34 protein-coding genes, 1 tRNA gene and 6 pseudogenes (1 of these 41 running past the window's edge) are annotated in these 46,024 nt (G+C 68.1%); 26 read left to right on the forward strand and 15 right to left on the reverse strand.

The annotated features are described in order from the left end of the window. A tRNA-Gln gene (locus tag BW737_RS01325) sits at window positions 1–10 on the reverse strand (it extends 62 nt beyond the left edge of the window). A gap of 544 nt (window positions 11–554) precedes the next feature. On the opposite strand from BW737_RS01325, the gene BW737_RS01330 reads away from it, so the two are divergent. The 6 genes from BW737_RS01330 (at window position 555) to BW737_RS15475 (ending at window position 5,801) form a co-directional block, all read left to right on the forward strand. Beyond that, complete coding sequence (locus BW737_RS01330) at window positions 555–1,601, forward strand: glycerophosphodiester phosphodiesterase (protein ID WP_180271980.1); 1,047 nt, start codon at window positions 555–557, stop codon at window positions 1,599–1,601. Between the two features lie 47 nt (window positions 1,602–1,648). Next, on the forward strand, window positions 1,649–2,110 hold the full coding sequence (locus BW737_RS01335) for a hypothetical protein (protein ID WP_143233211.1): 462 nt from the start codon (window positions 1,649–1,651) through the stop codon (window positions 2,108–2,110). Between the two features lie 144 nt (window positions 2,111–2,254). Then, on the forward strand, window positions 2,255–2,809 hold the full coding sequence (locus tag BW737_RS01340; protein WP_086614895.1) for a YveK family protein: 555 nt from the start codon (window positions 2,255–2,257) through the stop codon (window positions 2,807–2,809). Between the two features lie 216 nt (window positions 2,810–3,025). Continuing rightward, window positions 3,026–4,894 (forward strand): right-handed parallel beta-helix repeat-containing protein, encoded by a 1,869-nt coding sequence (locus tag BW737_RS01345; protein WP_086614896.1) that lies wholly within the window; start codon window positions 3,026–3,028, stop codon window positions 4,892–4,894. After that, window positions 4,852–5,448, forward strand: coding sequence for a hypothetical protein (locus tag BW737_RS15470; protein WP_143233212.1), 597 nt, complete (start codon window positions 4,852–4,854; stop codon window positions 5,446–5,448). The genes BW737_RS01345 and BW737_RS15470 overlap by 43 nt, the downstream gene beginning before the upstream one ends. Before the next feature lie 38 nt (window positions 5,449–5,486). After that, window positions 5,487–5,801, forward strand: a complete 315-nt coding sequence (locus BW737_RS15475) for a hypothetical protein (protein WP_143233213.1) — start codon at window positions 5,487–5,489, stop codon at window positions 5,799–5,801. A 69-nt stretch (window positions 5,802–5,870) separates the two neighbouring features. On the opposite strand, the gene BW737_RS01355 is transcribed toward BW737_RS15475, so the two are convergent. Further along, window positions 5,871–6,818: a glycosyltransferase family 2 protein gene (locus BW737_RS01355; protein ID WP_180271981.1), complete on the reverse strand. Its 948-nt coding sequence runs from the start codon at window positions 6,816–6,818 to the stop codon at window positions 5,871–5,873. A gap of 165 nt (window positions 6,819–6,983) precedes the next feature. Between BW737_RS01355 and BW737_RS01360 the strand changes: the two genes are divergently transcribed. Genes BW737_RS01360 through BW737_RS01370 form a run of 3 tightly spaced genes read left to right on the forward strand, consistent with a single transcriptional unit; the run spans window position 6,984 to window position 10,340 of the window. Next, window positions 6,984–7,997: a glycosyltransferase family 2 protein gene (locus tag BW737_RS01360; protein WP_086614899.1), complete on the forward strand. Its 1,014-nt coding sequence runs from the start codon at window positions 6,984–6,986 to the stop codon at window positions 7,995–7,997. Further along, window positions 7,987–9,174, forward strand: coding sequence for a DUF1972 domain-containing protein (locus tag BW737_RS01365; protein ID WP_086614900.1), 1,188 nt, complete (start codon window positions 7,987–7,989; stop codon window positions 9,172–9,174). Before BW737_RS01360 ends, BW737_RS01365 begins: the two co-directional genes overlap by 11 nt. Further along, a complete protein-coding gene (locus tag BW737_RS01370) occupies window positions 9,171–10,340 on the forward strand; it encodes a glycosyltransferase family 4 protein (protein ID WP_086614901.1) in 1,170 nt (389 codons plus the stop codon). The genes BW737_RS01365 and BW737_RS01370 overlap by 4 nt, the downstream gene beginning before the upstream one ends. A 93-nt stretch (window positions 10,341–10,433) precedes the next feature. Here BW737_RS01370 and BW737_RS01375 read toward each other — a convergent pair whose 3' ends face one another. Both BW737_RS01375 and BW737_RS01380 read right to left on the reverse strand, forming a co-directional pair. Beyond that, a complete protein-coding gene (locus tag BW737_RS01375; protein WP_086614902.1) occupies window positions 10,434–11,177 on the reverse strand; it encodes a CDP-alcohol phosphatidyltransferase family protein in 744 nt (247 codons plus the stop codon). Window positions 11,178–11,354: 177 nt separating this feature from the next. Continuing rightward, window positions 11,355–11,990, reverse strand: coding sequence for a TetR/AcrR family transcriptional regulator (locus BW737_RS01380; RefSeq protein WP_086614903.1), 636 nt, complete (start codon window positions 11,988–11,990; stop codon window positions 11,355–11,357). A 766-nt stretch (window positions 11,991–12,756) separates the two neighbouring features. Here BW737_RS01380 and BW737_RS01385 point away from each other — a divergent pair. The 10 genes and pseudogenes from BW737_RS01385 (at window position 12,757) to BW737_RS01420 (ending at window position 26,378) form a co-directional block, all read left to right on the forward strand. Continuing rightward, the gene (locus BW737_RS01385; protein ID WP_257210330.1) at window positions 12,757–14,232 is read left to right on the forward strand and encodes a sugar transferase; all 1,476 of its coding nucleotides are present in this window, start codon (window positions 12,757–12,759) and stop codon (window positions 14,230–14,232) included. After that, window positions 14,232–14,672 carry an FAD synthase family protein gene (locus BW737_RS01390; protein ID WP_086614904.1) on the forward strand — a complete coding sequence of 147 codons (441 nt, stop codon included), beginning with the start codon at window positions 14,232–14,234 and terminating at the stop codon, window positions 14,670–14,672. The genes BW737_RS01385 and BW737_RS01390 overlap by 1 nt, the downstream gene beginning before the upstream one ends. A gap of 5 nt (window positions 14,673–14,677) precedes the next feature. Beyond that, on the forward strand, window positions 14,678–20,068 hold the full coding sequence (locus BW737_RS01395; RefSeq protein WP_257210331.1) for an Ig-like domain-containing protein: 5,391 nt from the start codon (window positions 14,678–14,680) through the stop codon (window positions 20,066–20,068). 20 nt (window positions 20,069–20,088) lie between these two features. After that, window positions 20,089–20,493, forward strand: coding sequence for a hypothetical protein (locus BW737_RS17265; RefSeq protein WP_257210332.1), 405 nt, complete (start codon window positions 20,089–20,091; stop codon window positions 20,491–20,493). A gap of 70 nt (window positions 20,494–20,563) precedes the next feature. Continuing rightward, window positions 20,564–21,525: pseudogene (locus BW737_RS01400) on the forward strand (AAA family ATPase). Between the two features lie 10 nt (window positions 21,526–21,535). Then, complete coding sequence (locus BW737_RS19285; RefSeq protein ID WP_338063826.1) at window positions 21,536–22,645, forward strand: DUF58 domain-containing protein; 1,110 nt, start codon at window positions 21,536–21,538, stop codon at window positions 22,643–22,645. Then, on the forward strand, window positions 22,645–22,839 hold the full coding sequence (locus BW737_RS17275; RefSeq protein WP_257210333.1) for a hypothetical protein: 195 nt from the start codon (window positions 22,645–22,647) through the stop codon (window positions 22,837–22,839). The genes BW737_RS19285 and BW737_RS17275 overlap by 1 nt, the downstream gene beginning before the upstream one ends. After that, the gene (locus tag BW737_RS01410) at window positions 22,836–24,173 is read left to right on the forward strand and encodes a hypothetical protein (protein ID WP_086614905.1); all 1,338 of its coding nucleotides are present in this window, start codon (window positions 22,836–22,838) and stop codon (window positions 24,171–24,173) included. The genes BW737_RS17275 and BW737_RS01410 overlap by 4 nt, the downstream gene beginning before the upstream one ends. 121 nt (window positions 24,174–24,294) lie before the next feature. Beyond that, on the forward strand, window positions 24,295–25,113 hold the full coding sequence (locus BW737_RS01415; RefSeq protein ID WP_180271982.1) for a transglutaminase-like domain-containing protein: 819 nt from the start codon (window positions 24,295–24,297) through the stop codon (window positions 25,111–25,113). After that, a complete protein-coding gene (locus BW737_RS01420; protein ID WP_180271983.1) occupies window positions 25,110–26,378 on the forward strand; it encodes an RDD family protein in 1,269 nt (422 codons plus the stop codon). The genes BW737_RS01415 and BW737_RS01420 overlap by 4 nt, the downstream gene beginning before the upstream one ends. A gap of 77 nt (window positions 26,379–26,455) precedes the next feature. Here BW737_RS01420 and BW737_RS01425 read toward each other — a convergent pair whose 3' ends face one another. From BW737_RS01425 to BW737_RS01435, 3 genes are all read right to left on the reverse strand, one after another. Further along, window positions 26,456–27,931: a serine/threonine-protein kinase gene (locus tag BW737_RS01425; RefSeq protein WP_086614908.1), complete on the reverse strand. Its 1,476-nt coding sequence runs from the start codon at window positions 27,929–27,931 to the stop codon at window positions 26,456–26,458. Beyond that, window positions 27,928–29,208: an FHA domain-containing protein gene (locus tag BW737_RS01430; RefSeq protein ID WP_257210334.1), complete on the reverse strand. Its 1,281-nt coding sequence runs from the start codon at window positions 29,206–29,208 to the stop codon at window positions 27,928–27,930. The genes BW737_RS01425 and BW737_RS01430 overlap by 4 nt, the downstream gene beginning before the upstream one ends. A gap of 157 nt (window positions 29,209–29,365) precedes the next feature. After that, entirely contained in the window at window positions 29,366–30,094 is a 729-nt protein-coding gene (locus tag BW737_RS01435; protein ID WP_257210335.1) for an FHA domain-containing protein, read from the reverse strand. Between the two features lie 61 nt (window positions 30,095–30,155). Between BW737_RS01435 and BW737_RS01440 the strand changes: the two genes are divergently transcribed. Continuing rightward, window positions 30,156–30,740, forward strand: a complete 585-nt coding sequence (locus BW737_RS01440) for a hypothetical protein (RefSeq protein WP_086614909.1) — start codon at window positions 30,156–30,158, stop codon at window positions 30,738–30,740. A gap of 16 nt (window positions 30,741–30,756) precedes the next feature. On the opposite strand, the pseudogene BW737_RS01445 reads toward BW737_RS01440, so the two are convergent. The 4 genes and pseudogenes from BW737_RS01445 to BW737_RS19115 all read right to left on the reverse strand — a co-directional run bounded on the left by BW737_RS01445 (window position 30,757) and on the right by BW737_RS19115 (window position 35,407). Further along, window positions 30,757–32,612 (reverse strand): annotated as a pseudogene (locus tag BW737_RS01445) (ABC-F family ATP-binding cassette domain-containing protein). After that, a complete protein-coding gene (locus BW737_RS01450; protein WP_257210336.1) occupies window positions 32,612–33,262 on the reverse strand; it encodes a GHMP family kinase ATP-binding protein in 651 nt (216 codons plus the stop codon). Before BW737_RS01450 ends, BW737_RS01445 begins: the two are co-directional and overlap by 1 nt. A gap of 310 nt (window positions 33,263–33,572) precedes the next feature. Then, on the reverse strand, window positions 33,573–34,526 hold the full coding sequence (gene rsmA, locus BW737_RS01455; protein WP_086614910.1) for a 16S rRNA (adenine(1518)-N(6)/adenine(1519)-N(6))-dimethyltransferase RsmA: 954 nt from the start codon (window positions 34,524–34,526) through the stop codon (window positions 33,573–33,575). A 74-nt stretch (window positions 34,527–34,600) separates the two neighbouring features. Continuing rightward, window positions 34,601–35,407, reverse strand: a complete 807-nt coding sequence (locus tag BW737_RS19115) for a resuscitation-promoting factor (protein ID WP_276567335.1) — start codon at window positions 35,405–35,407, stop codon at window positions 34,601–34,603. A 557-nt stretch (window positions 35,408–35,964) separates the two neighbouring features. Between BW737_RS19115 and BW737_RS19725 the strand changes: the two genes are divergently transcribed. Continuing rightward, window positions 35,965–36,468 (forward strand): hypothetical protein, encoded by a 504-nt coding sequence (locus tag BW737_RS19725; RefSeq protein ID WP_143233214.1) that lies wholly within the window; start codon window positions 35,965–35,967, stop codon window positions 36,466–36,468. Window positions 36,469–36,483: 15 nt separating this feature from the next. Here the strand turns inward: BW737_RS19725 and BW737_RS01470 are convergent. From BW737_RS01470 to metG, 3 pseudogenes are all read right to left on the reverse strand, one after another. Then, window positions 36,484–37,427 (reverse strand): annotated as a pseudogene (locus BW737_RS01470) (aggregation-promoting factor C-terminal-like domain-containing protein). A gap of 79 nt (window positions 37,428–37,506) precedes the next feature. After that, window positions 37,507–38,437, reverse strand: a pseudogene (locus BW737_RS01475) (TatD family hydrolase). Next, window positions 38,434–40,283: pseudogene (metG, locus tag BW737_RS01480) on the reverse strand (methionine--tRNA ligase). Before metG ends, BW737_RS01475 begins: the two co-directional pseudogenes overlap by 4 nt. Window positions 40,284–41,109: 826 nt before the next feature. Here metG and BW737_RS01485 point away from each other — a divergent pair. The 3 genes from BW737_RS01485 to BW737_RS01495 all read left to right on the forward strand — a co-directional run bounded on the left by BW737_RS01485 (window position 41,110) and on the right by BW737_RS01495 (window position 42,626). Further along, window positions 41,110–41,745, forward strand: a complete 636-nt coding sequence (locus BW737_RS01485; protein ID WP_086614912.1) for a hypothetical protein — start codon at window positions 41,110–41,112, stop codon at window positions 41,743–41,745. 105 nt (window positions 41,746–41,850) lie between these two features. Beyond that, window positions 41,851–42,183 (forward strand): hypothetical protein, encoded by a 333-nt coding sequence (locus BW737_RS01490; protein WP_143233215.1) that lies wholly within the window; start codon window positions 41,851–41,853, stop codon window positions 42,181–42,183. Then, window positions 42,180–42,626, forward strand: coding sequence for a hypothetical protein (locus BW737_RS01495; protein WP_086614914.1), 447 nt, complete (start codon window positions 42,180–42,182; stop codon window positions 42,624–42,626). Before BW737_RS01490 ends, BW737_RS01495 begins: the two co-directional genes overlap by 4 nt. 21 nt (window positions 42,627–42,647) lie before the next feature. On the opposite strand, the pseudogene rsmI reads toward BW737_RS01495, so the two are convergent. Continuing rightward, window positions 42,648–43,618 (reverse strand): annotated as a pseudogene (gene rsmI, locus BW737_RS01500) (16S rRNA (cytidine(1402)-2'-O)-methyltransferase). 132 nt (window positions 43,619–43,750) lie between these two features. Between rsmI and BW737_RS17290 the strand changes: the two are divergent. Together BW737_RS17290 and BW737_RS17295 are read left to right on the forward strand one after the other, a co-directional pair. Beyond that, window positions 43,751–44,497: a phospholipid carrier-dependent glycosyltransferase gene (locus BW737_RS17290; protein ID WP_257210337.1), complete on the forward strand. Its 747-nt coding sequence runs from the start codon at window positions 43,751–43,753 to the stop codon at window positions 44,495–44,497. 289 nt (window positions 44,498–44,786) lie between these two features. After that, window positions 44,787–45,560 carry a dolichyl-phosphate-mannose--protein mannosyltransferase gene (locus BW737_RS17295; RefSeq protein ID WP_257210338.1) on the forward strand — a complete coding sequence of 258 codons (774 nt, stop codon included), beginning with the start codon at window positions 44,787–44,789 and terminating at the stop codon, window positions 45,558–45,560. Window positions 45,561–46,024: the final 464 nt, after the last annotated feature.

Raw genomic sequence — 46,024 nt, forward strand, 5'->3', positions numbered from 1 at the left:
CCAGGGCGGAAGAGCGCCGACGGCCGATCGTGCGGCCGGGCGCCGGCATAGTTTCTCATACTCTCGCCGCCGCTTCTCCTGCGTCTCAACCTCGCAACCTACCATTGCACTTTAACAACACGATTGTCTACGTTCCTTAGTCATCCACTAGCGCGGGTCCGCAATCGGCCACGCGATTGCATAGCACATACAAGCCGCTCAGGATGCGACAGGAGGACCCGGTGATCGAAGTTCGAGATATGGCACACGCCGAAGCCCAGGCAGGTTCCGGCGTCCCGCTCACTGTCTCGACCCAGCCGGGACAATTGCTGGTACTGATCACAAGCTCACAGTTCGGATCCGTCGGCACAAACGGCGTCCCGACAGGCTGGGAGTACTCCTACTCCGACGGAACGAGCAGTCTGGGCCGATCCGGCTTCATCGCCTGGACTCGGGCCTCTCAGCCCGGCGATGTAACCATTTCCCAGTGGTGGGGCGGGACATCCACCAACACCTCCCGTCAACGTGGACTTCTGCTCGCTGTCTCCGGAGTCGCCCCAGAGTCGGTTCCCACCGTGACCGGCTGGACTGCCGACAAGCCCACCACCCCTGCTCCAGGGCTGCTAATCACCCAGCAGCATGCAACCAAGTATTCGACACTCAACGCTTTCACGGTAGCCGATGCGCAGGTTGTCTACGCCGGCCAGGCCAGCACCACATCCGCATGGTCATCTCTACGTGTATTACTCACGAGTCCCTCGGGCGGCAATATCACCGAGACACAGACCCAGGCCACCACCGTGTGGGCGGCGGTCGGGCTACAGCCTGCGCAGACCTCGGCTACGACCGTAAGCGTGTCCGTGCGCGGTGCCGATGAGCGAACGATCTCCAGTACTCAGACCGCTCTGAACGAACCGACGAGCTTCAACGTCGATTCATTGCTCTCGCGTACGGACGGCTGGATGATCGCACATCGCGGCGGATCGGCGGACTGGCCCGAGATGAGCCTGCGCGCCTACAGCGAGTCCGCTTCCAGGAACGTTCCGGCCCTGGAGTTCAGCTTTAACCTCACTTCCGACGGCGTTCCGGTGGGGGTCCACAACAAGAATCTGCAGGCGGTCGACCCCAGCGCACCCAGTACCCGCGTATCCCAGATGGCTTGGGCCGAAGTACGCCGATATACCACCATGGGCGAGCCGTTCATCCGCCTCGACGACCTGCAGGCCGCCTATGGCGACGACCGTGTCCTCTTCATCGACCCCAAGCACAGTGGCGCGGCTCATCAAACCTACCTGCCATGGCTGGACCCTGAACGCACCATTCTCAAGTTCTCCGGTGATGCGACCTGGCTAGCCGACATCTGGCGCAAAGCAGGTTTCCGCACGTGGGGCTACGTGTACGAGGAGCACATCATCAGCGGTGAGGCCGCCACCTGGGCGCCTCACTGGGACCTGCTCGGCGTGCCATGGCAGGCCAGCGAGTCGGCATGGCAGACCGCCACTGGATACGGCGTACCCCTCATCGGCCACATCTGCAATAGCCAACAAGCACTGGATACCTGCATTAGCCACGGCGCAATCGGCGCCATGTGTGCAAAAATCGATGGGATGGCAGTTTCATGAATGCTTCACCAGCGACCGCCCGACGCCTCGCCCCGAGTACACGAAGCATGCCACTCTCACTGAGCAGACGCCGCTTCGGCCTGATCGTCGTCGGCGGCACAGCAATGGTTCTCGGCCTCCATTGCACAGGACCGTCAGCACACGCCGCTGCGGCGGAGTTGATCGTCGGACCCGCAGCTGTCATGAACGGCAAGACGGTGCTACGCGTGGCGACGAACTCGGCCGGCGCCGACCTGCTGACCCGCACCGGCGCCTTCAAAACGGCCTCCACGGGCTACACACCTGGGAAGATCCGCCTACTGTCGCTCAGTCGCGGACTCGGCCTGCGCCCGCTGAGCGAGCAGCCCGCGGTGATCAGCACCACCACGGACGCGTCGCTGAATGCTGCCTTCGCCGTCTTCGACGGGGTCACAGGCAACGGCGACGTTGAGGTGCTCTTCCCCGGGCTGGGCCTGATCGAGTCCGTGCCCGTGGTGGCCTCACATCAGGCACCATTCTCACTCGCCTAAACAGCTGTCGCGATAGGAATCACCGTGGATCCCGCCCACACAGCCCGGATGCACGGTTAACCTGGTGTCCTGACACAACGCCTTGGAGACCCGCCGAGCTCGCGTGGTGGCTCGTGCGGGGTTTGGCACGACAAGGGGGCACCCATGAGCCAAGACGAGGCCGACCGAATCGGCGGCCTGCTGAAGTCGGCGCCACTGTGGCTGGCGCATGTCGTTCTCGGCGTCATCGTGGGAGTCGTATTCGCCACGCTAAGCGGCCCGGTCTACACCTCCACGGCCAGCGCTCTCGTTGCCGCCGACACCAGCGACGGGGGTCGCAGCGTATCCTCCGCAACGAACATCATCAACACGGTGATGCCCACGATTGTCCAGCTCAGCACATCCGACTCGGTGCTGTCGGAGGTCGCGCAGACCACTGGGATCGACCAGTCCGAGGTGAAGCGCGCGGTCACGGTGACAAGCTCGACCAACAGCCTGATCATTACCGTCTCGGCCACCGCATCGTCCGCCGAGACCGCGCAGGTGATCGCCGAGGCCGAGGTCGCCGCGCTGCGTCGGATGGTATCTGAGTTGTCAATAACTCCCCAGGACGAGACGGGCCTGTCTTTAACGGACGTAGACGCCGCCTCGCTTCCCTCTGCGCCGTCCGGCCCCTCAAAGGCACGCTACGGAGCATTCGGCGGCATCATCGGAGCCTGATCGGCCTTGCAGTCTCGTTCCTACTGCTTCGCACCCGCGTAAACAGCGACGACGAGGGCGCCGTCCCGAACACAGCCACTCCACCCGCGACACCGGCGACGCCCGAGTAGGTCACTGTTCATGACGTAGACAACCGCACATGCGATCACACGACGATCACCACAGCAGCAGACCCTGTGTTACGCTGCTCACACGCCCCTGAGCTGGAGTTACGTCATGGAACGCATCACCCTCGCCCTTACCGTGCTGTTCACCCTCGCCGCAATCACTCTTTGCACCACCCCGGCCACGCGCGCCGCAGCGGCGGCTACGGACACAATCCACGTCAGCGCCTCGGCGAACGCTGAAAACGCGGACGGCACAGCTTCACATCCCTTCCAAACCATCGGGGAGGCACTGAAGAAAGCTAATCCGGGCGACACCGTAGAGGTGGACGACGGCACCTATCGCGAGGGAGAACTAGTTCTCAAAGGAGTCACACTCAAGGCCAAGAATGGAACCGAGCCTGTTCTTACCGGCACCGAGGCGCTGACCCGAGCCGATTTCACCGCTCAGAACGGCCTCTGGACCAGCAAGCGCACCGATTTCGTACGGTTCAACCAGGATGCATCCACTAATCCCAAGAAGGTCGAAGGCGATATGTCGCGTTTCCCGGAGGCCGTGTTCTTCGTTGGAGCCGACGGAACAGCCGAAGAGTTGACCCAGGTGGACGACCCCGCCGAAGTCAAGCCGGGCACGATGACCTTCTACGTCAGGGACTTGGCCGCTGAGGAGAATCCGGCCATCGCGTCGCGGTTGGCGAACTCTGACAGCGAATCATCCTGGGCGCAGGGGCCACACACAGGCGCCCAATACATTCTGGGCTGCGACCCCGGCGACAATACTGTCGAGATCATCCAGCACGGCCGAGCTCTCACCATGACCGGCGACGGCGCAGCGGTGATAGGCCTGACGATCAGCAACTACGCGCCGATCCAGTCGTGGAGCTACGTCGATCCGGTCTGGGGCACCAGCGCCAACGCAACCATGGTCTTCAATGCATCAGACAACTCACGCATCGACCGGGTCACGTTCTCGGGATCCCAGGCGGGACCTGCGCTTCACGTGTCCGACGCCAATGACGTCACGGTGACGAATTCGGTTTTCACCGGGAACGGTGCCAACGGCGCCGGAGCGAATCGCGCCCATCGTCTTTTCATGTACGGAAACACTTTCGCCGGAAATGGCAACAAGAGTTTCATAACCGCCGCTTGCGGGGCGTACTGCACAGTGGCCGACCTAAAGATCACTCACACTAAGGGCGCACGCCTCGAAGCCAACACCTTCGACCGCTCACAAGCGGTGCAGGACGATTCGGACGAGCACCTCGACGCCTCCGACCTCAGCATGAACAAGGCCCGCCCTACCGCATTCAACGCCCTATGGTTGGACGAAGGCGTGATCAATTCGGTGGTCGTGGGGAACTCATTCATCAACATCGACCGCATCGCAATCCTGGACGAGGTGGGGCAGGACAATGTCATCGTCTCGAACCTGATTCAGGGGTCCAAAACCGGCATTCAGCTGTCCGGTAGTGCACGCGACAAGGTCTGGAACAACACGGTCGTCGGCACCATAGACCCGATCTATGTACGCGAGGACGGACGCGTCGACGCGTGCAACCTGTCGACCGAGTGGGAAACCTGCCCTGCCGCCTACACCGAGAAGTGGAGTGCGGGACAGTACAACGGCGGAGACACCAGCAACCCGATGCCGTGGGACTCCCTGGACAACGAGCTGATCAACAATGTCATCGCCTCAAAGCCGAGAACCGCCTTCACCGATGCCGGCGCCAACAAGAACCACCGCTACACGAACATGATCCTGGTCGAGGCCTCCCGGAACCTGCGACGCGAGGGCGAGACTGAGGGCAGATTCGCGGGCACCAACGAGCAGCTCGCCGAGTCCGACTACAACGTGTTCGTCAGGCCTGATACCATTGATTCCGGCACGGGTTCCGACCTGTATCTGACCAACTTCGGCCTCGGCCTGATTCCTGGGCCGTGTCCGAGACACTCACGCAGGAGTCGCAGGCGCAGGGCCTGACGATTGCAGGCAAGGACTCTCACTCGCTCGACCTGCGCGCCGACCGCGGCGACTCTCCGATCTTTGTTCGTGAGACCACCACCATCACCGACTACAGCGGCGACTACCGCATTCTCGACGGTTCCCCAGCCGATGGCTCGGGCAAACCGCTCAGTACGGCGGTCGCCTCCGCCCTAGGCCTCCCCGCAGGAACGACGGTGGACCGAGGCGCACTGGTGAACGCTGCCTGGGACACCTCCACAGCGGACCTCGGCAGCAACACGCGTCTGAGCGATGGCATCTGGGGCGACCACTTCGAAACCGCCGTCAGCGGCGGCTGGGGTGCTTCCTGGTCGGTCGCACCCGCGGCCCGTTTCAGCAGTGGAACCGACGGATACGGGGTAATTACCATGCAGAGGCCGGCACGGGCTCCTCCGCCACCGTGCGCAACTACAGCTCCACAAGCACCCGTGTCAACGCCTACTTCACCTTCGCCGAGAACGGAGCAGGGGGGAGGACCTACCTCTCGATCGCCGCACGCGGCATCGCTGGGTCTTCGGACTGCTACTACGTGAAAACAGTCCTGGACAATGGGAGGCTCTCCGCTAGCCTGATGAAACGGGTGGGCTCGCAGGAAACCACCCTGGCCACAATCCCGGTGGAGGGCACGTTCAGCCCGGGTATGCGGGTGAATGTCATCGTCGAGGTGGTTGGGGCCTCGCCCACTACGCTGCGGGCCAAGGTGTGGTTGGGAGAGACTGCCGCGCCCACCGAGTGGGACGCTACGGCCACTGACGCTGAGCCTAGGCTCCAGCGCCGCGGCGTCGTCCGTATCAACACCTACCTCTCGGGAAGCGCTACCTCAACCGGGCAGGCGCTGAAGGTCGCCACGCTGAGTGTGGAGGATGAGACCAGGGTCCAGCCCTGATCACCGACCACAGAGCGGAGCCAAGGCCCGCGGCGGTGCGGTTTCGCGATTAAGGCTGGGCCGCGCGTCTCAGCGTGTGTAAGGCGCGGTCGCAGGCCCGCGCAGCGTCGCCCGCAGGATGCCGCGACCGCCCGCTGCGCGGTGCTCATGTTGCGCTCGCTGCGCCTGGCGGTCGGCGCCCTCACCTCGGGCCGCCTGGGCGCGAACCGAGCCGACCAGCCACAATGCCGTCCCGCGCGCCGTAAACTCCAGGCGCCGCCGGGCACGCCGCCAGCCGCTAGTGTCCAGCAGCCGCACCCACGCCCAGGTCTCGGCGTTACGGCGGGCCCGGGTGAGCACCCACTGGCGGCTGGCACGCTCGGGAGGAACACTCTCGGACACCACAGCCGCGTCGCACCAAACCAGCGCGCCGGCGCGGGCGGTCAGTGAACGGGTGAAGAAGGTGTCCTCCCCGCCGGTGAAGGCGAAGCGCGGATCAAATTCGAGTCCCAGGCGGCGCACCACGGTCATGTCCAGCAGCAGGTTGTTGGTTGCGGCGCTGCGCACCGGCGTTCCTGTAGGGCGCCGTGTCCTGCGGAAAACGGGCGCGGAGGACACCCACGGATCGGGCTGCTGTTCAAAGACCGATTCCACTGGCCCCGTCACCCCGACCGCGTCAGTGCTCCGGTAGGTCGCCACCAGGGAGGCGAGCCAGCCGTCGGCCGGTAGTTCGTCGTCGTCGATGAAAACCAGCAGATCGCGCTCAGCAGCCTCGCTCAGCGCACGGTTGCGCGCCGCTGACAGCCCCGGCGTGGACTCCACAACCACATGCACGCGCCCGTCCTGATTGACCCCGCCGGAGCCAACTAGACGTTCACGGGCCGACCCCGCGGCATCGTTATCCACGATCACTACCCGCGCATCAATGTCACCCAGATCCTGCAGCTGCGAGAGCAGTCGCGGCACTAGGCCGACCACCCGTTCGGGGCGCTTGTAGGTGCATACCGCCACGTCAAGGCTGAGCGGGTCTGTGAGCATGGGGTACTCCCAACGAATCACGGGAGTAGTCCGCGAGCTGCGTGGACCACTCGTGAATGGTCCCGGCATAGTATCATCGCCCCCAAGTACGCGGTCTCGCTGAACCGCCCCCCTTGGTTGCGACCACAACACCCAATTGGACCCGGTTAAGAAGATACGGCTGGCATGACAGACCTCTCCTCCACGGCAATCGTGGTCGTCAACTACGGATCGCACGAGCTGCTGGAGACCAATCTCGTTCCCTTGTCCGCCGGCGTTTCCCCGAATGCCGGGACACCTCTGATTGTGGTCGTAGACAATGCGACGACGCCCGCCGAGCGAGCAGCCGTGACCGCCCAAGCCCAAGCCCACGGCTGGCTCACGGTTCTGCCCGACGCCAATCTGGGCTTCGGCGCCGGCGTGAATCGAGGCGTCCGAGCCGCACTCGACGCCGGCGCCCTAACGTTCGTCATCCTCAACCCAGACGCGACCATCGCCCCCGATCAGCTCGCCACGCTCGTGGCGCATGTGGAGGCGGCCCCGATGACGCTCGCCGCCCCCATGATCGTCGACGGCGCCGACAGGCCCGTCTTCTACGGCTACCGCGTGGATCTGACCGATGGCGCCACTCGCTCCCCGCGTTCCGCCCTGATCGCGGGGCACCGTCACGCCGAATGGTTGACCGGTGCCTGCTTCGCACTGTCCGCCGAGCTGTGGGAGGCGACCGGTGGCATGGCGGAGGACTACTTCCTGTACTGGGAGGACGTCGACTTCTCCCTGCGCGTGCTGGCCGCCGGCGGCCGCCTGCTCAACGACACCAGCATCGTCGCCCGCCATGTGGAGGGTGGCACGCAGCGTCCCAGCCGCGACACGACCGGCGATAAATCGGCCGACGCCGGCGCGGCCGAAACCGAGGCGGCCAGCCGGTCGGCCGGACAACGCCACTCCGCCACGTACTACTACTGGAATGTCCGCAACCGGCTGCTGCTGGGCACGCGCTGGGCGCGGCGCGAGGAACTGGCCCGCTGGGTGCGGCGCACCCCCCAGGAGTCCTGGCGAATCCTGCTGCGCGGCGGCCGCCGTCAGATACTCACCCACCCGACCACCACCCTGGTGCCCGCTGTGCGCGGGGCGATCGACGGGCTGTGGCTCGTCCACCGGGAACGCTTCACCCAACGAGAGAGGCCTAATGACCGCTAGTTCCACCGCCTCCGCCGCGCGGCTCGCCCGACTGCGCATCGCCATGCTCGGAACCCGCGGCGTGCCCGCACGCTACGGGGGCTTCGAGACCGCCATTGAGGAGGTGGGTCGGCGTCTGGCCGACCGGGGCCACCAAGTGCTCGTCTACTCCCGCAACCCCGAACCGGACACGCCGCTGCCCCATGTGTACCGCGGCATGCGGGTGGTGGAGTTGCCCGCGTTGAAGAAGCGCTCCCTGGAGACGCTCTCCCACACGGCGCTGTCGATACGTCACCTGCTGCCGCGCGTGCACCCGGACGTCGCCATCGTCTTCAACGCCGCCAACTCCCCCTTCCTGCCGGCCCTGCGCGCCGCCCGCATCCCCGTGGCCACCCATGTGGACGGCCTGGAGTGGCGGCGCGGCAAGTGGGGGCCCACAGGCAGGCGCTACTACCGGGCGGCCGAGGCCCTGGCGGTACGCTATTCCGACGCGCTGATCGCCGATGCCCAGGGCATCGCCGACTATTACGCCGACGAGTTCGAGGCGGATACGGAGCTGATCGCCTACGGCGCACCGCAGGTGGCCGGCAGCACCGGCCGATTGGCCGAGCTCGGGCTGAAAGCCGACGGCTTCCACCTGGTGGTGGCCCGCTTCGAGATCGAGAACCACGTGGACGTGATCGTCGACGGTTACGTTCGCTCGGGGGCGCAGCTGCCGCTCGTCGTCGTCGGCAGCGCCCCATACGCCAATGAGTACACGGCCCGCATCGAGTCCCTGGCCGATTCCCGCGTCCGCCTGCTAGGCGGCGTGTGGGACCAGGAGCTGCTCGACCAGCTGTACGCGGGGGCCCTCGTCTACTACCACGGCCACTCCGTGGGCGGCACTAATCCCTCGCTGCTGCGTGCCATCGGTGCCGGGGCTGCCGTGGATGCCTTCGACGTCTCCTTCAACCGGGAGGTACTCGGGGACGCCGGCCGCTACTGGGCCACGGCCGCCGACGTCGCCGCGCTGGTCGCGTCCGCGGAGGCGGATCCGGATAACCAGGCACAGCGCGGAGAGAAGTCCCGCACCCGGGCCGCACTGTATGACTGGGACCAGGTGGCTGATCGTTACGAGGCGCTGTGTCGTCGTCTGGCAGCCGAGAGGCCGAGGCGCCGCCGCCCCTCAGGCCGCAGAACAGGAGCCTTCCCCGCATGAGTGATTCCACCTCGCCCGGTGCAACCTCTCCCCTGGTGCTGGTAGCCCATCCCTCCCCCGACCTGTACGGCTCCGACTGGCAGCTGGTGGAGACCATCACCGGGCTGCTCGAGGCCAGCTACCGCGTCAATGTGGCGCTGCCCGCGAACGGGCCACTCGTGGGCGTGCTTGAGGGGGCGGGGGCGCGCGTCGCCGTCGTGCCCTTCACGGTGCTGCGCAAGTCCCTGCTCACCCCGCGCGGCCTGACAGGCCTGGCGGCACGGGCGCCGGGCGAACTCATGCGCCTGCGCCGTCTGATCAAGGCCTGCCGCGCCGACCTGCTGCTGGCCAACACGGTGACGATCCCCTGGTGGCCGCTGGCGGGACGTGCAGCCGGCATTCCCGTGCTCTGCCACGTGCACGAGGCCGAGGACACCCAGCATCTACTCATACGCGCGGGGCTCAATGCACCACTACTGGCCGCCACTCGCATCGTGGCCAACTCGGAGGCGGCCCGGCGCGCACTGCTGTCGGCTCAGCCGCTGCTGGACGGGCGCACCCAAGTGGTTCACAACGGCGTAGCGGCCCCGCCGCGACCGCCGGCCCCGCTGCGTGAACGTGACCCCCGCGCGCCCCTACGCATCGCCATGGTGGGCAGGCTGTCCCCCCGCAAGGGAGTGGACGTGCTGCTGGAGGCGGTCGCGCTGCTGCGTGGACGCGGTGTAGACGCCTCCCTGGAGGTGGCCGGCTCGATCTTCCCCGGCTACGAGTGGTACGAGGCCGAGCTGCGCGAGCGTGCCACCGCACCGGACCTGGCCGGGCACGTCGACTTCCTCGGCTACGTCCACCCGACCTGGCCGGTGCTCGACCGGGCGGACGTCGTCGTCGTCCCCTCGCGGCAGGAGCCCTTCGGCAACACGGCCGTGGAGGCCATGCACGCCGCCCGGCCACTAGTCGCCTCGGGCGTGCAGGGTCTGAAAGAGGTCGTCTACGACGGCGTCACCGGCCTGCTCGTGCCCCCGGACGACCCCCGGGCACTGGCAGATGCGCTAGGGCGGCTCGCCGCCGACCCCGCCCTCGCCACCCGTCTGGCGTGCCAGGGAGCCGAGGTGGCGCAGCGCCGCTTCAGCGTCGCCGGCTATCGGGCTGCCATGACCGCGGTGGTCCGCGGCCTCGTTCATGGCTGAAGCCCGATCTTCGTCATCCGAAGATGCGGCGCGGCAAGGCAGTACGAGGAGCCTAGTCGCACGAGAGGGCGGGCCGCCACGGCTCACGCCATGTCATCTGCGGCGCAGTTCCAGGTACCACTTGGGCAGCGCCAGGACCACGTAGCCCGCGTAGCCGATAAGCATGAGCCCATACACCCACAGGAACACTGTGGGCGCGAAGCGCAGCACCAGCACCAGGCACATCAGCCCATAGTCGGTGGGCACCGACAGCAGCGACTTCAGCACGCCGGCGCGGCCCTCATCCTTCGCCAGCGGGGTGCCGCCGGCGTAGCGCAGCTGGTAGGTGAGGATGTAGCTGAAGAAGTGAATGTTCTGTACCGCGCCGAAGGCCAGTGGCACCAGCAGCAGCGTCGGCGTCGGCAGCTCGGCGAAGCGGAACAGCCCGATGGCGATGGCACCATGGATGGTGGACAGCTTGATCACGTCGGCCACGTGGTCCAGCCATTCCCCCGCCTTCGATCCGCCGTGGCGCAGCCGCGCCAGCTGGCCGTCCGCCGAGTCCAGGGCGTAGCCGAGCATCAGCAGCAGGGAGGTGGCCACGCAGGCGAGCACCGAGGGGCGCCATACCGCGAGCAGCACGATGCCGGTGTAGGTGCAGCAGGCGGAGATCGCCGTCACCTGGTCCGGCGTCATGCCCAGTCGGTGGGCGATTGCCGCGAACACCCGCCCCACCGGCCGGTTGATCAGGCGCGAGTACAGCGGGGCACCCGCCTTCGCCTTCTGCGCCGAGGCCAAGGCGCGAATGTTCTCCCGGATCGAGGGACGGGGACTCGCCTGGGACGCGGATGCGCTCATCCAGAGCTCCAATCAGTAGGCAGACAATGTAACAAGTTAGCACGTCGCCCGGCCGGGCGGGCCGCTGGGTCCTAGAGCTCGCCCGGGAGCGGTTGCGGACCGTCCTGAATGATCACGGCGGCGGTAGGCATACCCCGGGCGTACCGGCTCCAGCCGACGTCAATGGGTCCCGGCGGTCTATGCCGCGGTGGTCGGGAGGTCGCGCAAAGCAGGATTGGGTGTCATGGCGCGCAGACCGTTCCAAGCGAGGTTGACCATGTGGGCCGCCACTTCTTCCTTGCTCATCGCCGGGTTGTCCAGCCACCACTGCGCGGGCATAGCCACAATGCCCACCAGCATCTGGGCATACAGCGGTGCGGTGCGCGGGTCAAGCCCGTGCGTGGAGAATTGCTTGGCGAGCAGCCCCGACACCTGGATTGCAACGTCTGCCAGCAGGGTGGAGTAGGTGTCCGAGCTGTGGGTGTTGGTGGCGGACAGGATGCGGAAGCCGTCGGAGGACTCTTCGATGTAGGTAAGCAGCGCCAGCGCCGCTCGCTCGACGATCACCGAGGCCGAGGATGAGGACTTCAGCGCCTGCGTGATCGTGGTGGAGATCGCAGTGAGCTCGCGGTCCACGATGACGGCGTACAGACCCTCCTTACCGCCGAAGTGCTCGTAGACCACGGGTTTGGAGACCTTGGCGCGGTTGGCGATCTCCTCGATGCTCGTGGCCTCGAAGCCCTTCTCGGCGAACAGCGCCCGGGCCACGGCGATCAGTTGTTCACGCCGCTCGGAGGCGCTCATCCTGGTTCTCTTGCTGGCCTTGCTGCTCATAACTGCTCGTCGGGTGTGTGCGTCGTGCGACTCGGATCTGCCGGGGCGTGTGCCGTGACGGTCGCACGCACCTGGCGCGTGGGTATCGCGTGACAAACAACCGTTTTCGGCTTCCTCCTGCTTCAAAGTGAGCCTAGCACGGCGTGCCGGCGACACCGCCACCGGTGGCGCGCGCTGCCAGTGCGGCGCCCCTGGAGGCCCGTCCCGCGCACTCACCACCTCTCCCCGCACCCCTCGTGCACAAAGAATGAATTCCATCGAATATTCATCCACCGCGCAGAACACTGGACGGGCGCTAATCGTGACCGCATGGTATAAAAAAGTCACCAATGTGACGCACAACGCTCATATGCCACCGAAAACGACGATCCCGAGACGCAAAATGTCTCAGCAGTATCACACCCGGACCGTCTTTCTTAATCAATTCTTTACTTTCACCGGCACCACCATCACCCTCCGAGTCACCCCTCCCGCACCCACCCGCGCACGCCCCAAAACCGCGAGATCACGCCGATTACTATCAACACCTTCGAAGTGCCCACCACCGACTCCGACCCGCACACCAGCTTCACACCATCTCTTTCTGTGCATCTGTTCACGTTCGCACCCAACTGCCGCGAGTAGGTAGTACATTCGGTCGCATCATCGACGAATTAACCCGCGCCTCCGCCACACACGGTGTTGTCGCAGGTCATTTCAACGGTCTTCTTCGTTCTTGTCCTCTCACGCGCTCTCTGTAAACACCCGCAGCATCTTTGGAGTCGTCTTGGCCAGCCCGTCCAGCCCTTCGCCTCTGCCACAGTCCGCGGGGCATGACGGCCAGAACGCGGAGCCCGCGCGGATCCTGCCGCGGCTGGCCTCACCGCTGTTCACCGACTGGCCGACCATGCGCCGAGATTTGCTCTGCTGGCTCCTACTCGGCGACCTGACCGCCGTGGTCCTGCCTGTGTGGGTGGCGGCAATCTGCCTGAGCTGGGGAGCGCCCAGGCTGCTGTTGGCCGCGCTCGCAGGCATTTCGATGGCTTCGCTCGCCTGGGCATCGGGCGCCCTGGGCGTTGATGTAGTAGACCAGGCCCGCTCGGGCGGTGAGCGCGTTGCCCTGGCCACCGTCGTCACCACGCCGGTGGTACTCCTCCTGGGACAACTGCTTACACCCGGGCTCCCCGCCGCTTCGGTGCTGGCTCCACTGGCCGCGCAGTTCGTCTTGGCAGTGGTCGGGCGGACAATTGAGAGCAACTGGCTACGCGCCCGTCGCATGGAGGGCCACGGCCTGCGTCGCACCCTCATCGTGATGGGGCCGGGGGCCGAGCCCATTCTGCGCGATCTGCGCAGTCACCCCGGTGACGGCTTCCTCATCGTCGGCTACGTCTCCTCCAACACCAGCCGCTCCCAAACCGCTGCGCGCCTGGGTGACCAGGACGCTATCAACGCGATGATCCGCTCCGAGCACATCGACGTCGTGATGACACTGGGAGGCGTGGGCCCCGACGATCTTGTGACCCTGATGCGCGGCCTGACCGCGACCGGGGCGCGCCTCGTGATTGCCCCCGGCCTGCAGGATGTGGTGCCCGGGCGCATGCGCGGGCTGCCGGTCACCCACGGCTGGACGGGCCTGATCGACGTAAGCTTGCGCCGCACACGCCTGTTCGCCAAGGAGGTCTTCGACCGTGTCGCGGGCAGCATCCTGCTTCTGGTCGCTTCACCGGTCCTGGCCGGAGCCGCGCTGGCAGTGCGGCTGGACTCCCCCGGGCCGGCCTTCTACACCCAGACCCGCGTAGGTGTGGGCGGCAAGCACTTCACCCTTTGGAAGCTGCGCTCCATGTACGTCGATGCCGATGCCCGCCGCGCCGCCGTGGTGGAAGCCGGGGGAGACGTCGGTAATGAGGTGCTGTTCAAAAACCGCTCCGACCCTCGCATCACCCGGGTGGGACGCTTCATCCGTCGTACTTCCATCGACGAACTGCCGCAGCTGATCAATGTGGTGCGCGGGGAGATGAGCCTGGTGGGCCCACGCCCAGCGCTTCCCAGTGAGGTCGCCGAGTACGACGACGAGGCACGCCGACGGCTCCTGGTCAAGCCCGGCCTGACCGGCCTGTGGCAGGTGTCGGGCCGCTCCGATCTGTCCTGGGACTCGACGGTAGCGCTGGACCGCCACTACGTTGAGAACCGGGGCGCCCGCTTGGACGCCAGCATCTTCCTGTCAACCTTCAAAGCCGTCGTCGGCGGCAAGGGAGCGTACTGATGATCACCGGCTACGTGCCCGGCGGCTTCGACATGCTGCACATCGGCCACCTCAACCTCCTCACCGCGGCCGCTACCCGCTGTGACCGCCTGATTGCGGGCGTCGCCACCGACGAGTCCCTCCAGCGCATGAAGGGCCGTCTCCCGATCGTGCCGCAGGATGAGCGCATGGCCTTGGTCGCCGCGCTGCGAGTAGTCGACGCCGTCGTCCCCGACTTCGATCAGGACAAGCGCCTGGCCTGGCAGCGCGAACCCTTCGACATCTTGTTCAAGGGCACGGACTGGCAGGGCACCGAGAAGGGAGACCGACTGGAGCAGCAGATGGCGGAGGTCGGCGCAACCGTCGTCTACCTGCCCTACACGCCCACCACGTCCTCCAGCATGCTGCGGCGCATGCTTATGCAGGAGATCGCTACACACTCGGGCGCAACCGGCAGGTGATGGGCATGTCCGCCCCAAGACGCCGTTCCCGCCACCCCAACTGGCGCCGCCCCAACCTGTCCCGGAGGCGGCGCCGGGGCCTGTCTGCTGCCCTGGCGGGCCTGGCCATCCTCTGCCTGGGTACTGCTGCCTGGCTGCACGATGGCGTTCCCCAGGCGGATGTCTCGCTCAACGACGGCGGGGTGTGGGTGACCAGCACCGCAGAGCACCTGGTGGCCCGATTGAACTACCCGTCCAAGCAGGTGGACGGCTCCATCCGCACCGCGTCAGCGGACTTCGACGTCACCCAGAGCGGGGAGGACGTGCTCGTCCCCGACCTCGCGGCCGGCTCGGTGGCGGCGGTGGACCCCACCGCCGTGGCACTGTCCACCGGCACGCAGCTGACCAGCGGAACTACCGTGTTGCAGGGCGCGGATCGGGTGTTCGCCGTGGACGCCGAGGCCGGTACCGTGACCGGCACCACCGTCGACGCGGTCGATCTGCTCGCCGCCGCCCCCACCTTGATCGAAGACATGCCCGACGCCGTGGCCGTGGCCGGCACCGACGGCTCTCTGTATGCCGTGTCCGCCCGCTCCGGCACGCTGACCACGGTTCCGGCGAAGTCCTCCGGATGGGGCAAGGCCTCCGCCCAGTCGTTGAGTTTCACCGACGCCACCGACCTAGCCATCACCGTCGTCGGCGATCAGCCCGTGGTGCTCGAGCGCGGCACCGGGATCCTGCACCTGCCGGACGGGACGAGCACGGATCTGGGGGCCTCCGGCCTGGTGCTGCAGCAGCCCGGTCCGAGCGCCGACGCCGTCCTGGTGGCCTCCCGCACTGCGATTATGTCCGTCCCGCTGGACGGCTCACCGGCAACCACCATCCCGGCCTCCGCCGACGGAGAGGCAGCCCCCGGCGTCGCCGCCCAGCCGGTGCGCCTGGGCGACTGCCTCTACGGCGCCTGGTCAGGCTCCGGCCAGTTCCTGCGGCAGTGCGGCGGTGAGGTCGAAACCATCAGTGACGACGCCCTGGCCTCCTCCTCCCAGCCCGTGTTCCGCGTGAACCGGGACGCCATCGTCCTCAATGACATCGTCCGGGGAACGGTGTGGCTGCCCAACGAGAACCTGGTCCTGGTGGAGGACTGGACCGACATCACCTCCCAAACGGACGACCAGTCCGATGACAAGGACGATTCGGCAGAGACCTCTGACGCGCAGTCTCAGCCCGAACGCACCGAGGAGAACCATCCGCCTCAGGCCAACGACGACACCCTGGGCGTACGCCCCGGACGCTCCACCGTGCTGCAGGTGCTGGCCAACGACTCCGACCCGGATGGCGACGTGCTCAGCGCCGAACCGGGGGACACCGGCAGCGCCCAGGTGACCGCCTCCCAGTCCGGCCTGGCGCTACGCATCGACGTGCCCGAGGACGCCACCGGCACCTACACCGTCCCCTACACCGCCTCCGACGGACGCGGCGGCGCCGACTCCGCGGTAGCCACCGTGGAGGTACACGACTGGAGCATCAACAACGCCCCCGAGCAGATCTCCACCCCAACCCTGGTGATCGCCGCAGACGCCTCCGGTTCCCTGGACGTGCTGGGCAACTGGCTCGATCCCGATGGCGACACCCTCTACCTGGTGTCCGCGCAGGGCGAGGGCTTCGATGTACGCACCACCAACGAGGGCACCGTCACCGTACGCGATGTGGCCGGCGCCGTCGGTACCCGCGCCCTGACCGTGGTGGTCTCCGACGGGCAGCAGGCCGCCTCCGGCACCGTGACGGTGGACGTGCAGTCCGCCGACTCGGTTGCCCCCGTCGCCAACGCCGACCACGTGCTGGTGGTCGCCGGGACATCCACCGTGGTCTCCCCCTTGGACAACGACGTCTCCCCCACCGGTGCCCCGCTCAGCTTGGCGGGCATCGAGGAGACCCCCGCGGGCACAAGCCTGGAGGTCAACCAGCAGGCCGGCACCTTCACCTTCTCCGCCGAGCGGGCCGGCACCTACTACGTCACTTACGATGTCACCGCCGGCTCCGCCGTCGCCCAGGGAATCGTGCGCGCAGACGTGGTTGAGCCCTCCGAGCCAGGCGTCCCCCCGGTCGCGGAGAACGACACCGTACTACTGCGGGAGGGCGGCTCCGCCACGGTCGCCCCGCTGAGCAACGACTTCGACCCCTCGGGTGGCGTCCTGGTGCTGCAGTCGGCGCGCGTCCCCTACCAGTCGGGGGTAAGCGTCACGGTGGTGGACCACTCGCTGCTACAGGTGTCCGCCGCCGGCATGATCGGGCAGAGCGTGGAGGTGGAGTACACGGTCTCTAACGGAACCGCCTCGGCCACCGGTCACATGGACGTGGTCCCGGTCACCACCGCCGAGTTGCAGGTGCCGATCACAAACCCCGACTCCGCCGTCGTGCGTGTAGGCGACGTGGTGACCGTGTCCGTACTGGACAACGACACCTCCCCCTCGGGATTGGCTCTGAGCGTCGCGGATGAACTCGAGGTGGCGGGCCCGAAGCTGGGCACCGCCTGGACCAGCGGCGATGTGGTCCGTTTCAAGGCCGACGACACCCCCGGCCGCACCACCCTGTCCTACACGGTCTCCGACACGGAGGGGCAGAGTGCCTTCGGTCAGATCGACATCGAGGTGCGCGCCCGCGACGACGCCACCAACGCTGCGCCGATCCCACAGAACCTGGAGGCCAGCACCGTCGCCGGCTCGGCAGCGACCATCACCGTGCCCCTGGACGGGATCGACCCCGACGGCGACTCCGTCAGCCTGGTGGGGCTGAGCCAGACCCCGACGTCGGGAACCGTGGAGACCTCCTCCACCTACCTGACCTACACCCCCCACGAGGGCGCCACCGGCACCGATACCTTCACCTATACGGTCGAAGACCGCTTCGGGGCGCAGGCTACCGGGACGGTGCGCGTGGGTGTGGCCGCAGCCCCCGAGACGAACACGGCTCCGGTGGCTACCGACGACCTGGTGGTGGCCCAGCCCGGCCGTACCGTGGTCACCGACGTCGTCTCCAACGACTTCGACGCCGACGGCGACGCCCTCACCCTGGAGGACGCACCCTTGAGCGATGATCCGGCATTGACGACCTCCATGCGCTCCGGGCGGACAGTGGCGGAACTGCCCAGTGCAGAGGGGGTGTATACGGCCCACTACCGGGTCACCGACGGACGCGGCGGCATGGACGTGGGCACCATCACCTACCAGGTGCTGGCCGATGCCCCCCTGATCAGCCCGATCGGCGTGGACGACTATGTCACGGTGGATCAGGTGGATGCGGACGGTATGGCGACCGTCTCCGTGCTGGACAACGACCAAGACGCCGACGGCTCCCCCTGGGACCTGACGGTCACGACCGCGGACCCGACCGCCGAAGTGATCGACTCCTCCATCAGGGTCAGCGTCGGCGCTGAGCAGCATTTGGTGCTGTACACCATCACCGACCAGGACGGGCTGACCGGCAACGCCGTCATCGTCATCCCCTCCCGCGACGACCTGCGCCCGCGGCTGGACTCGACCGCGATCCCGGTTCGCATCCCAGCGAATGCCACCACCACCGTGGACCTGGCCGACTACATCCTCACCCGCGCCAGCACAACCCCCGCTGTCGCCGATGACGCAGCGGTACGCACCGGCACCGGTCTGGATGAGGCCGTGGTGTCCGGCGGCGGCGGTTCCTTGGACCTGACTCCCACCGCAGGGTTTTCCGGGCAGACCTCCGTCACCCTGACGGTGACGGACTCCGGTGGCGACGGCGCCCTATCCTCCACCCTGACCCTGCCGGTGGTGGTCGAGGCTACCGAGAACACACCCCCCAGCTTCACCCCCACCGAGGTGACCGTGGCCGCCGGGGAGGATGCCATCACCGCCGACCTGTCGGCCATGACCCAGGACGCCGACGGCGATGAGCTTTCCTTCTCGATCGGCTCCGCCCCGACCGGCTTCACCGCCTCGCTGTCCGGCTCGACCGTGTCGGTGTCGGCCGAGGCCGGCACGGCGGCAGGCACCACCGGCACACTGCCGGTCACGGTGGACGATGGCCAGAACGACCCGGTGACCGGTCAGTTGCCGCTGCGGGTTTCCGAATCCACCCAGCCGCTGATGACGACGGCGCCGGCCACGCTGACCTCCGACGGCTCACCCGTCAGCATCGACGTCTCCACGCTGGTGACCAATCCCTTCCCCGACCAGCCGATTACCCTGTCCGGTCCGCCGCAGGTCACCTCCGGCACCGGGGACGTGACCGCCTCCGGCACCACCCTCACCATCGCACCCGGAGCCGGATTCGCCGGCCGTCTGGTGGTGCGCTATGAGGTACTCGACGCCACCGGCTCCGCCTCGCGTGCCGTCACCGGCACGGTCACCGTCACCGTGACCGCCGTGCCGGACGCCCCCACCGGCGTCTCGGCCAGTCCGTCCGGCACCAGCGCCATGAACGTATCGTGGGTACCGGGCTCCGACAACGGCTCCGCGATCACCGGCTACACGGTCACCGAGGTCGGTGGTGCCGGCTCTTGGCAGTGTGCCGGCTCTCCCTGCGCCGCCACCGGCCTGACGGCGGGCGGTACCTACTCCTTCCGGGTGGTGGCTACCAACGCCGCCGGGGACTCCGCGCCGTCGGCCGCCTCCGCCCCAGCGACCCTGACCGTAACCCCGGACGCGCCCACCAGTGTGCGCCTGAGCGGCGGGAACGCCTCCGTGACGGTCTCCTGGGGCGCTGCCACACCCATCAGCGGGGTCGCCATCACCTATGAGGTGCAACTGCTGCAGGACGGCAGTGTGTCCCGCACCCAGACAGTCTCCGGAACTTCGGCGACCTTCGGCTCATTGCTGCCGGGCAACTACACCGCCCGCGTGCGTGCGGTCGTGTCCGGCTCCGGTCAGTCCGCCTGGGTCTCATCCGGTGGGACCGCCAGTGTCTACGGCGCCCCGGGCAAACCGGGTACGCCCAGCATCAGCTGGGACGGAAGCAACCTGAATATCAGTTGGAGCGCCGCGGATAGCAACGGTGACGCGGTCAGTTACACCGTAGCCGTCTCGGGTTCGATCATGCAGACGGTCCAGGCGGGCACCAGCACCTCGGTGTCCGTGCCGGTCTCGCTGGGCACGGGTACACACGCCGTCTCGGTCACCGTCACCGCCGCCAACCAGGCCGGCTCGGCCACCTCCGCGCCGGGCACTAAGAGCTTCCGCATCACCGGCAAGCCCAATGCGCCGTCGGCACCAGTAGCCGCGGCCAGTGGCAGCAGCCAGATCAAGGTGACCACGGCCTCTACCTTGCCTCAGACAACAACGGCTGGGGCTCCGGCGAGCTGGAGATCGAGTACCGGCTGGTTGACGCGTCCGGCAACCAGGTCAAGGGTTGGGACGATGACAACACCTCATTCTCGGGACTGACTCCGGGCGCCACCTACTACGTGGAGGCCCGCACCGTCGTAGACGATGACGAATCCATTGTTTCCCCCACGGTGCGCTCCAACGCGGTCACACTGCCGCAGCCTCAGCCGACGTCCAAGCCCGTCCCCGCCAACAATGCCTACCCCATTCTCACCGACAAGAACATTGACGGTGTCGCCTGCACGGACGAGGACTACACCCGCACCGGCTGGAGCAGAGGATCACCGTGCTGGCACCTGGTGGCCGACGTGTGGGGGTTTGCGCCCAACAGCCGCGTCTACTGCCGCTACACCTACCAAGATGCCAATGGCGCCACCCCCACCTGGACGGAGGAGTTCTTCGTCGGCTCCGACGGCAGCGCGCGGCACACCTTCCCGCACGCCACCAATAACCCGAATCAGACGGTCACTTGCACCACCAACTGACGACCGCCGAGCGCGAGGCGCAGCCGGTCAACTGTCCGCCGGACTACCGATATAGGAGACTCAAGCACCCATGCCCATGACCCAGGAGAACGCGACGTGGTTTGCCGAAACCTTTGACAAGGTAGTAGGCAACGTCGGCGAGGCCCTGCTAGGCAAGCAGCACGTGATCCGCCTGGCGCTGACCACCATGCTCGCCGAGGGGCACCTCCTGCTGGAGGACGCCCCCGGCACCGGCAAGACGGCACTCGCCCGCGCCCTGGCTGCCAGCGTGCAGGGCAGCCACTCGCGCATCCAGTTCACTCCGGACCTGCTGCCGTCGGACATCACCGGTGTGACCATCTACAACCAGAAGACCACCGCATGGGAGTTCCATCCCGGTCCGGTCTTCGCCTCCGTGGTCCTGGCCGACGAGATCAACCGCGCCTCCCCCAAGACCCAGTCCGCCCTGCTGGAGGTCATGGAGGAGTCGACGGTAACCGTCGACGGCGTGCGGCACGAGACCGGTCGCCCCTTCATGGTGATCGCCACCCAGAACCCCATTGAGCAGGCCGGCACCTACCGGCTGCCCGAGGCACAACTGGACCGCTTCCTGATGAAGACCGCCATCGGTTACCCCAGCCGCGAGGCCCTCACCGACATTCTGGCGGGTTCGGACCGCCCCGACCGCTCCCGCGACCTAGAGGCCGTCATCACCTCCGGTGCGATCGCCTCCATGGCAGACATTGCGTCACAGAACCATGTGGAGCACTCAATCCTGGACTACATCGGCGCCCTGGCGGAGGCCACCCGCGAGTCCCCGGACACGCAGCTGGGGGTATCCACCCGCGGCGCGATCGCCATGGCTCGAGTGACGCGCGTGTGGGCGGCCTCGCAGGGGCGCCCCTACGTGCTGCCGGACGACGTAAAGGAACTGGCGGAAGTGGTGTGGGCCCACCGCCTGGTCATGGACCTGACGCCGCCTTCTCCGGCGCCACCGCCGCCGGAGTCATCACCCGTGCCCTGGCCGACGTGCCCGCCCCCACTACCCGCTAGGCGAACGCCCATGGCCAGCCCCGCTTCTGCCCCACAGACTCCGACCGCCGCGCCCTCCACCGTGCGGAACACCGCGCAGGAGACACTGCGTACCGCCCGCACCATCACCGTCCGGGTCCGCTCCGGCGTCGGCCGGTGGCGCGACTGGGCGGTGACTACGACCGTGCACCGCGGCCTGGCCGTGGTCACCTCGACCGGCTGGGCGTGTCTGCTGCTACTGGCGGTCTGCGTCGTCGGCGGGGTTCGGGTCGGCTGGCAGGAGGCGTGGGCCGCCGCCGCGGTACTGGGCGTAATCGTCGTCACCGCCTGGCTGTGGCTGCTGCCGCGCGGCGGACACGCAGTTCACCACGAGCTGTTCGAGCGGCGCGTCACAGTTGGGGATAACGCCATCGTCCACTTGACCGTGCACAACCCCACCGGCCATCTGCTGCTGCCCACCCGCATGGAGATGGCCGTGGGAGCCGCTAACGCCGTCTTCGCCGTGCCCACTCTGCGCCCGGGAGCCGACCATGAGCGAGGCTTCGTCCTGCCCACGGCCCGCCGCAGCGTCGTCACCATCGGACCGGTCGTCTCCGTCAACTCCGACCCGGTCGGCCTGTTGCGCCGCGAGCACGGCCACACCGAGCCGCAGACCGTGCACATTCACCCGCGCACGATTCGACTGGGTACGACCCTACGCGGCGTCATGCGTGACGTTGAAGGTGCCGTCACCCAGGAGCTGTCGAGCTCGGACGTGTCCTTCCATGCACTGCGGGACTACGTGCCCGGAGACGACCGCCGCAACGTCCATTGGCGCACCACCGCCCGCACCGGACGGCTCATGGTGCGCCAGTTCGAGGAGACACATCGCGCCAACCTGCTGGTGCTCCTGGACACCCGGCCCGACGACTACGAAACCGATGAGGATTTCGAAACCGCTGTCTCGGTGGCCTGTTCGCTGGGGCTCAACGCCATCTCCGACGGCCGTGAAGTCGCCGTCCTCACTCAAACCGAGGCCCTGCCGACCGCCACCGGCAGACGCCTGCTGGACGCTCCTGCCTGCTGGCGGAGACGCCTGACGCCTACGGCTGCGATGAGCTGGCCCGCCAAGCCACCACTCGCCACCCCGAGGCCTCCGTGATGGTGCTGATCACCGGCCAGTGCTGCGAGGACTCCATGCTGGGACGCGTACGCATCACCACCCCGGTAGACACCGTGGTAATTGCGCTGCGCTGCGGATCTCGCCCACTCGGGCGCCGCACCCTGGGTACCCTCACCGCCTTCGACCTGGACCGCTTGGAGACGCTGCCCGCGGTGATGCGGAGGACGGCATGAGCACCCTGCTCGGTAAACGCTGGGTCTACCAGTTGCTGATCACCGTGCTGCTACTGGTCGGCACCGTGTCGTTCATCGTGCCCTTCGGCGCCGCGGTGGGCGTGTTAGTCGCCGCGGTCGGGGTGATGCTGGGCGTGGTCGTCGGCCTGGCCACCGCCCGCGCCCGCCTGTCAGCGCTGCCGACGCTCGCCGTCGCGGCGGCAGCGCACGTGCTGCTCGCCCCCCTGCTGCTGCCCGACGTCGACCACAACCTGCACGGGGTGTACACGGTTCTGTCCGCCACCGTCACCGTGTGGCGTGATGCGCTCGCCCTGCCGCTGCCACTGACCGCTTTCTCCGGCATGACGGTCCTCCCCTGGCTGACTGGGCTGACCGGCGGGGTATTGGCGACCCGTGCCGTCGCGGCGGACCGGCTTCATCTGGCGGGATTCGTGGTCCTGGGTGCGGCCGCCATCGGTGTCGCCTGGGGGGCTGCGGACACGCCCCTGCCAGCAGCCAGCGGCGCGACGCTCATGGCCGGCGTGCTGGGGATGTGGGCGCTTGCGGCGCAGCGAGGCCGACGCGAGCGCGTGGCCGAGGCCCTGGAGGACTCCGACTCGGGCATCGCCACGGCGGCCCGGCGCGGCGTGGCCCGGGCGGGTGTGCTACTGACAGTGATCGCACTCGCCGTCGCCATCGCCGCCCCCGCCGCCCCGCACGCCAGGACGGTGCTGCGCGACCTGTTCACCCCGCCTCTGGACCTCACCGAGTACGCCACCCCGTTGTCGCTGGTGCGCACCCTGGAGACCGAGCTGGCCTCCACCACGCTGATGGAGGTCTCGGGCATGCCCGAGGGCGCCCGCATCCGCATCGCCGCCCTGGACTCATACGACGGTCTGTCCGCGAGCATCGGCCAGGGCAGCAGCACTGGCCCTCACTTCCAGCACATCGGCGAGGGGACGCCGCTGGCGGCCATGGACGCTGCTGCCACAGCAGACGCGACGGGCGCGGTAGACGCGGTCAACACCGCCACCGTCAGCTTCACGCTGGACGACTACACCTACCCTTGGGTACCCACCGTCGCTAACGCATTGTCCATCACCCCCTCAGGGACTCGCGCCGATGCCATCGCGGACTCCCTGTTCTACGACTCCTTCTCCTCCACCGGGATTGTCACCGCCCGCCTGGCCACGGGCGACGTCCTGACCGAGACCATCGCGATCCCAGACACGCCCTCCGACTCCGACCTGGCCGGACTGTCGCTCGCCAACGTGGAACTCGGCTCCGTGGAGGATGTTCCGGCGGCCGTTCAAGCGCTGGCACGCTCGCTGGTCGCTCCGAGTCGGAGCCGCTGAATCAGATCCACATCCTCCAGCAGGCCCTGCGCACCGGCTACTACTCCGACGGCACCACAAGTCCCTCCGCCCCGGGGCACGGTGCGGCCCGCCTGGCAGACATGGTCACCGCCGACGCCTGGTGGGCGACGATGAACAGTACGCGGTGTTGATGATGCTCATGTGCCGCTCGCTGGGGATCCCGGCGCGGGTGGTTATGGGGTTCGATCCGGCCACCGACGGAGACGCCTCCGATGTCACCGGACAAGACATCAGCGCCTGGGTGGAAGTCGCCTTCGAGCAGGCGGGCTGGGTCAGCTTCACCGTTACCCCCGAACGCGACCAGGTGCCCCAACAGCAGAACGCCCGCAAGGTGTCCAACCCAGAACCGCAGGTGCTCCAGCCCCCGCTGCCCCAGCAGGACCCGGCCGAGTTGCCGCCCGTCTATGACGACAATGACAACAACGGCTCAGAGGAGGACCAGGCCGCCGACGTACCCACTGCCATGATCGTGGCGGTGGCGGTGGTGACCGGCATTGCTGCGCTGCTCGCGGCCGTACTCATGGCAAAGGTGCTGCGCCGCCGCCGACGCCGCCGCCGACAGGGGGTTGAACGCGCCCTGGGCGCATGGGACGAGGTGGTCGATCGCGCCCGCGACTTCGGTAGGAGTGCGCCGGACGGCCTGACCCGCCGGGAGGCCGCGGCCGAGCTCTCGTCGGGTTTTCCCCAGGCGGAACTTCCCCGCTTCGCCCATGCAATCGATGCTCAGGTATTCGCTGCGGGCGACCCGTCATCGTACGATTTGAATCAGATTTGGGAATCCGCCGACCTGATCATCCCGGCAATGGGGTCTGACCGGCCCCGGTGGCGCCGTCTGCTGGCGCGCCTGTCACCGCAGTCGCTGTGGCGACCCGCTGGGCGCAGGACGCGGCCACGCGCTTCGAGGAGGACAGACCCGTGACGGCCACTTCAGCATCACATCGCGCCAAGGGCGCGCCGACGCCGCCCTCCGCCCAAGCCGGCAGTGGCTCAGCCACGCAGACTCCCCAGACTCCCGCCGGCCCGCTACCGTCCGCCCACGGCGCCTATGCCATCTTTCCGGCATCTGTTCGGGCGCGCGTCTTCGCTGGCCTGATCGATCTGGTCGCAGGCACGCTGGTGGGCGCTGTGCTTGCCGCGCTCCTGCGTCTGACCTGGCTACGCGGCTGGGTAGCGGCGGCGCTGCTAGCGGCTGTGATCGTGCTGGCGGTGCGCGAGGTAGGTGTCGGACGCACCGGCTGGAGTCCGGGCGGCCGACTCATGGACGTACGCGTGGTCGACGACCGCACCGGGTTGCCCCCGGGAGTCGGCGTACTTGCTCACGCCGACCTCACCTTCATATGTGTGGTGCCGACGCTTGGGCTGGGCGCCATTGTGCTCATGCACACAGTGGCTGCGTCCCCGCAGGGCCGGGGCTGGCATGATCGGCTCACTGGCGTCAGGATGGTAAGCATGAACCCACCACTCCCTGACCATGTCCCCGCCTCGCAGACCGACACCGCCCCCACCGCTAGAGCTGGCGGACGCGGGCCGTTCTCCGACGGTCGCTTCGCATTCATGTCATCGAGCGGTGCAGTCACGGAGGTGCAGGACACCGTCGACAGCACCAGGGCGTCCTCCACGCCGAACAGCCGGGCGGCGATCATCGACTCGGTACCCTGGTCGGCCGTGCCCACTGCATTGGACTCCACCACCGACGATGCCCCCACCGCGCCCTCCGGCGTCGTCGTCGGCTCCGACGCCGCCCACAGCACCCATGCCGCTGGGTCTGACCTCCCCGAAACGCGACGGGCGGCGAAGTCCACCGCGGGCACGCGGCGACGGAGCCGCACCTCACACCGCAAGCCTGAGCCCGAGACGGGGCGTATCAGGCTCGTCCCAGCCGACGGCAGCACACCGATCACGCTGACCATTCCCACCGTGGTGGGCCGGGACCCGGACAACATCTCCGCTTACCCGGAAGCCGCCTGCATCATCCTGCCCGACGTCAACCGCTCCATCTCCAAGACTCATGCGGCCCTGGCACCGGTCCCCGGAGGCCTATGGGTCACGGACCTGCACTCCACAAACGGCACGCGCGTCGAGCAGCAGGGCAACATCAGACAGGTGCAGCCGGAGGTACCCGCCCCCGCGCCGATCGGCTCGGTACTCATCTTCGGGCGGGCGTCCTTCCGCGTTGAGGGCTGACAACCGCCGGGGGCCCGCCGGGACGGCAACACTCACCCAAGACGTGTCAGGGCCGCCCCGGTTGCCGACAATAGGCCCTAGTCGACGCTGTGCACGGCTCCTGCCACTGTGCGCACGCACAGCGAGGTGGGGGCGGAGGTTCTGCCGTCGGCGCGCACGGCATAGACCTCGATACAGGTACTATCCTGGCGGGCCGGCAGATCGACCGTGGTCGCCTGCGTCGACTGCATGGCGGGGTCGCTGTTCCCGGCCAAGTCCTCTCGATACAGGAAGCTGCCGTCCCAGTCGTCCTCCGGCGCCTCCCAGGTGAACGTGACCGTGGTGCCGTCATCGGAGAGATTGCCGACCAGGTTGCGGGGCGCTGCCACCGACGCCCCCAGCGGGTCGGCGCTGGCCGCCGGGGCGAGGGTCGCGAAGGTCGCCACCGGCCGACCGTCTTCCGCCATACGTGAGCTGACCACGGCGGCGATCACCACCGCCGCCGTGACGACCGTGGCCAGCATCCCGATCAGCAGCCGCGAGCGCCGCCTGCCGGTCTCCGGCTCGCTATCCATTCCCTGGACGTCGACGACGGGAACTTGTGTTTCGGCCTCCGTGATGGGTTCAAACACGCCCAGACGCGTTGCCTTGGGATCGTCGACCAGGACGTCGTCGTCGGGAGCAGGATCCGACTCCCCGGCCGCGTGGAACAGGTCCACCGCGGTTATGGGCAGGCCCAGCTCGGCCTGGACCTGCTGCAGCGCTCGAGCCAGTGCGAGCGCCGAGGGATAGCGACGCGTGGGGTCCTTGTCCATGGCCACACTGAGCACTCGGTACAGGGACGGCGGCACGTCCTGTCGGCCCAGCGGCGGAAGCGGATCTTTGATGATGCGCCGCGACAACTCGTACACGGAGTCGGAAGCCTCGGGAATCTCAAACGGGCTGCGTCCGGTCAGCATTGCATACGCGGTTGCCGCCAAGGAATAGATGTCCGAGGCGGGATCCGCCAGACGGGAGCCGACCAACTGCTCGGGTGGCGCCCACGGCACGCTCATACCGCGCAACTCGTCGTTTTCACTGCGCGGCCCGCTCATGGCAGAGATACCGAAGTCCGACAGCACCGGCCGACGATAAGCAGTGAACAGGATATTGGAGGGCTTGATATCGCGGTGCACAATGCCGACCCGGTGCGCGGACTCCACCGCCCCGGCAATCTGAATAGTGGTGCTCAAGGCGTCGGCGACGCTCAGTGGACCACGGTGCAGCACCGCGCTCAACTGCGGCGGTGGGCAGTACTCCATTACCAGGAACGGGCGCCCGTCGTCGGCCGTGCCCGCGCCGTAGATGGACAGGATGGCCGGGTGCGACGACACCTGCGCCATCAGGTTGGCCTCGGACTCGAAGCGCGAAACGGGCCCGAGACTCACGCCGCAACTCATGACCTTAACGGCCACCTCACGCTGCGGCATGTGCTGTGCGTACAGGTAAACCCGCGAGTAGCCCCCCGCCCCCAGATCCCTCAGATAGGTGTATCCGGGGATCGCCGGGGGAGAGTCCTCGCGGTCATGGGTCACGGCAGGTCCTCCAGCAGCAACGACTGACCGTCGCCCAGGTCGAGGATGTCACCGCTGCGCAACAGCACCGGCTCAGTGGTAGGCATCCGCATCGGGGCGGCGCCGTCGCGCCGCAGCACGGTGCCATTGGCGGTGGACAGACTGCGAGCCAACACGGACCACTCGTCGAGCTGGATGAGCAGGTGGTTACGGGAGATGACCTGCTCCGGACTGGGCACCGTGACCAGTACCGGCGTGGCGCCGCCCAGTTCGCTGACACCGTCGGGGGACGGCTCCCGGCCCACCAGCGCCGGCCGGTCAAGCACGACCTCTCCTCCGGAGGAGACACGCATCCGGCCGAGCGGCGGGCACGGAATGATGCGCGCCGGTTGAGTCAGCTCGGCCCCGCACTCGCGGCAGGTGACGTAATTGGTGGGGTTGGCGTGCCCCGATGGGCACACCACTGACAGCACCATACGGCTGTCCTCGGGCTCAGGCACCTCGGTGTGGACCACCGCCGACGGCGCGGCGGGGCCACGGTCCGCCTGCTCCTGCTGGGCGGGCAGCATGCGGCCGAGCTCGTCGACAAGATCATCGGGCAGGTCTGCCACCGTCCACCCGTCGTGGTCGCCGGGACGCTCCTGACTGCCCGCGGCCTGCGCCGGCTCCGGGTCGTTCCCCGCCTCAGATGGCGAGTTAGCAGCAGAGTCATCCGTGGCAGCCGCACCGGAATCAGTCTCGGACTGCACCGCGTCGAGTTCGGCCGTCTCCGCCTGGATGTCGGGCGTGATGGCAGAAGCATCCGCATCGGCCCGCTCGGTCTCGGCGTCGTCCGCTGTGGAGGCGGCGGCAGACGTGCCCAGTTGGAGGCTACCGACCCGCAGCACGGCATCGACAACGGGGCGCAGCACCGTCCCCGGCTGCTCGGGCACCGACAACGACAGGGCGGGCTCACCAGGCAGTGAGGCCTCCATCCAGGTGGCCACATTGGCAGCCTCAAGACGCTTGCCGTCGATCACCAGGGACGGAACGCCGCGCAGGGCGAGGTGGGTGCCGGAGTCCTCCAACAGCACCAGTGCGAAGTCGGGGATGCGGGCGAGGTGCCCGCCGGCACCCATCACGAGTTGATCGAGGATTGCGGTCAGGCCGCCCTCCGGGGATCGCAGCAGGCGCCACAGCTCAGTCACCAGTTCCTCCGGGACCTCCGGCGGAAGCAGCAGCGCCCCTCGTGGTGTCACGGCTGCGCTCCAGGTGCCCTCCGCCCACAGAGTCTCGCGTTCCGCGTTCTCGTCACTCACGTTATCTCCTTACAACCGTTGTCCAGCGGGCTCGAGACCATGGCATGACTATCGGGAAGTGTCTCACACGCGCCAACCTGCGCCAACCGCAATGACGGACCAAACCCATAACCATTCGTTGCCCCGCCGGAACCGTAGCGGGCGCTGCCACAAGCGTTCACCGGATGGTGCATTCGGCATCACCGAAGTAAACCCGTCGCCCACGTTCCACGGTCTGCGGGCGCCCGGGCGTCAAACGGTGAATACCGTGAGCGTCCTCCGCATGCGTGCCGTTGGTCGAGTTCAAGTCGGTGATGAGCACGCCACCCCGGACCGGCTCCAGCAGGGCGTGAGTCTTGGAGACCGAGGGATCATCCTGGAAATCCGCCAATAGCCGGCTCGCCCTTCCCGGGAGCGGGTCGGGCGCGCGCCCCAGCACAGTCGGCTGTGTCACGGTGAACAGGCGGCCGTTCGCCGTCGCCACCCGCACCAACTCCGGGCGGCGTTCCTTAGCCACCACAACCGTCCCCGCCATGCGGTCATACCAGGTGCGGTGCCAGCCACTGGCGTCCATGCTCATCACCATGGCGAGCGGAAGCACTCCGAATGTCGGCAGGCCCGCCAAAGTAAACAACCAAGCACGTTCAGCGGCGGCAGTCCCCGGAGGAACCGTAGGACGAATTGCACGCCGCAGCCGTATCGAGGCCAGCGCCTGCCCTGGGCTGGCACCTGTGAACGCCTGCGCCAGAGTCATCAGCACCGCCGTCACCAGACCCGCAGCCAACCGGCCTGCGGGCGGCAGCGGCACCAGCAGGCCGACGGCAGCGACAATCGCAACGTCCACGATGCCGCTAACCACGCGCCGACGCCGGGAGGCTGGGAGCGGTGAAGGAACGGAGTCGGCCACCCGCACAGCATAGGTCCTGCCACATCCGATATATTGCACAGGCCTGTTAAAGGAGTACACAATGCAGATCGCCGTCTCCCCGAACCTCGAACGCTGGGTCGTTGTCCCCGAGTTCCCCCCGCCGGGGTGGGCACGACTGGAGGCACAGACCCGCAGCCGTATGCTCGACATGACCGGCCCCCAGTGGCGCACGGCCTTTGCGAACCTGCTGGAGGAGCTGCGGCACACCGAGCGGGATGTCTCCCTGGCGCGGCTGCTGCACGTAGGCGAGGGCGGGCATCAGATCTTCGCCGTCGATCTCAGTCTGGTTGTCGCTCAGGACGACGGCACCAAGGCGGGGCGGAAAGCCACCCAGCGCGCCCTCATCGCCGATCTGCTTCCGCAGTCCGAGCCGCAGCGTTTGCGACCCACGCCGCAGACGGCCGGATTCCAGGCCGTTTCAACGGACACCGCCCCAGGCACGACCGATCATCCCAGCGCCATGGTCGTCCTGCGCATGGCGGGGCTGCCGACCGTTCCGGTCGACCTCGTCATGCGCGCCTGGAAAGCCAGCCCGGAGGTGGTGACCGCCGCACTGGACGACATCATCTCCCTCGGCCAGGCCGTTGCCCCCGTGGACGCGCTCGAGGAGCCATCCGGTCAGTGAGTTTCGCGGAGGCCCGCTAGTACTCGGCCGCTTCGGCGGCCTGGAGCCACTGAGTCTCCAGTTCCTCCCGCTCGGCCTCGGCCTGAACAAGCTGCTGGCCGAGTTCGGTGAGCCGTTGCACGTCCAGCTGCACCGAGGCCTGCTCCATGCGCTGGTGTAACTCGTCGATATGGGTCGTCGCCTTCTCCAGGCGGCGTTCGACGCGGGCGAGTTCCTTGCGGGCGGCATGTAGCACGGCACCGCTGCGCGCGGAGACTTCCGGGGCGGAACGGGCCTGCCGGGAGGCCGTCTGCGCGGTGTCGACCGCCTCGCGGCGCAATTGCAGGTACTGTTCCACTCCCCCGGGCAGGTCCCGGATGGCGCCGTCCCCGAGTAGGGCGATCTGATGGTCGGTGACCCGCTCAAGCAGGTAGCGGTCGTGGGAGACGACCACGAGCGTGCCGGGGAAGGAGTCGAGCAGGTCCTCGATGGCGGCGAGTGTATCGGTGTCCAGGTCGTTGGTGGGCTCGTCAAGCAGCAGCACGTTGGGCTCGCCCATAAGCAACCGCAGCAGCTGCAGGCGACGCCGCTCCCCGCCGGAAATCTCGCCCACGCGCGTCCAGGCGCGCGAGCGGGTGAAGCCGAGTCGTTCCACCAGTTGTGTGGCAGTCAGTTCCTTGCCGCCAACCCGGGTGCGCTCCCCGACCATGGCGACAGCATCGACCACGCGCGCGTCGGCCAGCGGGTCGAGTTCGTGAGTGGTCTGCGACAGGGTGGCGACGGCGACGGTCTGGCCGCGCACGACCCGGCCACGAGTCGGCGTGAGGGTGCCCTCCAGCAGCCGCAGCAGGGTGGTCTTGCCGGCGCCGTTGACGCCGACGATGCCGACGCGCTCACCCGGTGCGAGTCGCCAGGTGACCCGGCGCAGCACCTCCCGCCGCCCGGTGGGGGCGGCGGGGTCCGGGAAGTCAACACTGACGTCTTCCAGGTCGATGACCTTCTTGCCCAGCCGGGCGGTGGCCATCGCGGCCAGTTCCACCGAGTCGCGCGGCGGCGGCACATCGGCGATGAGTGCCTCGGCCGCATCGATACGAAAACGCGGTTTGGAGGTGCGGGCGGGGGCGCCTCGACGCAGCCAGGCCAGCTCCTTGCGCAGCAGATTCTCGCGCTTGGCGGCGGCGGCTGCAGCCAGACGCGCGCGCTCGGCGCGAGCCAGCACGTAGGCAGCGTAGCCGCGTCGTAGGTCTCCACCCGTCCGGGGATCTGCGGGCGGTCGCCGCCGGGGTCGACGCCGGGGACGACCTCCCACACGTGGTTGCATACGGCGTCGAGAAACCAGCGGTCATGGGTGACGGTGACCAGGGCACCGGCGTCGCGGCGGCGCGAGAAGCGGGCGGACAAGTGGCGGGCTAGCCAGTCGACACCCTCCACGTCCAGGTGGTTGGTGGGCTCGTCGAGGATGACCAGGTCGGCGTCGGCGGTCAGGACGGCGGCCAGAGCGACGCGGCGACGCTGACCGCCGGACAGGGAGGCGACCGGGGCGTCCAGCTCGAGGTCGGCCAGTAGGCCGGCGTGGATGTCCCGCACCGCCGGGTCGGAGGCCCAGACGTGCTCGGGGGCGGCGCCATGCACGGCGGTGCGCACGGTGGTCTCCGGGGCGAACTGGTCGTCCTGGGACAGCAGCGCGGCGCGGGTATCGCCGGCGCGGGTGACACGCCCGGAGTCGGGTTCGCGGGTGCCGGCCAGCAGCGCCAGCAGAGTGGATTTGCCGGCGCCGTTGGGGCCGAGCACACCAATGCGGTCGCCGTCCTCAACGCCGAGGTCGACGTCGTCGAGCAGGATGCGGGGGCCGACGGTGGCGCGGACGGATTCAACGCCGAGTAGGTGTGCCATCAGCCCACCATCCGGGCGCCTGCGATAGGGGCGTCGGCGCGCAGGGCGGCGGCCACCAGGCCGGACGCGTTCAGGACGTTGGCCACGGCCGCCGCCGTGGCCGGGTCGGGGGCCAGTGCAGCGATGGTGGGGCCAGAGCCGGAGACGATCGCGCGCAGGGCGCCGGCGGACTCCGCCAGAGCGATAACCTCGGCCAGCTGCGGGCGCAGGTCCAGGGCTGCGGCCTGCAGGTCGTTGTGCAGGGCGGCAGCCAGGGCGGCGGCGTCACCGTCACGCAGGGCGGCGGTCAGGGCGGCGGGCACGTCGGCCGGGGCTGCGGCTGCGGGGGTGAGTTCGTCAAAACGACGGAAAACGGCGGGGGTTGACAGTCCTTGCGCAGAGGTGGCGAAAACCCAGTGATAGGTGCCGCGGGCCAGCAGAGGGGTGAGCCGGTCGCCGCGGCCATGCCCGACGGCGGTGGCGCCGTACAGCGGGAAGGGCACATCCGCGCCGAGTTCGGCGGCGAGCCCGGCCAGTTCGGCCGAGGTGAGTTCAGTGCCCCACAGGGCGTTGCAGGCGACCAGGGCGGCGGCGGCGTCGGCGGAGCCGCCGGCCATGCCGCCGGCGACGGGGACGCGCTTGCGCAGCAGCAGGTCGACGCCATCGTCCACGCCGGCGGTCTCGGCCAGCAGGCGGCCGCGCGCACCGCCAGGTTGGTGGCGTCGGTGGGCACGGCGGGGTCGGGCTCGGTCAGAGTCAGCGTGATGGTGCCGTGCAGGTCGGCGGCCTGACGGCGGGCGGTTACGGTCTCGATCAGGCGGACGGCCTGGAAGACGGTGGTCAGGGGGTGGTAGCCGTCGGGGCCGGGGGCGCCGGCGGACAAGAACAGGTTGACCTTGCCGGGGGCTTCCACGCGCACCTGCGTCAGCGATCCGGAGCGGGACGGCCGGGGGATGGCCCCGGGAACGGCGTGCAGCGGGTTCATGTCTGGTTCCTATCCGGTTGTGTGGCTGCCGGGTCGACGACGACACCCGGGACGGTGGACAGGTCGCCGGCTTCGGCCAGGGCCTGGGCCAGGGTGGCGAAGGCGGCCACGTCCAGGCTCTCACCGCGCGCACCAGGGTCGATGCCGGCGGCGCGGGCGGCCGCCTCCACGGCTGCGGGAGAGCCGACGAGTGGGGCCAGCGCCCGGCGCAGGGTCTTGCGGCGCTGGGCGAAGGCGGCGTCGACGACGGCGAAGACCTGCTCGCGGGTGGCGGTGGTGACCGGCGGCTCACGGCGGGTCAGGGTGATGACGGCGGAGTCGACGTTGGGGGCGGGCCAGAAGACGGTCCGGCCGATGCGGGCGTCGCGGCGCACGTCGCCGTACCAGGCGGCTTTGACGCTGGGCACGCCGTAGGTGCGCGAGCCGGGGGCGGCGGCGAGCCGGTCGGCGACCTCCGCCTGCACCATAATGGTGGCGGTGCGCAGGCCGGGCAGGGCCGCGAGCACGGTGAGCAACACGGGCACGGCCACGTTGTAGGGCAGGTTGGCAACCAGCCGAGTGGGCGGCGGGGCCGGCAGTGATTGCGGCCCGGTAATGGTCAGGGCGTCGGCGGTCAGCACCGTCAGGCGGTCCGCCGCGTCGGGCAGGCGGTCGGCCACGGTGACCGGCAGGGCGTGGGCCAGCACGGGGTCGATCTCGACGGCGGTGACGCGGGCGCCCGCCTGGAGCAGGGCGAGGGTCAGAGAGCCCAGCCCGGGGCCTACCTCGAGGACGGTCTCGCCGGGCTGCACGCCGGCGCTGCGCACAATGCGGCGGACGGTTCCGGCGTCGTGGACGAAGTTCTGTCCGCGCGACTTGGATGGGCGCAGGTCGAGGGCGGCGGCGAGGCTCCGGATCTCGGCGGGGCCGAGGAGTCCGGGGGCGTTGTCGCAGGTGTCGGGTTGGGGCACGCACCCAGCCTATGCCAGGCGTAGCCACCGAGTCGTCGCGGTCGACGGTGGGCGCAGCGGCCGGGCCGCGAGGATCAGAGCAGGCCGAGCCGGGCGGCGCAGTCGGGCCACTGGCCCCAGCCGGACTGTGCCTGGAGCTTCTTGGCCATGGCGGTCTGGGTGGCAGCGTCGGCCTCGTGCGGGTAGCCGGTGCCGCCGAGCGCCTGCCAGGTGGACAGGGAGAACTGGTACAGGCCGTAGAAGCCGTTACCGGTGTTGGTGGTCGGGTTGCCGCCGGACTCGCACTGCGCCAAGGCCGCCCACACCGAGTCGTCGCCGGCCGAGGCGCTGCTCGAGCCGGACGTGGAGGAGGAGTTGGAGGAGCTGGCAGCAGCGGCGGTGCCGCCGGTGGCGGACGCATCCGTGGTGTCGGTGGTGTCCTCGGTGGTGGAACCGGTGCCGACCAGCACCACCTCGTCGACTCGCTCAGTGACTGCGACGCGGGAGACCACCTCGCGCGAGGTCTCCTTGCCATCCACGCTGGTTACCCGGTAGACCACCCGGGTAACCCCGTTTACGCCCGCGGTCTGCACCTCGGTTTCGCCCTCGGGCAGAGCGTCCGTCTGCTGTTCCACTCGCGCATACGCATCGACCTTGTCCTCGGATACCGAGGAAACCTCGGCCGCGTCACCGCCCACGACCAGCACGTCGTCGGCGGCGGCGATGTCCGCGCTTGCCGCCGAGGCAACCACTGCGGTTTCGGGAAGTACTTCGGCGTCGGTGCCCGGGGCGGTGGCTTGGACCGCGGCGTAGGCGCCGCCCGAGACCGACAGGGCCAGGGCCGCAGCGACACCTCCGGCGCGGAGCAGGCCGGGTTTGCGCAGAGCTTTGGCGGAAGTCATGGGGTCCTTTCCTCGGTGGCGGCCGCCACCGATCGGTGAAACCGGCATCGACTGCCTTTGACGCTAACGAAGCTCGCGAGAGCAGACAATGACATAGGTCACGAATCGGGGAACACCATTCGCCACCCACCCCTTCCGCCGAGGTAGGCACAAGTTACGTGGCTCTTGGTGTTTGAGGGTGTGGTGGGCTGGTGGGTGGCGGTTCGTGTGTTCTGGTCGACGATTCGCTATATCCCGTGACGGTTCGCGGGGTAGGTGCACGAACCCTCGCCGTTCATGTCGAATCGTCGGCGCTACCTGACGAACCGTCACCGGGACACACGAACCGTCCGCCCAGGGGGCGTGCGCGCCAGAGGGGCACAGCGTCCGAAAACCGGGACATACGAGCGTCGACGCCCCCGAGACCCGATCCGACCTCCGCACGACCCCAACGATTCGTCCGCGCAAGCCAACACCACCAACCCCACCGGCCCGACAACGTCCCGGGCACTTGGAGCGGCACAGCATGGGGAGGGCGCCCTATCGTCCCTATCACGGCACGTCCCTATTCTGGCTGCATGACGCCCCAAAAGAACCGGCTTCCGCGTTTGCGCGTGCGGCACCTGCGGTGGTGCTGCGGGCTGGTGCCGTTGTGGACCGTGATCGGTTCCGTGGCCGACGGCGTCGGGAGGTGGGAGCTTTTCCTCATCCCCTATGCAGTGTTAATCCAGCTGTTCCTACATCCCTTGTTGGCCGGTGTCGCAGCGACGGCCTCCAACAGAATTGGACAGCAGGAGCTGCTGCCGTGGACCAATCGAATGGCGCTGGTGGTGCTCACCCTGGCGCTACTGTGGCCTCCGCTGGTGCCGGCGATTTACGACGCGCCGGAGCTCGACGGCATTCTCACTCGGGCGGGCATGTCCTCCGACGCCGCCGGATGGATCGGCTACGGACTCGTACTCGCGTATCTGCTTTCCTGCGTCGTGGCAGTCATCGTCGCGGTAGTGGAGGGAGCGGTGCATACGCGCCGCCCGACAGCAGCCAAGACCGCTACAGCGACATGCCGAGACCGGTCGTTATAACGAACGCTGTGGGGATCAGTACCAGCCGGTGGACTCGGAGTGGGCCCAGGCGGAACAGGGGGTGCCGTAACGCTCGGAGATGTAGCCGAGCCCCCAAGTGATCTGAGTGGTGGGGTTGTGGCCCAGTCGGAGGCCACCGAGCTCATCTTGGAGCCGGGCAGCGCCTGGGGAATGCCATAAGCGCCGGAGGAGGCGTTCTGGGCCTGGTAGTTCCAGCCGGACTCGCGGTTCCACAGGCTGACCAGACAGCTGAACTGGGAGTCGTCCCAGCCGTAAGAGGACATCATGGACTGGGCGATGGACTGGGCGGAGGCGGCGGTGGTGCCGTCGCCGGAGGCCGTGACGGTGGTCGTAGTGGATTCAGTACCGGCGTCCCCATCCTCGCCACCGGCGTCTGCAGTCGCGCCGGTGCCGACCAGCACCACCTCGTCAACCCGCTCGCTGACGACCACGCGGGAGACCACCTCACGCGAGACCTCTTCGCCATCGACACTGGTCACGCGGTAGATCACCCGGGTAACCCCATCGGTGCCCTCGGTCTGTACCTCGGTCTCCCCCTCGGCCAGAGCATCCGTCTCCTGCTCCACCCGCTCGTACTCATCCGTCGTGTCCTCAGAAACCGTCGTCACCACGGCCACGTCGCCGCCCACAACCACGGTGTCGGAGGTGTCCTCGCCGGAGGCGGCGAGAGCCTGCATACGCGCCTGGGACTCCGTGAGGGGAGCAACACCGGAGTCGCCGAACTGGGTGGCCGCGTAGGCACCGCCGGAAACCGCCAGGGACAGGGTGGCTGCCACCCCTCCCGCCCGGTACATCGCCGGCGAGATCGAGGTCTTCGCGGGGCCGTCGGCGCGGCGGCGGCCATGTGCGTCGGAGGTTTTGGTGAGGCTCTTTGAGGCCAGTGCCCCAAGCTCAACCAGCGTTGTGCTTAAGGAGCTGCTCTGGGAGTGACGACCCACGGGGATTCTTCCTAACGGTTGACAACTGCCGATCACGCTAACCGACTACCGGTGGCTCAGCAACATGAACTGACACATTTCACACCCATGTGCCGTAGACCTGAGCGGTGTTGCGCGCCAGTACGGCAGCCATCTCCGCCTCGTCCAAGCCACGCAATTGTGCGAGAAAACGCACGGTATCCGGCATCAGGTAGGAGCCGTTGGGGCGGCCGCGCCAACGCTTGGGCGGCAAGTACGGGGCGTCGGTCTCAATTAGCAGCAGCTCGTCGGGTACGACGGCGAGCGCGTCCCGCAGGCGTCGTTGGCGGGATAGTGACGGGGCCGGCGACGGAGGCGTACCAGCCGTGCTCGGCGCAGGCCTCGGCCAGGGCCACGCCCCCACTGAAGCAGTGGAGGACGGTGCGCTCGGGGGCGCCGTCCGCCTCCAGCACCTCGATGCAGTCGGCGTGCGCGTCACGGTCATGGATCTGTAGAGGCAGTTCCAGTTCCTTTGCTAAGGCGATGTGGTCGCGGAAGGCCTGCCGCTGGACGGCGGCGCCGCGCTGCCCGGTGCGGAAGAGATCCATACCGGTTTCCCCGACGGCGACGACGACGTCCCGGTTGCCGCGCACCAGCGCCTCCAGCCGGCTCATGGCCTCGTCCAGGGGTTCGTCGTGGTGGGGTAGGTGCACGGGTTCCAGGCCGTCTGGGCCGATCTCGCGCACCCCGGCATGGGCAACGGCCTCGTTGGGGTGGACGGCCAGGGCGACCCGGACGCCGGGAAGCTCGCGGGCCAGGGCGAGGCTCGGCGTCCAAGTGGGCGTTTCGCAGGCGGAGGTGATGACCGCCTCCACGCCGACGGCGGCCGCCCGGGTGACCAGTTCGGCGGCAGCCAGCGGTGCGTCGGAGCCGGGACCGGTGGCGGCCTGCCCGGGCACGGGCAGGTGCGTGTGGTTGTCCGTAACGGGCCGGGCCAGGGGCGCGACGGCGTCGGCGGGCGGCCAGGAGCGGTCGCGGTGCTTATGGCTCATGCGCCGGTGATGTCGTCGGGCTGGGAGTCGGCGTAGCGGGCCAGCTCCTCCTCCACAATGGACTCGTCGAGCTTGACGAAGACGGGCTTCGGCTTGGCGATCGGCGTACCGACCACGACGGCGTGGCGCTCCCACGTGGGCACGCCGGTGTAGTCGCCGGTAATGATCGGGTAGCCGGTGCGGCCGGCGAAGGCCTCGGGCAGCACCTGCGGATCGAGCTCGTCGACCTCCTCGATGCGGGGCATGGGGGCGAGGAGGCCGTCGCCGCCCAGGACCTTATCGACGTCGTTGGCGGCGTGCGGCAGGAACGGAGAGAGCATGAGGTTCAGGTCGGCCACCACCTGGGCGAGCGTATGCAGCACCGTGGCCAGCCGCTGGTGCGCGGGGCTGCCCGGCTCCCCCTTGAGCTTGAAGGGCTCGGTGTCGGCGATGTACTTGTTGGCCTCGCCGACCAGCCGCATGGCCTCGGCGAGTGCAGCCTTCTGGCGGTGGTGGCGAATCAGGTCGCCGACCGTGTCGAAGCCGGCGGCCACGGCGTCCAGGAGCTCCCGATCGATGTCCTCCAACTCGCCGGGGGCGGGGATGGCGCCGAAGCGCTTGTGGATCATGGCGGCGGTGCGGTTGACCAGGTTGCCCCAGCCGGCCACCAGCTCGCCGTTGGTGCGGCGCACGAACTCCGCCCAGGTGAAGTCGGCGTCGGCGGTCTCGGGGCCGGCGGCACAGATGAAGTAGCGCAGGGCATCGGCCTGGTAGCGGGCCAGGAAGTCGCGCACGTAGATGACGATGCCGTGGGAGGAGGAGAACTTGCGGCCCTCCATGGTCAGGAACTCACTGGAGACGACCTCGGTGGGAAGGTTCAGTACACCCATGTCGCCGCTCTCGCCGCCGCGCTGCCCCTGGCCGTTGTAGCCGAGCAGCTCGGCGGGCCAGATCTGGGAGTGGAAGACGATGTTGTCCTTGCCCATGAAGTAGTAGGACAGGGCCTGCGGGTCATTCCACCACTGGCGCCACGCCTCGGGGTCGCCGCTGCGGCGCGCCCATTCGATGGAGGCGGACAGATAGCCGATAACGGCGTCGAACCACACGTACAGGCGCTTGCTCGGCTGGTCCTCCCAGCCGGGAATGGGGATGCCCCAGTCGATGTCGCGGGTCATGGCGCGCGGGCGGATCTCCGCAGGATGTTCTTGGAGAAGCGGATGACGTTGGGCCGCCAGGCGCCGGAGGCCTCCCGCTCGTCCAGCCAGGCGCCGAGCGCGTCGGCCAGGGCGGGCAGGTCCAGGAACCAGTGGGTGGACTCCACGAATTCGGGGGTCTCCCCGTTGATGCGGGAGTGCGGATCGATCAGGTCGGTCGGGTCGAGCTGGTTGCCGCAGTTGTCGCACTGGTCGCCGCGGGCGCCGCTGGCACCGCAGATCGGGCAGGTGCCCTCGATGTAGCGGTCGGGCAGGGTGCGACCGGTGGAGGGAGAGATGGCGGAGCGGGTCACCTGCTGGACCATGTAGCCGTTGTCGCGCACTGTGACGAACATGTCCTGCACCACCCGGTAGTGGTTGCCGGCGGTGGTGCGGGTGAACAGGTCGTAGGACAGGCCTAGAGCCACCAGGTCCTCAACGATGAGCCGGTTATTGCGGTCGGCCAACTCACGGGGGCTGACCCCCTCCTCGTCGGCGGCCACCAGGATCGGCGTGCCGTGCTCGTCGGTGCCGGAGACCATGAGGACGTCGTGCCCGGCCATGCGCATGTAGCGGGAGAAGACGTCTGAGGGGACGCCGAATCCGGCGACGTGTCCGATGTGGCGGGGGCCATTGGCGTAGGGCCAGGCGACGGCGGAGAGGATACGGCTCATGGGGGCAGCCTATCCGCTCCCGCCACCGGGAACGGCCTCCGGGCAGTTCTCCCCCTGTGTTTGCGGCTCCGGCACCCCTATGGTGACGGCGGCGGCCACGCCAGGTGTGCGTCATCGACCTTGGAGGAGACCACTATGACCCGACCGTCCACGCCTCGAACGCCGCGAGTCCTGTTGCGCATCGGCGTGGTCCTGTGCCTGGTGGCGTTGGCCGCGCTGATCATCTGCCTGCCCATCATGACACGCCCCATCAGGGACCTGCAGCGGCTGGATCCGGCTGGCACGACCACCGTGCACCTTGACGCGGCGACTACATATGGCCTGTGGGGCGACGGCACCGCGGACTGCACCGTCACCGGGCCGGATGGGGACGGCGTCGCGGTTCTTCTGCCGTCGGAGGAGACGCCGGTGGCCGATCATCGGGTTTCCGGAGTGATCGAGGTCGAGACGACCGGCGATCACACCTTCACGTGTTCCGGGCACGACAAGCAGGAGATATCGGTGGGGCGCCAGGTCAACCTCCGGATCTTCGAAGGCAGTTGGTGGGGAGCGTTCGCCGCTACCTGCATGGGCGTCATCGGCGTCCCGCTGGCTGCGGTCGGGGGCCTTTGGCACTTTATCGGCAATAGGCGCGCCGGTCGAAGCGGCGCGGCTCCGCCGCAACCACCCGGGGAGTTATCCGGGAATAGTCGACGCACCGACGTCGATCTGCTTGCCGCTGCCGTCCCAGCCGCCACGGGGGCTGCCCGCGGGCGGCCCGGCACGTATCGTGAGGGCCATGGCGCCTCAACCGACGCCGCCAGCCCCTACCGCACCGGAGTACCCCATGGCCTACCCCTCGACTTCCGGCTCCCCCTATGTACGTGTGCCCCATGGCGCCGACCCCAGCCCCTACGGCCCTGCCGCACCCACCCCGAAGGGGCGCAAGGGTCCGCTGATTCTGCTGCTGTCCGGGGTGGCGCTGTGCGTCATCGCGGGCATAGCCATCATCGTCTCGGCGCTGTCGCTCACGCGTACTGCTGGCGCGCTGCAGCCGATTGTCGCCGACGGGACCTCCACCGTGCGCCTTGACGCCCAGGAGGTGTACGGGCTGTATGGCAACGGGTCCTCGGACTGCGCCGTGACCGCCGCCGACGGTACGGAGCTGGAGGTGACCAGGCCGTCGTCGAGCATCACCGTCAACGACAGGCAGCTGTTCGGCATGATCGCGCCCACCTCCTCCGGCGAGTACACCATCACGTGCAGCACTCTGCTGGTGAGCGGGGATGTGTACTTCGGCCCGCTGGTAGGCGCCCAAGACATCGGGCGCATGGTTTTCGGCGTCATTGCCTCTATCGCCATGCTCGTGTTGGGCATCCCCCTCACAATCGGCGGCATCATCTGGCTCGTCGTCCGCAATTCACACAACAAGCGAGCCCTACAGGCGCAGGCTGTATATCCCACCGCCGGTACCGGATTGTGACGATCGGCTGACGAAGGCGGTGATGCCCCCGTAAAGTCGCGGTGGAAACTCAAGGGGCCCGCCGGCAGGCCGCCAGCAGAAAGTAGAGGTACAGGCGATGGCTGTGTGGAATCAGCCGCTCCGGGCGTCAATGTCCCACCGCGGCGCCCGCGAGGCGTGGACGCCGACGGCCTGCCCTCGCTGACGGTGCCTCGTATCGTCGCCGTCGGGGGCGTGGTAGCGGCGCTGGTGGGGGTCGCCCTATTCGTCGCCGCAGTGGCGGTTGCCCCGAACGTTAACGAACAGGACGCCGTCTCAATTGACCAGGGCGGGCAGCCAACGACGCTGTCCCTGCTTGAGGACACCGAGTACGGCTTCTTCTCGGCCGACACCGCTATGGCCTGCACGGTCTTGGACCGGTTGGCACTGCCCTGGACGTCTACCAGCTGGATCATATGAGTGGTGATCCGCCCCAGGTGTTGGGCTTCCGGTCGACCAATGCCGGCACCTACGAGATAGCCTGCACCGGAGCAAGCGCGATCACGATCAACCAGGCCAACTTCTCCCCAGAATGGAATCGCAGCCTGCGGTTATTCTTCGCTTCAATACCCTTCGGCGTAGCGGGTCTGGTAGCCACCGTGGTCGGCACGATCTGGCTGGTGGTGCGCCGGCGTCGTCGTACCCGCGTGATGATGAGCCGACTGTTCCCCTATCCGCTGGCAGGAGCACCCGTCGTTCCGGCAGCACCGACGTCGGTACCGCAGTCCGCCCCCGGCGCGCCGCCGACGTCGGTGCCGCGGCCCGGCGCACCCGCTGCCCCACCGACGGCTGGTTATGGCCTGGCCCCGCAGCAGGTGGTCTACCGGCCGCTGCCGCCGCCCGACGACGGTCAGGGCGCCTAGCCCCCTTCGCGTGCCAGTGTTTTAGGCGTCGTCGACGTCGCGCCGGGCGAGCGCCGCTCGATACACCTCGTTGGGGCGGGCGCCGGCGCGTGGGGCGACTGCAGCGGCGGCCGCCTTCAGCCGTACGCCGGAGTCGGCCAAAGCCAGGGCCTCGGCGGCGGCTTGCTGTAGGTCCACCGCCCGTGCAGGTGCACCGGCGACCACCAGTACCACCTCCCCCAGCACGCCGTCGGCCGTGGCGTCTGCAAGTTCTCCCAGGGTTGCTCGCCGCACCTCCTCATGCGTCTTGGTCAGTTCCCGACACAGCGCGGCACGTCGATCCGCGCCGAAGGTCTCGACCATGGCGCGCAGGGTCTCGTGCGTGCGCCGGGGTGACTCCAAGAACACCATGGTGCGTGGTTCGTCCGTGAGTGCTGTCAGAGCACGAGTACGCTCCCCCGGTTTGCGCGGGACAAAGCCCTCGAAGGTGAAGCGGTCGGTGGCCAGGCCGGACAGCACCAGGGCGGTAAGCACGGCGGAGGGCCCCGGTGCGACGGTGACCGGGACGTCGGCATCGGCGGCAGCCACGATCAGCCGGTAGCCGGGGTCCGAAACGCCCGGCATGCCGGCGTCGGAGACGACCAGGACGGTGCCGCCCGCGCGCGCGGCCGCAAGCAGTTCGGGAGCCTGGTGGCCTCGTTGTGCTCGTGGAAGGCCACCACGCGGCCGCCGACGCTCACCCCCAGGCGGCGGGCCAGGGCGAATAGGCGGCGGGTGTCCTCCGCGGCAATGAGGTCGGCCTGTTCCAGGGCGCAGCGCAGGCGTGGGGAGGCGTCGGCGACGTTCCCAATCGGGGTCGCGGCCAGCGTGATCGTGCCCGGGCGCAGGACGGCATCCTCCAACGCCGCAGCTGGTGCGCCTGTCTCCGGCACCGTCGGCCGTGTTCCGACCGCCTGGCCTTCGGCGGCCGGCGGCGTGCCGCCGGCATCATCTGCGGGCGTGGCGCTGCTCATGTCGTCATCCATGACTTCAGTATGACGGGCCGTCTTAGACTCGCAGGCGTGACTTCACCCTGTGCTGCTTCACCGGATGGTGCCGACCTGTCTCCCGCTCCGGGCGATTCACCGGACGGTGATTCGCTGTACGTGACCGTTTCCACGGCTGCCGACGCCGAAGCCGACACGGGTAATCCCGATGTAGCCGAAGCGCCGCGCAGCGAGAACCAATTGCGATCCCTGTTGGGACTGGAGCCGCTTGGGACGGAGCCGCCCCGGCGGGTGCGGATCAACGGTTGGATAGCGACGGTCGTGGCCAGCCTGGTGGCGGCGCTGACGCGGCTGATCGGCCTCGGTCACCCGCATCAGCTCATGTTTGACGAGATCTACTACGTCAAAGACGCCTTCGCGTTGTGGCACAACGGCTATGAATCCGCGTGGGGCGACGGCGCCGATGAGCTGTTCGCGCAGGGGGACTTCTCGGCGCTGACAACCGATCCCAGCTATGTGGTGCATCCGCAGTTGGGCAAGTGGCTGATCGGTCTAGGCATGCAGATCTTCGGCGCGGAGTCCTCCTTCGGCTGGCGGATCATGCCGGCGTTGGCGGGCATTTTGACGGTGATTGTGCTGGTCCGGCTGACGCTGCGTCTGACCCGCTCGCCGTTGCTGGCTGGACTGGCCGGGGTATTGCTGGCGATTGACGGTGTGGGGATCACCGAGTCGCGGATCGGACTGTTGGATGGGTTCATCGGCCTGTTCGCGACGATCGCGCTGTACTGCCTTATGCGCGACCGGGAATGGTCCCGGGCGCGTCTGGCGACCGACCTCGCGGGCGTGTCCATCGATCCGGCGGGTCCCGCTCCCCTGGCGCCAAGGCCCATCTGCGTCCCTGGCTGATTGCGACTGGTATCGCCGCCGGGATGACTTGCTCGGTGAAGTGGTCCGGTGCCTACCTGCTGGCCGCTATTGGGATTCTTGTGGTCGTCTGGGACACGTTGGCGTTGCGCCGGGTCGGAGCGCGCGCCTGGTTCCTCGAGGGGACCGTGGCACGCGGCGTGGGCGATTTTGTTCGCCTGGTCCCGGTGGCCTTCCTCGTTTATCTGGCGCCGGGTGGGGGTCGTGGTTCCTGCACGACGGCGCCTACAACCACGGCTGGGCTGCAGCACAGCGCGCTGAGACCGGCACAGTGGCGCGCTCTTGGCTGCCGGATTCGCTCAATGATCTGCTCGAGTACCACCTGTCCATGTACAACTTCCATGTTGGTCTGGACTCCGAGCATCCCTACATGTCGAAGCCGATCGGCTGGCTGGTGCAGTGGCGACCGACGTCGTTCTACTGGAAGGGTTCTGAGGAACTGTTAGGCACCGACTGCGGTTCGGACCGCTGCATTCAGGCCATCACGTCGATCGGCAATATCCCCATTTGGTGGGCGGCCGTGCCGGCTCTGGTCTTTGTGATCGCGGTACTGATGATCAGCCGCCGCGACTGGCGCGTATGGGTGCCGCTGATCGGGTATATCGGTCTGTACTTGCCGTGGTTCATCTACTCCGACCGCACCATTTTCACCTTCTACACGGTGGCATTCGCACCCTGCGTGGTGCTGGTGCTGGTGCTGGCGCTCGGTGCCGTCTCCGGCATGCTCACGCCCGTGCCTGGGTCGGCAGCCGCCCGCGAGGAGGAGCGCCTGCTCGAGGAGGGTCGTGTTGGCCCGGGGCTTCCCTATCCGCGCGGCGCTGTAGCGGCCTACTTCGGCTTCGGCATGCGAGCGAACCGCACTCCCCTGCCCGCGGCATGGACGGGCGTGCCACCGTGGCGCCTGCGTGGGGAGGGGCTGGCCGTAGTGGCCGTTGTGCTGGTACTCGCGGTGGTGTTCGCCGCGGCTTGGTGGCCGATATGGACTGGCCGCACCGTGCCCTACACATTCTGGCACTGGCACATGTGGCTGAATTCCTGGGTCTAGTACCGGCGTTCTCCGGGCAGGTCCGCCAACCTCATGGCAGTATCGCGCCAACCGGACGGATCAGACTGTCGCAGTGTGGCAAGAGCCCCGGACCACAACACGCCGGCCTCAAAGTCTTTAGTCTCCGCGTCCTCGACGCTCATGCCCGCCGGATTCTCCCGCAGATCTGGAAGACAGTGGCCCGTCAGCTGCCGGACTCTTTGCCCCGCGTCTTGACGGAATGCCCGGCCCTTGCGGGTGGGCGCATTCTCTGGCCGGGCCTGGCAGATCACCGCACACAAGGCCTGCCGCGCCTCACGCTCAGGCGTGTCCCACTCGCGTCCCGCGTGGGTCGGATGGTTCAGAGTGATCCAGGTTGTGTTTTTGTTGGTTGTGTTTGTGGGTGTGGGTTGGTGCGTGTGTCGGCGGTGTCCTACTCTCCCGCCCGCCTGTCGGGGGCAGTACCATTGGCGCTGGGGGGCTTG

It is taken from the genome of Actinomyces ruminis, from assembly GCF_002154335.2.
Classification (GTDB): Bacteria; Actinomycetota; Actinomycetes; order Actinomycetales; family Actinomycetaceae; genus Actinomyces; species Actinomyces ruminis.

Excerpts from the sequence above, each read along its gene's own strand:
- BW737_RS01335 (WP_143233211.1), top strand. The coding sequence starts at position 1,649 with ATGCCACTCTCACTGAGCAGACGCCGCTTCGGCCTGATCGTCGTCGGC.
- BW737_RS01340 (WP_086614895.1), top strand. The coding sequence starts at position 2,255 with ATGAGCCAAGACGAGGCCGACCGAATCGGCGGCCTGCTGAAGTCGGCG.
- BW737_RS01345 (WP_086614896.1), top strand. The coding sequence starts at position 3,026 with ATGGAACGCATCACCCTCGCCCTTACCGTGCTGTTCACCCTCGCCGCA.
- BW737_RS15475 (WP_143233213.1), top strand. The coding sequence starts at position 5,487 with ATGAAACGGGTGGGCTCGCAGGAAACCACCCTGGCCACAATCCCGGTG.
- BW737_RS01355 (WP_180271981.1), bottom strand. The coding sequence starts at position 6,818 with ATGCTCACAGACCCGCTCAGCCTTGACGTGGCGGTATGCACCTACAAG.
- BW737_RS01360 (WP_086614899.1), top strand. The coding sequence starts at position 6,984 with ATGACAGACCTCTCCTCCACGGCAATCGTGGTCGTCAACTACGGATCG.
- BW737_RS01365 (WP_086614900.1), top strand. The coding sequence starts at position 7,987 with ATGACCGCTAGTTCCACCGCCTCCGCCGCGCGGCTCGCCCGACTGCGC.
- BW737_RS01370 (WP_086614901.1), top strand. The coding sequence starts at position 9,171 with ATGAGTGATTCCACCTCGCCCGGTGCAACCTCTCCCCTGGTGCTGGTA.
- BW737_RS01375 (WP_086614902.1), bottom strand. The coding sequence starts at position 11,177 with ATGAGCGCATCCGCGTCCCAGGCGAGTCCCCGTCCCTCGATCCGGGAG.
- BW737_RS01380 (WP_086614903.1), bottom strand. The coding sequence starts at position 11,990 with ATGAGCAGCAAGGCCAGCAAGAGAACCAGGATGAGCGCCTCCGAGCGG.
- BW737_RS01390 (WP_086614904.1), top strand. The coding sequence starts at position 14,232 with ATGATCACCGGCTACGTGCCCGGCGGCTTCGACATGCTGCACATCGGC.
- BW737_RS01395 (WP_257210331.1), top strand. The coding sequence starts at position 14,678 with ATGTCCGCCCCAAGACGCCGTTCCCGCCACCCCAACTGGCGCCGCCCC.
- BW737_RS19285 (WP_338063826.1), top strand. The coding sequence starts at position 21,536 with ATGGCCAGCCCCGCTTCTGCCCCACAGACTCCGACCGCCGCGCCCTCC.
- BW737_RS17275 (WP_257210333.1), top strand. The coding sequence starts at position 22,645 with ATGGTGCTGATCACCGGCCAGTGCTGCGAGGACTCCATGCTGGGACGC.
- BW737_RS01410 (WP_086614905.1), top strand. The coding sequence starts at position 22,836 with ATGAGCACCCTGCTCGGTAAACGCTGGGTCTACCAGTTGCTGATCACC.
- BW737_RS01440 (WP_086614909.1), top strand. The coding sequence starts at position 30,156 with ATGCAGATCGCCGTCTCCCCGAACCTCGAACGCTGGGTCGTTGTCCCC.
- BW737_RS19115 (WP_276567335.1), bottom strand. The coding sequence starts at position 35,407 with ATGACTTCCGCCAAAGCTCTGCGCAAACCCGGCCTGCTCCGCGCCGGA.
- BW737_RS19725 (WP_143233214.1), top strand. The coding sequence starts at position 35,965 with ATGACGCCCCAAAAGAACCGGCTTCCGCGTTTGCGCGTGCGGCACCTG.
- BW737_RS01485 (WP_086614912.1), top strand. The coding sequence starts at position 41,110 with ATGGCCTACCCCTCGACTTCCGGCTCCCCCTATGTACGTGTGCCCCAT.
- BW737_RS01495 (WP_086614914.1), top strand. The coding sequence starts at position 42,180 with ATGAGTGGTGATCCGCCCCAGGTGTTGGGCTTCCGGTCGACCAATGCC.